Origin of the sequence: Clostridium bornimense (assembly GCF_018917145.1) — a bacterium.
Classification (GTDB): Bacteria; Bacillota; Clostridia; order Clostridiales; family Clostridiaceae; genus Clostridium_AN; species Clostridium_AN bornimense_A.
In genome coordinates this window covers 1-57,671 of the sequence record NZ_JAHLOD010000014.1, presented here as the reverse complement: position 1 = coordinate 57,671, position 57,671 = coordinate 1, and the positions used below count along the sequence as shown (strand labels likewise).

The 57,671-nt window shown below is 28.5% G+C and carries 48 protein-coding genes (1 of these 48 running past the window's edge); 42 read left to right on the top strand and 6 right to left on the bottom strand.

The features are described from left to right. The 5 genes from KQI30_RS06915 to KQI30_RS06895 form a co-directional block, all read left to right on the top strand. Positions 1-449, top strand: the 3' portion of a protein-coding gene (locus tag KQI30_RS06915) for a hypothetical protein (protein ID WP_216462556.1). The gene continues 199 nt to the left of window position 1, outside the view; only the last 449 of its 648 coding nucleotides appear in the window; its start codon lies off the left edge, out of view; its stop codon occupies positions 447-449. Positions 450-564: 115 nt separating this feature from the next. Continuing rightward, positions 565-702 (top strand): J domain-containing protein, encoded by a 138-nt coding sequence (locus KQI30_RS06910; RefSeq protein WP_216462555.1) that lies wholly within the window; start codon positions 565-567, stop codon positions 700-702. A 54-nt stretch (positions 703-756) separates the two neighbouring features. Beyond that, positions 757-1,029: a hypothetical protein gene (locus KQI30_RS06905; protein WP_216462554.1), complete on the top strand. Its 273-nt coding sequence runs from the start codon at positions 757-759 to the stop codon at positions 1,027-1,029. Positions 1,030-1,085: 56 nt separating this feature from the next. Next, positions 1,086-1,238, top strand: coding sequence for a hypothetical protein (locus tag KQI30_RS06900; RefSeq protein WP_216462553.1), 153 nt, complete (start codon positions 1,086-1,088; stop codon positions 1,236-1,238). A 20-nt stretch (positions 1,239-1,258) separates the two neighbouring features. Beyond that, a complete protein-coding gene (locus KQI30_RS06895; protein WP_216462552.1) occupies positions 1,259-3,103 on the top strand; it encodes a tetratricopeptide repeat protein in 1,845 nt (614 codons plus the stop codon). Between the two features lie 328 nt (positions 3,104-3,431). Here KQI30_RS06895 and KQI30_RS06890 read toward each other — a convergent pair whose 3' ends face one another. Continuing rightward, positions 3,432-5,336, bottom strand: a complete 1,905-nt coding sequence (locus KQI30_RS06890) for a YgiQ family radical SAM protein (RefSeq protein ID WP_216462551.1) — start codon at positions 5,334-5,336, stop codon at positions 3,432-3,434. A 270-nt stretch (positions 5,337-5,606) separates the two neighbouring features. Between KQI30_RS06890 and KQI30_RS06885 the strand changes: the two genes are divergently transcribed. The 27 genes from KQI30_RS06885 (at position 5,607) to KQI30_RS06755 (ending at position 36,450) form a co-directional block, all read left to right on the top strand. Further along, the gene (locus KQI30_RS06885) at positions 5,607-6,872 is read left to right on the top strand and encodes a magnesium transporter (protein WP_216462550.1); all 1,266 of its coding nucleotides are present in this window, start codon (positions 5,607-5,609) and stop codon (positions 6,870-6,872) included. 67 nt (positions 6,873-6,939) lie between these two features. Further along, positions 6,940-7,464, top strand: coding sequence for a serine O-acetyltransferase EpsC (epsC, locus tag KQI30_RS06880; protein ID WP_216462549.1), 525 nt, complete (start codon positions 6,940-6,942; stop codon positions 7,462-7,464). Between the two features lie 56 nt (positions 7,465-7,520). Further along, positions 7,521-8,501: a tRNA epoxyqueuosine(34) reductase QueG gene (gene queG, locus KQI30_RS06875; RefSeq protein ID WP_216462547.1), complete on the top strand. Its 981-nt coding sequence runs from the start codon at positions 7,521-7,523 to the stop codon at positions 8,499-8,501. 8 nt (positions 8,502-8,509) lie between these two features. Continuing rightward, positions 8,510-9,217, top strand: coding sequence for a lysophospholipid acyltransferase family protein (locus tag KQI30_RS06870; RefSeq protein ID WP_253287421.1), 708 nt, complete (start codon positions 8,510-8,512; stop codon positions 9,215-9,217). Next, positions 9,198-9,827: an endonuclease III gene (gene nth, locus KQI30_RS06865; protein ID WP_216462543.1), complete on the top strand. Its 630-nt coding sequence runs from the start codon at positions 9,198-9,200 to the stop codon at positions 9,825-9,827. The genes KQI30_RS06870 and nth overlap by 20 nt, the downstream gene beginning before the upstream one ends. A gap of 136 nt (positions 9,828-9,963) precedes the next feature. Then, on the top strand, positions 9,964-10,365 hold the full coding sequence (locus KQI30_RS06860; protein ID WP_216462541.1) for a hypothetical protein: 402 nt from the start codon (positions 9,964-9,966) through the stop codon (positions 10,363-10,365). Positions 10,366-10,467: 102 nt separating this feature from the next. After that, complete coding sequence (locus KQI30_RS06855; protein ID WP_216462540.1) at positions 10,468-11,991, top strand: GTP pyrophosphokinase; 1,524 nt, start codon at positions 10,468-10,470, stop codon at positions 11,989-11,991. Between the two features lie 26 nt (positions 11,992-12,017). Beyond that, on the top strand, positions 12,018-12,920 hold the full coding sequence (locus tag KQI30_RS06850; protein ID WP_216462539.1) for a D-alanine--D-alanine ligase: 903 nt from the start codon (positions 12,018-12,020) through the stop codon (positions 12,918-12,920). A 135-nt stretch (positions 12,921-13,055) separates the two neighbouring features. Beyond that, a complete protein-coding gene (locus KQI30_RS06845; protein WP_216462538.1) occupies positions 13,056-13,970 on the top strand; it encodes an AAA family ATPase in 915 nt (304 codons plus the stop codon). Further along, entirely contained in the window at positions 13,970-15,121 is a 1,152-nt protein-coding gene (locus KQI30_RS06840; protein ID WP_216462537.1) for a DUF58 domain-containing protein, read from the top strand. The genes KQI30_RS06845 and KQI30_RS06840 overlap by 1 nt, the downstream gene beginning before the upstream one ends. After that, positions 15,099-17,660, top strand: a complete 2,562-nt coding sequence (locus KQI30_RS06835) for a transglutaminase-like domain-containing protein (protein ID WP_216462536.1) — start codon at positions 15,099-15,101, stop codon at positions 17,658-17,660. Before KQI30_RS06840 ends, KQI30_RS06835 begins: the two co-directional genes overlap by 23 nt. Further along, positions 17,657-18,457, top strand: a complete 801-nt coding sequence (locus KQI30_RS06830) for a Cof-type HAD-IIB family hydrolase (RefSeq protein WP_216462535.1) — start codon at positions 17,657-17,659, stop codon at positions 18,455-18,457. Before KQI30_RS06835 ends, KQI30_RS06830 begins: the two co-directional genes overlap by 4 nt. A gap of 19 nt (positions 18,458-18,476) precedes the next feature. Beyond that, positions 18,477-19,319 (top strand): Cof-type HAD-IIB family hydrolase, encoded by an 843-nt coding sequence (locus KQI30_RS06825; RefSeq protein WP_216462533.1) that lies wholly within the window; start codon positions 18,477-18,479, stop codon positions 19,317-19,319. Positions 19,320-19,374: 55 nt separating this feature from the next. Next, on the top strand, positions 19,375-19,857 hold the full coding sequence (locus KQI30_RS06820; protein WP_216462532.1) for a tRNA (cytidine(34)-2'-O)-methyltransferase: 483 nt from the start codon (positions 19,375-19,377) through the stop codon (positions 19,855-19,857). An 11-nt stretch (positions 19,858-19,868) separates the two neighbouring features. Further along, positions 19,869-20,717: a DegV family protein gene (locus KQI30_RS06815; protein WP_216462531.1), complete on the top strand. Its 849-nt coding sequence runs from the start codon at positions 19,869-19,871 to the stop codon at positions 20,715-20,717. A gap of 92 nt (positions 20,718-20,809) precedes the next feature. After that, positions 20,810-22,963, top strand: a complete 2,154-nt coding sequence (locus KQI30_RS17505; protein WP_216462530.1) for a YhgE/Pip domain-containing protein — start codon at positions 20,810-20,812, stop codon at positions 22,961-22,963. A 178-nt stretch (positions 22,964-23,141) separates the two neighbouring features. Continuing rightward, positions 23,142-24,218, top strand: coding sequence for a BMP family lipoprotein (locus tag KQI30_RS06805; protein WP_216462529.1), 1,077 nt, complete (start codon positions 23,142-23,144; stop codon positions 24,216-24,218). A 159-nt stretch (positions 24,219-24,377) separates the two neighbouring features. Next, positions 24,378-25,457: a BMP family lipoprotein gene (locus KQI30_RS06800; RefSeq protein WP_216462528.1), complete on the top strand. Its 1,080-nt coding sequence runs from the start codon at positions 24,378-24,380 to the stop codon at positions 25,455-25,457. A gap of 97 nt (positions 25,458-25,554) precedes the next feature. Then, positions 25,555-27,084 (top strand): ABC transporter ATP-binding protein, encoded by a 1,530-nt coding sequence (locus KQI30_RS06795; RefSeq protein WP_216462527.1) that lies wholly within the window; start codon positions 25,555-25,557, stop codon positions 27,082-27,084. Next, positions 27,077-28,132, top strand: coding sequence for an ABC transporter permease (locus KQI30_RS06790; RefSeq protein WP_216462526.1), 1,056 nt, complete (start codon positions 27,077-27,079; stop codon positions 28,130-28,132). Before KQI30_RS06795 ends, KQI30_RS06790 begins: the two co-directional genes overlap by 8 nt. Further along, complete coding sequence (locus KQI30_RS06785; RefSeq protein WP_216462525.1) at positions 28,132-29,052, top strand: ABC transporter permease; 921 nt, start codon at positions 28,132-28,134, stop codon at positions 29,050-29,052. Before KQI30_RS06790 ends, KQI30_RS06785 begins: the two co-directional genes overlap by 1 nt. A gap of 426 nt (positions 29,053-29,478) precedes the next feature. Then, positions 29,479-30,513: a sugar-binding transcriptional regulator gene (locus KQI30_RS06780; protein ID WP_216462524.1), complete on the top strand. Its 1,035-nt coding sequence runs from the start codon at positions 29,479-29,481 to the stop codon at positions 30,511-30,513. An 84-nt stretch (positions 30,514-30,597) separates the two neighbouring features. Continuing rightward, entirely contained in the window at positions 30,598-31,596 is a 999-nt protein-coding gene (gene gap / locus KQI30_RS06775) for a type I glyceraldehyde-3-phosphate dehydrogenase (protein ID WP_216462523.1), read from the top strand. A 146-nt stretch (positions 31,597-31,742) separates the two neighbouring features. Then, positions 31,743-32,942, top strand: a complete 1,200-nt coding sequence (locus KQI30_RS06770) for a phosphoglycerate kinase (protein WP_216462585.1) — start codon at positions 31,743-31,745, stop codon at positions 32,940-32,942. A gap of 71 nt (positions 32,943-33,013) precedes the next feature. Continuing rightward, entirely contained in the window at positions 33,014-33,766 is a 753-nt protein-coding gene (tpiA, locus tag KQI30_RS06765) for a triose-phosphate isomerase (protein WP_216462522.1), read from the top strand. 184 nt (positions 33,767-33,950) lie between these two features. Continuing rightward, complete coding sequence (gpmI, locus tag KQI30_RS06760) at positions 33,951-35,471, top strand: 2,3-bisphosphoglycerate-independent phosphoglycerate mutase (RefSeq protein ID WP_216462521.1); 1,521 nt, start codon at positions 33,951-33,953, stop codon at positions 35,469-35,471. A 388-nt stretch (positions 35,472-35,859) separates the two neighbouring features. Further along, positions 35,860-36,450, top strand: a complete 591-nt coding sequence (locus KQI30_RS06755; RefSeq protein WP_216462520.1) for a protein kinase — start codon at positions 35,860-35,862, stop codon at positions 36,448-36,450. A 90-nt stretch (positions 36,451-36,540) separates the two neighbouring features. Here the strand turns inward: KQI30_RS06755 and KQI30_RS06750 are convergent, their stop codons facing one another. After that, positions 36,541-37,185, bottom strand: coding sequence for a hypothetical protein (locus KQI30_RS06750; protein WP_216462519.1), 645 nt, complete (start codon positions 37,183-37,185; stop codon positions 36,541-36,543). 220 nt (positions 37,186-37,405) lie between these two features. On the opposite strand from KQI30_RS06750, the gene eno reads away from it, so the two are divergent. Continuing rightward, on the top strand, positions 37,406-38,701 hold the full coding sequence (gene eno, locus KQI30_RS06745; protein WP_216462518.1) for a phosphopyruvate hydratase: 1,296 nt from the start codon (positions 37,406-37,408) through the stop codon (positions 38,699-38,701). Between the two features lie 73 nt (positions 38,702-38,774). Further along, positions 38,775-39,884 (top strand): MGDG synthase family glycosyltransferase, encoded by a 1,110-nt coding sequence (locus KQI30_RS06740; protein ID WP_216462517.1) that lies wholly within the window; start codon positions 38,775-38,777, stop codon positions 39,882-39,884. A 47-nt stretch (positions 39,885-39,931) separates the two neighbouring features. On the opposite strand, the gene KQI30_RS06735 is transcribed toward KQI30_RS06740, so the two are convergent. Continuing rightward, positions 39,932-40,819 carry a DUF368 domain-containing protein gene (locus tag KQI30_RS06735; protein WP_216462516.1) on the bottom strand — a complete coding sequence of 296 codons (888 nt, stop codon included), beginning with the start codon at positions 40,817-40,819 and terminating at the stop codon, positions 39,932-39,934. Positions 40,820-41,048: 229 nt separating this feature from the next. Here KQI30_RS06735 and secG point away from each other — a divergent pair, with 229 nt between their 5' ends. The 6 genes from secG to KQI30_RS06705 all read left to right on the top strand — a co-directional run bounded on the left by secG (position 41,049) and on the right by KQI30_RS06705 (position 50,004). Continuing rightward, positions 41,049-41,276: a preprotein translocase subunit SecG gene (gene secG / locus KQI30_RS06730; protein ID WP_294342721.1), complete on the top strand. Its 228-nt coding sequence runs from the start codon at positions 41,049-41,051 to the stop codon at positions 41,274-41,276. A 103-nt stretch (positions 41,277-41,379) separates the two neighbouring features. After that, complete coding sequence (gene rnr / locus KQI30_RS06725) at positions 41,380-43,515, top strand: ribonuclease R (protein WP_216462514.1); 2,136 nt, start codon at positions 41,380-41,382, stop codon at positions 43,513-43,515. A 219-nt stretch (positions 43,516-43,734) separates the two neighbouring features. Next, positions 43,735-44,202, top strand: coding sequence for an SsrA-binding protein SmpB (gene smpB, locus KQI30_RS06720; RefSeq protein ID WP_216462513.1), 468 nt, complete (start codon positions 43,735-43,737; stop codon positions 44,200-44,202). A 279-nt stretch (positions 44,203-44,481) separates the two neighbouring features. Further along, positions 44,482-45,870, top strand: a complete 1,389-nt coding sequence (gene pepV / locus KQI30_RS06715; protein ID WP_216462511.1) for a dipeptidase PepV — start codon at positions 44,482-44,484, stop codon at positions 45,868-45,870. 48 nt (positions 45,871-45,918) lie between these two features. After that, complete coding sequence (locus KQI30_RS06710; protein WP_216462510.1) at positions 45,919-46,056, top strand: hypothetical protein; 138 nt, start codon at positions 45,919-45,921, stop codon at positions 46,054-46,056. 291 nt (positions 46,057-46,347) lie between these two features. Next, positions 46,348-50,004: a cohesin domain-containing protein gene (locus tag KQI30_RS06705; RefSeq protein WP_216462509.1), complete on the top strand. Its 3,657-nt coding sequence runs from the start codon at positions 46,348-46,350 to the stop codon at positions 50,002-50,004. Positions 50,005-50,102: 98 nt separating this feature from the next. Here KQI30_RS06705 and KQI30_RS06700 read toward each other — a convergent pair whose 3' ends face one another. Both KQI30_RS06700 and KQI30_RS06695 read right to left on the bottom strand, forming a co-directional pair. After that, complete coding sequence (locus KQI30_RS06700; protein ID WP_216462508.1) at positions 50,103-51,155, bottom strand: sensor histidine kinase; 1,053 nt, start codon at positions 51,153-51,155, stop codon at positions 50,103-50,105. 281 nt (positions 51,156-51,436) lie between these two features. Beyond that, positions 51,437-52,171: a LytR/AlgR family response regulator transcription factor gene (locus KQI30_RS06695; protein ID WP_216462506.1), complete on the bottom strand. Its 735-nt coding sequence runs from the start codon at positions 52,169-52,171 to the stop codon at positions 51,437-51,439. Between the two features lie 941 nt (positions 52,172-53,112). On the opposite strand from KQI30_RS06695, the gene KQI30_RS06690 reads away from it, so the two are divergent. Together KQI30_RS06690 and KQI30_RS06685 are read left to right on the top strand one after the other, a co-directional pair. Then, positions 53,113-54,447: a CoA-disulfide reductase gene (locus KQI30_RS06690; RefSeq protein ID WP_216462505.1), complete on the top strand. Its 1,335-nt coding sequence runs from the start codon at positions 53,113-53,115 to the stop codon at positions 54,445-54,447. Positions 54,448-54,490: 43 nt separating this feature from the next. Then, on the top strand, positions 54,491-55,861 hold the full coding sequence (locus KQI30_RS06685; RefSeq protein WP_216462504.1) for a cation:dicarboxylate symporter family transporter: 1,371 nt from the start codon (positions 54,491-54,493) through the stop codon (positions 55,859-55,861). Positions 55,862-56,244: 383 nt separating this feature from the next. Here KQI30_RS06685 and KQI30_RS06680 read toward each other — a convergent pair whose 3' ends face one another. Continuing rightward, complete coding sequence (locus KQI30_RS06680) at positions 56,245-57,423, bottom strand: SAM-dependent methyltransferase (RefSeq protein ID WP_216462503.1); 1,179 nt, start codon at positions 57,421-57,423, stop codon at positions 56,245-56,247. Positions 57,424-57,671: the final 248 nt, after the last annotated feature.

The window sequence follows — 57,671 nt, the reverse complement described above, 5'->3', positions numbered from 1 at the left end:
ATTATTTAAATTTTATTTATATACCAATAATAATATCAATAGTATTTTTTATTTTATGGAGAAATTCAAAGTTAAAATCATCTTGCTTAGTAATAGTATTAATTATATCAGCAATGTTGTATTTGATTATATTATTATTAAATAAGCCTATTGTTGAAATTTTTACTGATTATAAAATGGGATATGTAATAAATTTTGCTATTCCCATAACTGAGTTTTATTATGGATTTGTAAATGTTATAGCCTTCGCTTTCATAATGAAATTTTTATTATATGCAAAGGATACAAATGGTGTTCTTATTGTTGTAGCAGCATCATTATTATCATTAGCAGAGGTAGCGCTTATTTTAGGTTTTGGTTCATATATGCCACAACCACTTATGGGTGAGGCGATTTGGGTGGTAGCTTTAGAACGGTGTGTGGAATCATTTCAAGGAAATAAAAAGTAAGAGTTAAAAAACTATCTTAGGTTGAAAGAAACTTAAGATAGTTTTTTTGTTTATTGGAGGTAAATACAATTAGTAGTATAATATATACAATTATGCAAAATGGAGAATGTTTATTATGGAATGTTGGGGTATATTAGGTATAAGTAAAACTAATAATAAGTCAAAAATTAAAATAGCATATATAGAGAAGTTAAAACAAAATCATCCAGAAGAAAATCCGGAAGGATTTAAAAGAGTTAGAAAAGCATATTAGGATGCATTAAAAAGTGTTGTTAAAGTATAGATGGATACACAAGAGAAAAGTTCAATGAAAGAAAATTCCATAGAAGAATGGTTAGATAAAGTTAAAAAATTATATAGCAATTTTATTTTTAGAGTTAATGTTGATAAGTGGAAAGAGTTATTTGATGATGATATTTGTTTTCAAATAGATAGTAGAGATGAGGCTGGTGAAAAATTATTAATTTTTCTTATGGAAAACTACTATATTCCTTATGATGTATGGAAACTTATTGATGAATATTTTTATATATGTGATAATGAACAGCAACTAAAAAAAGTTTTGATAATAGGTTTATAGATTTTGTAATTTATAATATAAATAATAAAGGAAGTTTAGATTATAATTACTTTTCGTTGGAGTTAAATAAAAATTATGATTTATGGATTTCGTTATATTATCAGTTAAAACAACAAATATATAATTTTGATGAGGTAGAAGATAATAATGAAGAAATAGAAAGAAATATAGATAAGATAGAGAAGTTAGGTATTATAATCCATGCTTAAATATATTGTTAATACAATATATGATTAAGGTTAATAAAATTGATAGAATACGAATTTTATTAGAGGGTATAGGAGAGGACTATAAATGGAACTTAGAAGGACTGTTTTGGAAAGCAGAAGGATGTAAAAAGATTAATGATTTTAATACAGCAAAAAATCTTTATGAAACAATACTAAAGGAAAACTATCGTTATAATGATGCTTTGTTAGGATTAGCTCAATGTTTAAAAGAAGAAGGGGAAATAGAAATAGCATTAGGATATTTTTATGAGCTACAGCCTATTTATTCAAAAAGGGATTGCATTAATAAATGTATAGAAGAGCTAGAAGCTCAATTAATTAACTATTACGAATATAACATAGACATATTAGATATAAAGTCAAAATTTAAATTAGCAAGGCTGTATATATCTAAAAATGATTTATCCAAAGCATTAGATTTATTAAATGAAATTGAATTAATAGATAAAAATACTATACAACAATATTATGAGATAATAGAAAGTATAGAAGAGAAATTAGGCAATTTAGAATCTTCATTAGATTATTTTAATAGAGTATCAAGTAATAGCAATATTATAATGAATAAAGTAAGAATACTTATTAAAATGAAAAAGTATGAAGAAGCATTGAGGATTATAAATGAGATTATGTTATTTGAAAGTTATGATGATGAATGTTATTTTTGGAGTGCAGAAGCAAATTTCAATCTAAAAAATTATGCAGAAGCTATAAAAAATAATAAAGAATCATCAACTTTATATAGTATAAGAGCTGAGGTATATACAAAGCTAAAAATGAAAGAAGAGGCTATTAATGATTATAACTATGCAATAAATATGTGTCCAGAAGAGGATTCTTTATATATAAAAAAAGCAGAATCGTGCAAAAAATTTCAACTTTATGATGAGGCAATTGAATGTTATGAAAAGGCTATCGAGATAAATTATGAAATTGACAAGAATTATTATGAGTTAGGATATTTATATATAGATACAAATAGATATGATGATGCAATAAATTGTTTTTTGAAGTTCTTAAACTTTAATAAAGATCGCCCTGAGATTTATGGTGAGATATATACATTGCAAATTAAAATTATGAGATATAAAGATGCTATAGAAACATTAAATGTAGCAATAGATAATGGTGTAGGTCTTCTAGAATTATATAAAAAAAGGGCAGAGGTTTATGAATATTTAGGTGATTTTAATAAATCATTTTTAGATTATAAAAAGGTTCTAGAATTATACTATAAAAAGATTAATACAGCATCTCCGAAATGGAGATTATATAATGATATAGCAATTATATATATGAAAATAAATAAATTCGATGATGCAATAAGGCTATTTAATAAATCTATAGAAATGTATAGTGATAATGCTACTGCTTATAGGAATTTAGGAGATATATATTATTCAAATGGAAATTACGAAAGAGCTTTAGGAAATTATCAGTTAGAATCAACAATATACAACTCATATCATTTATTGCTTAAGATAGCAAAGTGCTATATTAAGTTAGGTAGGAGAGGAGAAGGAAGAAACATATTGAGTCAAATCATTTATTTTACTTTAAAGCAAGAAAACCTCAATGAAGAAGATTCGGAGTTTTATAATGATATAGGACAATGTTATTTTTATTTAGATAAGAATATTAAAGCAATAAAATATTTTAAAAAAGCGCTTGTAGGAAAGAAATGTTCACGGTGTAAATTTTCACAATGTTATAAAGGATATTTGTATTTAGGTATGGTATATGAGAAGAAATGTAATAAGGAGAAAGCATTAGAATATTACAACATTGCATCATCGATAAATGGATGTAAAGTTTGTAGTATGGCAATAAAAAGGATAACATAAAAAGAAAACTAATTTCAGTTTATTTTGAAAGGAGGTGTCGCAGTAACAAATAAAAAGTTGTTAGTGATACCTCCTTTTATTATGGCAGAAAACAGGGCACAGGTTAGATGGCACAGGGCACAAGTAAGGTTAATTTTCCCTAAAGGGAAAATATTTTAGTCCTGCGGACGGCTAAAGTTACAATTGTATTTAATGCATAACCTGTGCCTTGTGCATTCATACTTGTGCCCCGACTTCTATTTTGCTGAAAAAACTGCCGTACTTTGATTTTACTTTTTGTGCGACAACCCCTTTTTATTAATTAGAATAAATAAAGTTATTGTTAATTTTAGTGCAGAGATTGCTTTCTTTTATGATTGCCTTTTTTTGAATTATATTTTTTATCCTTATTTTCATTACTATGTTTTTTTAATTTATCATTACGAACCCTAGGTTTATTATATGGTATTAAACAATTTTTACCGTTACCTATTAAATCTTCGCGACCAGCTTTTATTAGAGCTTCTTTTACAAGGTCATAATTTTTAGGGTTATGAAATTGTAGTAAGGCTCTTTGCATAGATTTTTCTCTTCCGTTTTTAGGAACATATACTTTTTCACCAGTTATAGGATTTACTCCAGTATAATAAATTGTAGTGGAAAGAGATCCTGGTGTTGGATAGAAATCTTGCACCTGTTCTGGCATATAACCCATATTTTTAATGTACAATGCAAGTTCTATTGCTGCATTTAAATCACTACCTGGATGAGAAGACATTAAATATGGAACAAGGAATTGCTTCATACCAAGTCTCTTGTTTATTTCAAAATACTTTTTAGAGAACTTGTCATATACTTCTTTGGTAGGTTTCCCCATTTGAGCTAGTACTTTATCTGAAATATGTTCAGGAGCAACTTTAAGTTGACCAGAAATATGATATTTGCATAATTCTTCAAAAAACTTTTGGTTTTCGTCATAGATTAAATAATCATATCTTATACCTGAACGAACAAAGACCTTTTTAACTTTAGGAATAGCTCTAAGTTTTCTTAAAACACTTAAATATTCCATATGATCAATTTTTAAGTTTTTACATGGTGTAGGGAAAATACATTGTTTACTTTTACATACACCTACTTTTTCTTGTATCTTACAAGCTTTATGTCTAAAGTTTGCGGTAGGACCTCCTACATCGTTAATGTATCCTTTAAAATCTTTCATAGTAGTAAGTAATTTACCTTCCTCTACAATAGAGTTACTACTTCTATTTTGGATAGTACGACCTTGATGAAAAGTTAAAGCACAAAAAGAACAAGAACCATAACAACCTCTATGGGAGGTTATAGAGAATTTTACTTCTTGGATTGCTGGTATTCCTCCATCTTTTTCATATATAGGGTGATATGTTCTAGTATAAGGCAAGTTGTAAGTTATATCCATTTCTTCCTCAGTTAATGAAAATTGAGGAGGATTTTGTACTATATATCTATCACCGTGTTTTTGAATTATTCCTTTACCCCTTATAGCATCTTGCTCTTGTGATTGAATTTTAAAAGCTTCATTATAAGCTTTTTTGCTTTCTTCAATTTCCTCAAATGATGGACAATGTAAGTATTTATCCAATTTTTCTATTGAAGAAGTAGCATACATTGTTCCGCGAACACTAGTTATGTTTTTGATTGGTTTTCCATAGTTTAAAAGTTCTGCTATTTCAACAACAGTTTTTTCGCCCATACCGTAAATTAGAAGATCGGCTTTACTATCTATTAGTATGCTACGTCTTACCTTATCACTCCAGTAGTCGTAATGAGCAAAACGTCTAAGAGAGGCTTCTATTCCACCAATGATAATAGGAACGTTCTTATAAGCTTCTCTAGCCTTATTGCAATATATTATTACTGCTCTATCAGGACGATAGCCAGCTTTTCCACCAGGAGAATAGAAGTCATCACTTCTTTTTTTTCTTGCTGCGGTGTAATGATTTACCATAGAATCAATATTTCCAGAGTTTATAAGAAAACCTAGTCGAGGTTTGCCAAGAACCCTAAAGGCTTCTACGTCTTTCCAATTAGGTTGGGCTATTACACCAACAGTAAAGCCAGCATGTTCTAATGTACGACCAATTATTGCTGTACCAAAGGATGGATGATCTACATAAGCATCACCTGTTATAATTATAAAATCTAACTGATCAATATTTCTTTCTTTTAAGTCTGCCTTAGATATTGGCATAAATTGTGTATTTATTTTCATTATTAATTCCTCCAGACTGATATTATATTATCATAGAGTGAGGGGGATATAAAAGTATGAATCGGTGACAATTTTTATTTCTTGTAATATAATTATTATGGGCATATAATAAAGAGTATTGCTTAATAATAAATTAAGAACGAGGTGAGGAGAACATGGAGGGTGTCCCTCTTAGCAATGTAATAAAAAATAAAATAGTGTTGTTGAAGGAATATATATATTGCTAAGTAGTAATAGAAAATTCCTTCAATTAGTGAGGAGGAAAATTCTATGGAAAAGCTCTACAATTTCTTCTTTAGTAAAGTTTATAAAAGAAAAGTATACAATGAATATAATGATTGTATTGGTATCTTGCATGATATGTTTGTTATGAATGATGGAGGATATCCTAAAATTATAGGATATCAAATCAAAAATGAGGGAGAAATATCTAGTTGTGTTTTTAGAAATATTGAATTCTATAGGGATATGGATAAAAAAATAACAATAAAGATAAGAGGACAAAGAGATATTATTCCTAATTCATATTCATATTTATTAAGTAAACATCTTTTATATAAAAAGATAGTAGATGTTAATGGCAAAAAATTAGTTAGAGTAAATGATGTAAGATTAGCATCTATAGCTGGAGATATTAGAGTAGTAGCTGTAGATCCAGGTTTTAAAGGTTTAGCAAGACGTTATGGATTTTATAAGATTTTAAAGATGGCGTATAAGTTGATAAAGAAGGTTCCAGAAGATCAATTAATTATGTGGGATAATGTTGAAGCTTTAGATATAGTGTTGGATAATTTAAAGTTAAATGTTCCATATAAAAAGTTGTCAAAATTACATCCAGCTGATTTAGCAGATATTTTAGAAGAAATGGATTCTGCATATAGAAATAAGATTTTTGAAAGTTTAGATGAAGATTTAGCAGCAGATACTCTAGAGGAAATAGAACCAGAATTTCAAGCAGAACTTTTAGGTAATTTAAGTGGAGACAAGAGAGCAACAGTATTATCTAATATACCTAATGATGAATTAGCAGATATGTTAGATGAAGTGGATGATGAAACTGCTGAAAAAATATTGTATAATATGGAAAAAGAAGATGCAGATGAGATAAGATCACTTATGGAATATGAAGAAGAATTAGTTGGAAGTATGATGAATAAAGATTTTATTGCTTTTAATGTAAATATAACAGCAAAGGAAGCTTTAGATATTATAAAAGAAGTTAATCCAGAAGAAGAAGTTATTTATTATGTTTATATAACTGATGAAGAAGAAAAGTTTAAAGGTATGATTTCTTTTAAAGATTTAGTATTTGCTAAGGAAGATACTATGTTAAAAGATATTATGAAAGATGAGATGTTAACAGTTAAGGATAGTGATAAAGTTGAAACAGCAATAGATGCTGTAAATAAATACAATTTATTATCTATACCTGTTATTGATGCGGAAGATAAGTTATGCGGGATAATAGTTTTACACGATTTGCTTGATGAGATTTTAGTTCCAAGCTATAAGAAAAGATTTAAGAGGGTAAGTTAATTTCTAAATCTTAAAGTATAATGGGGGAAATTACTTGCTATATAAGTAACAATTAGGGGGAATTATATTGTTTAAAACAATAAGGCATGATATAAACTGGATTTTAGAAAATGATCCAGCAGCTAGAAATGGATTAGAGGTGATTTTATTATATCCATGTATTCATGCATTAATAATGCATAGAATAGCACATGGACTATATAAAATAAATCTTAAATTTATAGCAAGGTTTTTATCACAGATATCTAGATTTTTTACTGGTATAGAAATTCATCCAGGAGCTCAAATAGGAAAGGGATTCTTTATAGATCATGCTATGGGTGTGGTTATTGGTGAAACCGCTATTATAGGAAATGATGTTATTATGTATCATGGAGTTACATTAGGTGGTACTGGAAAGGAAACAGGAAAACGTCATCCAACTATAGGTAATAATGTTATAATTGGTGCAGGGGCAAAGGTGCTAGGTAATATATATATTGGTGATGGGGTGAAAATAGGAGCGAATTCTGTAGTGCTAAAAGATGTTCCACCTTATTGCACAGCTGTAGGTGTACCAGCTAAAATAGTAAAGGTAAGAAAAGAAGAGTAGAATGTGACTCCAGAGAGATATATAACTTCTGGAGTCATGTTTCTTTGGAGGAAGATATGGATTTAGATAGTAAAATTAGAAATTATATATGTTCTTTAGAAATTGATACATTTGGAGCAACAGAGTGTAGAAAATTTGAAGAAATCAAAGAACAACTAGAAATCAATAAAAAACTAAAATTAGAGAATCCTTTTGAAGAGGAGGATATAGAAAAAAGAATAAATCCATTTTTACTATTTAAGGATGGAAAATCAATAATATCAATAGCTTTTCCTTATTTATACCCAACTAAAGGAGAAGAAAATCCGTATTTTTCAAAATATACTATGGGGGTAGATTATCATCAAGTTGCGAAATCATATTTAAATAAGATTTTAGAGTACATAAGAAGTTTAGGGGGAGATGGTATAGTTTTAGTGGATTCTAATCCTTTACCAGAGAGATATATAGCAAAGTTATGTGGAGTTGGATTTATTGGTAAAAATAATATGATTATTACTGAAAAGTATGGTTCATATGTATTTTTAGGAGAAATAATCACTAATATAGAAATGAAATATGATGTGGCTATAGACAATAAATGTGAACAATGTGTAAAATGTATAGAGAGATGTCCAACAAAAGCGTTAAATCCAAAACGGAAAAATTCTAATATATGCTTGTCTTATATTACACAAAAGAAGGATATTGAAGAAAACTGGTTCAAGATTATTGATAAAAGATTATTTGGATGTGATACATGTCAAAACCATTGTCCATTTAATGAAAAAGTTCAGTATTCTAGTATAGAAGAATTTAAACCAAAGGAGTTTATGAAGGAACCTAATATAGCAGAAATGGCACTACTTAGTAAAGGTGATTTTCAAAGTAAATATAAAACTACATCCTGTGGATGGAGAGGAAAAAATGTTCTTCAAAGGAATGCATTGATTGTTGCCTATAACTGCAATTATAAATTAGATATAAAAGATAGAGATATCAATAGTCCTTATGTAAGGGAGTATTTTGAAAAGATAAAAAATAAAATTCAGAGGTGATTAAAGTGATGAGACAAATTATATATAAGATTATGAGTATGTTACCGACAGCTTTTAGAAATAAGGTAGCAAAACAATATTTAGATGGAAAACTTGAAAAGAATATGGATCTTACTGTTGAAGGTATAGATAATGCTAAAGATGTAGAAGGACCAATTATTTTTATTGGAAATCATTTGAGTAATACTGATGGACTAGTCTTAAGTAAAGTATTAAGTCCGTATGATCCTACATTTGTGGCAGGAGTTAAACTTGATGGAACTACTTTTACAAAGTTAGGGTTAGATATAATAAAAACTACGCCAATAAAAGCTAATACTGCAGATAAGGATGGAATAAAAAAGATAATAGATATTGCTAAAAATAATGGTAACTTAGTTATATTTCCAGAAGGTACCAGGAGTAGAAATGGAAAAATGATAAAAGCTAAAAGAGGGTTATATTTAATAGCTAAAATGACAAAAGCTACAATAGTTCCTGTAGCTACAACTGGAACAGAAATACTTATGCCTATAAATGATAAGTCTATGGGAAGCGAAACATTTAATCCAGCAAAGGTAACAGTTACAATAGGAAAACCATTTAAACTAAGAGATAGAAGAAAAGATGAAGGTAAAAAGCAATATGAAGAAGATGTAGTGGATGAAGCAATGATGGAAATTGCAAAATTACTACCAAAGGAGTATAGAGGAGTATATGACATCTCAGAAGATTAAAAATATTTTAGAAGAACTTGAAAATATGTATCCTGATGCAAATTGTGAATTAGATCACAATAGTCCATATGAATTATTGATTGCGACTATGTTATCTGCACAATGTACAGATGTAAGAGTCAATATAGTAACTAAAGAGTTATTTAAGAAGTACAATACTGCTGAAAAAATGATACAACTAGATAATAAGCAGTTAGAAGAGTATATAAAAACTTGTGGATTATATAAATCAAAAGCAAAAAATATACTATTAACTTCAAATATTCTTGTTAATGAATTTAATGGTATAGTACCAAATGATAAATCAATTTTAGAAACATTTCCTGGTGTTGGAAGAAAAACTGCAAATGTAGTTGTATCAAATGCATTTGGTATTCCAGCATTGGCTGTAGATACTCATGTTTTTAGAGTAGCCAATAGATTGGGTATAAGCAAAGGCAAAACACCAAATGAAGTAGAAGAAGACTTAATGAAAAAAATACCTAAAAAATATTGGATTAAAGTTCATCATCAATTAATATGGCATGGAAGAAGATGTTGCATTGCACGTAAGCCTAAATGTGATATTTGCAGTTTGAAGCCATATTGCAGTTATTATAAAACATTATAATTAAAATCTATAATAGGTATGTAATTCAATGTTTTGAATTAATCCGTAAAAACACTATCAATTAAATAACATAGAAAGACCTTAATTTCATAAACTATAAGTGTAAAAACTTCATAGAGGAAAGAAGGGTGACAAATTGCATAAGAAGATTGTGTTAATTTTAATAATTATTCTATGTTTAAACCCGACTAAGATTTTTGCGGAAAATTACTATGAAGATGTAAAGATAATAGTAAATAGTGTAGAAACTAACAAGGATGGTACTTACACAGCGTATTTAGGTTATATAAATAATAGTAAGACAAAAGTCATTCCTATTAGTGTTTGTATAAAAGGTAGAGTTGTAGAAAATAGTGAGTTGCCTACAATTTTAGAGGTTGGAGAATATAAAAATGTCTTCTATATTAAATTTAAAGGGGACAAAGTATCAGTTATTTATAGACAAGGTATATTTGGAAAAGAGAAACAAGTAAAAGCTTTTTCAAAACGATATAAAGAAGTTTTTAATTATAATTTAAATTGTCGCACAAAAGTGTGACAATTTTTTTTAAAATAAATTATGCATTTTATTTCGCATAAATATATTGTTTACAATTAAATGATATAATATTAATTAATAAAATTATGGAGGAAGCAAGATATGACATTGAAAATGTTTAAGTTTATAGATGAAGTAATTAATAATCTTGAGAACAGAGAAATTGAATTAGAAAATATTGCTATAAATATAAAAGAAGTTTTTAGAGATATTATTGGTGAAGATAGAGAGGGATTTTTAGATGTAAAAGCTAGAGTTAAAAGTAGCGAAAGTTTAAAAGAAAAGATTTTGAGAAATTCTTACTATAAAAAGTTTGATAACCCTAATGATTTACTATCACATCTACCGGATTTAATTGGTGTTAGAGTAGAATGTAGATTTAATGAGGATGAAGATAAAGTATATAAAATTATTAAAAGACAGTTTAGAGAAAAAAATGAAGATGGTCTTCATTACAATAAGAATTTTCCACATATAATATTAGATTTAAGAGGTAGACAACCTCAAAAACAAAAAAATGGTTTTGTTATTTATAGGATAGATGGTTTCTTTATAAGTAATGATGAAAAAATACCTTTTGAGTTACAGATAAAATCTCTAGTTAATTTATTCTGGAGTGAGATAGAACATAAAATTGTTTATAAAAATTATAATTATTTAGTTGTAGATAAGTTTTTAAAAGATATAATGGCATCAATTAAAAAGAACTTATCATTGATGGATAATGAATTGTTGCTTATATATAATCATATAAATAATAAATCTAAAGATAATGTATGGAAGCAAAAAGAAGAAGTAGAGGTAATAATATCAAAAATAATTTACGATGTATTTGCAGATAAAGTTGAGAATTCATTAGGGTTTGCAGTGGATTTTAGAAAGTCATGTGATCAAGTAGCTAAATATATTCTTAGAAGCGCTGTAAAAGATAATATGGAAGATTATAATGTTATATTAATAAATCTTTTGGAAAGACTAAATGAGATACGAGAAAATGAAGTGGAATTTAATTCAGAGATAACTTTTGAGAGAGAATTAAGTTTTGAAGACAATTTTTCAAGAAGAGTAGCACAAATAATAGTATCTAATATGAATAATGATTTTCAGTGGAATCTATTTTTTAGAATAATGTTTGAAATAGAATTAGGAAATAATGCAGAGGATTTTGAAAAATTTATAGGATTTTTAAAATTAGAACTTTTAGATTGGAAAGGAAGCAAAAAGATAGATGAAATTTTAGGAGAAAAATTAGCATTACAAGTAAAAGAAGAAATAATGATAAAAATTGCAAATGTTTTTGAAATTGTAGAATCTATAGAATTTATTCACAATAATAATATTAATGCTATAGTTGATAAGATACAAGATTATATTGAAGTAATGTGTAATGAATTTTTAGAAATGCCAGTAGAACAATGGAAACTTAAGAAAGATAAAATACTTAATAAATTCGAATTAACTTTATTATCTTATTTCTCTGTTGCTATTCCAATTGAAAAAGCAAATGATATAATAGATAAGATAGGAGAAAATGACGAAAAGATTTCTATGGCGAAGAACTTAATAAATTATTATGGAAAAGAAGTCATTGATTCTAAGGAATTAGTTAAAATTATTAATAAGTAAGTTTAATTATTTAGGAGGTTCATATAATGAAGGTAGGAGTTTTAATGGGGGGAATTTCCACTGAGAGAGAAATATCCCTAAAGTCTGGTGAAGGAATAGTGGCAAGTATTGATGGAGAAAAATATGATGTAGTGCCAGTTGTAATAGATTCTAAAGATGATGTTATAAATAAAGTTAAAGATTTAGATTTTGCATTTTTAGCCCTTCATGGTAAGTTTGGAGAAGATGGGTCAGTGCAAAGTGTGTTAGAAACTCTTGGAATACCATATTCAGGATGTGGTCCTATGACATCAGCTATATGTATGGACAAGGATATGACAAAAAAAGTTTTAAAAGCTAGTGATATAAGAACAGCAAGATGGACTATGGCAAGATCAATAGAGAATATTGATTTTGATAAGATTGAGGATATGGGATATCCTGTAGTAGTTAAACCAAATGGGGGAGGCTCATCAGTAGCTACGAATCTTGCTCATAGCAGAGAAGAAGTTATTAATGCTGTTAAATTAGCATTAGATGTTGATAAAGAAGTTATGATTGAGGAATATATAAAAGGTGACGAAATTACTTGTTGCATGATAAATAGAAAAATGTATCCAGTTATCGCTATAAAACCAACTGGTGAATTCTTTGATTTTGCTTCAAAATATGATGCTGGTGGTGCTGAAGAAGTTGTTGTAACTTTAGATGAAAATCTTCATAAGGAAGTAGAGAGACTAGCAGTAGCTTGTTGGGATGCATTAAAATGCGAAAGTTATGTAAGGGTAGATATGATAATAAAAGATGGGGTACCATATATTTTAGAACTTAATACATTACCAGGTATGACAGAAGCTTCACTTTTCCCTAAAAGTGCAAAAGCTGCAGGATTATCTTATGATAAATTAATAACAACATTTATTGAAGAATCATTAAAAATAAAAAGATAGAGTTAATTAAAGGTGATAGGAGAGAGCTGTTGCACGAAGAGTGTGGCAGCTTTTTTTATATAGTCAAGAAATGTTTTCTATTTGATAGAAATAGTGTAAAATAAATACATATTAAGTAAAATTGGGGTGTATCATATGAATAATTTTTCAAAGATGATATTAGATAATATCGGTAAAGTTTTTATTGGGAAAGAAAATGAGATATTAGATATTATAAAAGGGATTTTAGCAGAAGGTCATATATTAATTGAGGATGTTCCAGGGGTAGGAAAGACAACGTTAGTAAAAGCTATCGCTAGAACATTGGATTTATCATGTAATAGAATACAATTTACTACAGATCTTATGCCTAGTGATATATTAGGTGTATCTTTGTATAATCCAAAGGAGATGGAATTTCAATATAAAAAAGGTCCTATTTTTGCAAATATAATTTTAGCTGATGAAATAAACAGAAGTACTTCAAAAACTCAATCTGCTTTATTACAAGTAATGGAGGAAGGAGAAATTACAGAAGGAAATATTACATATAAGCTGAATAAGCCATTTATAGTTTTAGCTACAGAAAATCCAGTAGAGCAACAAGGAGTATACAATTTGCCAGAGGCACAATTAGATAGATTTATTATAAAGGTGCATTTAGGGTATCCAAGAACTGAAGACGAATTAAAAATATTGCAAGGTAAAAATATGGGGGCATCTTTAGAGAATCTTAATACAGTAGTAAGTAAAGAAGAAATTATAGAAATGCAGAATAAGGTTAAAGATATACATGTATCTTATGAAGTGCAAAACTACATTATAAGAATAATACAAGCTACAAGAAGTAGTGAAAAGGTTATCTTAGGAGTCAGTACAAGAGGAGCAATAGCTTTAATGAGAATTGCTCAAGCAGAGGCTTTATTAGATAATCGAGATTATGTTATACCTGAAGATGTTAAGAAAAATGCAAAGATAGTGTTAAGTCATAGGATAATTAAACAAAATATAAAAGACAGTGAAGAAAAGATAATAGAAGATATTATATCTACAATTCCGGTGGTGATTTAATGATAAAGATAAATAAGGGGTTTTTAATAAGCTTTATTGTTTTACTTTTGATAAATTACGCTATAGGGAATTTTATAAGTTATTCATTAATATTAGTACTTATAGTTATATTTTCTGTTGATATGATTTCTTTATTAGTAGCTAGAATATTCCTTAATATAGAAATGACTTTAGATGAAGTAGCCGTTGTAGGAGAAAAAATATCGATAGGATATATGTGTAATAAATTGAGTATATATTTATCATCTAATATTTTTGTTATTAATGAAATTATAGATGATATTAGTGGAGGTGAAGAAAGAAAGGATAAGTTAAATTTAGAGAGACAATATTATACTATTTCAGCAATAAAAAGAGGTAAATATGTAATAAATAATTTAGATATTGAAATGCAAAGTATATTTAATTTGATTTCAATAAATGGCAAGTATAAAGTTAATAAATCCATAAAAATATATCCTAAGATATATTCATTAAATTACAATTATAAGTTTTATAACAGTAGTTGTGGTATAAAAGAATCTTTCATTAGGTCTAATTATAGAACTGATGATATTAATAATATACGACAATATGAAGTAGGAGATAATTTACAAGATATTCATTGGAAAATAACAGCAAAAGAAAATAAACTATATACAAAGACATATACGAATAAACATAATGAAGAAAAAATAGTAATAGTATCTTATTATTTAGAAAAAGACAATTTTAATTATTTCATGGAAGAAGATTTAACATCTTTTGTTATATCATTATGTAAGGATTTTATAAATAGAAATGATCATATAAAATTATTAATTAATAATGATGAAAAGTATATGTCTTATATATCAAATAATATTGATATAAGTAATCTTTTAGAATATTCATTAGAAAATCAATTTTCTTTTAGTGATAAAAATTCTATTTATTCTTTTAATGATGCTATTGAAAATAACTTAGATAAAAAGAATGTTGTATTGATAATTTCAAATATAGATGATAATATAAAAAATCTTATTGATAGATTATCTAGAAAAGGCTTTAACATAACAATATATTTTAATAATTGCAATAAAAATTATAGTTTTTGTAATAATATTAAGCTAGTTAATATTAGTGATTATATTAAAGGGGACAAAGAATATGAAAAAAGAAACATTAGCTAAATATTCTCTAATCTACATAAATATTATATTTTTATTTATATTATTTATAAAATGTTATAAGATAACCAGTGTTAATATATTATTAGTATTGACAATGCTTATAGTTGTAAGTGTTATTAATTATTTTTATGACAAAATTAATGTTAGTTATAAAAAAGTGATATTAAGTTCTTTGTTGCTATTAATAGGCACAATTATATATAGTTTAATTTTAGGTGTAGATAATGTAGTAAATATATTAGTAGAAATAGATAACAATTTTTTAAAAAATGATTTTATCTCTTTTAAGGATATTCCTTTAATAATTTATATCATTATTTTTGCTGTAATAAATATATATGTATTTCTTATTAATAAAGGTAAAGGTTTTATTATAAATATAATTAATTTTACTATAATTATGACAATATGGTTCACAGGATATACCATAACTACAAGAGAAGTTCTGTATTTCTTTTGCATATTAACAATAATTAATTTTATTTTAGGTAGTGATTATAGAAACTTAAGAAAAGAAAAGCTTATATTATTAATAATAATATCAATTGTATCTATAACGGTAATAAGTAATATAGATATCGATATTATTGGCAAACATCGTTATGATTTACAAAGTGCTATAGATACTTTAATGGGGAAAAATAAAGTTAAAAATCAAATCGTAGGTTTAAGTGATAATGATAAGGTTGAACTAGGTGGAAAGTTACGGTTAGATAATAAAAAACTTTTTGAAGTAGAAATAGATGAACCAACTTATTTAAAGACTAATTGTTATTATAAATATAGTAATGGTTTGTGGGAAAAAACTATTGGTGATAATAATATAATTATATATAAAGGAATAGAAAAAATAGGAAATGCTGAAGAAGTAGAGACGTTTAACTCACAATCTTATGATAATTTATACAATATAATAGATAAATATGGAAATGGTTATTACATAGATCAAAGAGGGAATGTAGTTTATGGTGATACGGAAAATGTAGAAGAAAATTATAAGCAGTATTATATTACTGAAAATGATGAGTTAATTACCTTATCTCATAAATCTAATAAAAAATATCCAAATGGATATTATGAAGATGAGAAAGGGGAACAACATCCTTATGATGAGACATGGGTAGAAAAATATCCAAGAGGTTTTTATGTAGATAGAGATGGACAGCCACATGAATATAATAAGCAATGGTATATAGATTATCCTGATGGTTTTTTTGTAGATGAAAATTTTAATCCGCATCCTAAGTTGAATTTATATCCTAGAGATTATAATAAAAATTATTATAGCAATGGTTTTCAATTAAAGAAATATAAAGTTAAGTATGATGATATTTATGCTACAATATGGCCTCATCCATTAAATTTAAGAGAAGTATATAGTGGATATAAAAGTGGAAATATCAACTCTGTAAATAATATGTACATAGATGATTTTAATGCTAATTTATTTAGTAATGTTTTCCGTGAAAATTATGATGTTATGGGAAATTATGAAGGTGAGTTTGTAGGAGATTATTTTAAGAGTAGTGATAATTTAGAATATCTTGACAATGCTATAAATAGTGGATTTAAAGTTAATTATGATGATGTGTATTGGGAAACAAAAGATATACCTAAAAGTGTAGTAAATTTAGCTAATAATATTGTTGGAGATGAAAACGACGACTTAAAAAAGGTTCAAAAAATCAGGGATTATTTAAGAGAAAATTATCAGTATAGTTTAGATGTTACTTCTTTAGGAAAAGGAGAAGATTTTTTAGAAAAATTTCTTTTCCAAGAGAAAAAGGGGTATTGTACATATTTTGCTACAGCCACTACTATTATGTGTAGAGCTATTGGAGTTCCTGCAAGGTATGTAGAAGGGGTCAAGCTAGATGAAAAAGTTAGAGAGGGAGAGTATATTGCTAGAAGTTCAGATGCCCATGCGTGGTGTGAAGTTCTTTTAGATGTTGATGCAAAAGGAGGACTTTGGACAATTGTTGAGTCTACACCGGGATATAACAATTATAGAAATGATGTTGTAAAAGATGATAAAAAAGAAATAGATGATAATATAAATACTAATGAAGCTAAAAAGGATACTTTAGTAAAAGAAAATAAAAAAATAGAAAATACTAAGGCTGTGGAAGAAGATGGTAATAGTAAAAGTATATATGTTTACATAATAATTATATTTGTTATAATAGTATTTTTTATACTAATAGTTATAAAGAACTTGTATATTATAAGTAAAGTTAAAAGAAGTAAAGATATTAAGGTAGTGTATAGATACTATATGCATAGATTGAAAAGTTATGGTATAAAGAAAGAAAATTATGAAACTGGAGAAGAGTACTTAAAGAAAATTTCTGATAAAGAACTTAAAATATGTGTAGAGAAACTTTTGAATACATATAATATTAATATGTTTGGTGAGAAAAATATTTTATTTGATGCTGAGGAATATGTTATACTTTTAGAAGAACAATTAAAGAAAAAAGAAAAATTCTATAAATACATTATAAGAAAATTTTTTGATATAAGTTGGAGGATTACATGAAGTATAAGCTAGTTTGTGTTGATATGGATGGGACATTGTTAGATAGTAGTAAAAATATAAAAAAACGAAATATAGAAGTTATACAAAAAGCTGATAAAAGAGGAGTGAAGGTAGTGCTTACTACAGGAAGAGGCTATCCTTTTGCAAAAGAATTTAGAGATAAGATGGGTATAAGTACGCCAATAATAGCTTCAAATGGAGCATATATAGTAGATGGACATGAAGTAATGCTGAAAAATGTTATACCAATGGAAACTGCTAATACAATATTAAGTGTAATGGAGAAATATAAAGTAAAAACATTTATACATACTACTGATGATATAATTTATAGAGAAAAAGATATGAATAAGTTTTTAGCAAGAAAATTATTTGGTAATACTTTAAAAGGTGTAAAATCTTTTGATATAGGATTACAAGATAACAAAGATAAGATGCTAAAATTTATAGGAATTTCAGTAAGTAGTAAGAAGATGAAAAAAGTTAAAGAAGTTCTTAGAAAAATAGATAATTTAGAAGTAGTTTCATCAAATAAATTTAATTGTGAAATTATGATAAAGGGATCATCTAAAGGTGAAGCAGTAAGAGTAATGGCCAAGAAGTATAATATAAAACAAGAAGAAGTAATGTGTATTGGAGATAATGAAAATGATTTATCTATGCTTCAATATGCAGGTTGTGCTGTAGCAATGGGGAATGGTTCAAAAGAAGTAAAAGAAATAGCAGATTATGTAACATCATCAAATAATAATTGTGGTGTGGCACAGGCTATTGAAAAATTTATACTAGCGGATTAAATTAGGAGAGGTGATTTATATGAATTATAAGCTTATTTGCATTGATATGGATGGAACATTATTAGACAATTCTGCAAAGAATATTCCTAATGAAAATCTAGAGGCTATAAAATCTGCTACAGAAAAAGGTGTGAAAGTAGCAATAACTACTGGTAGATTATTTACATCAGCAAGATATTTTTCAGACTTAATAGGGGTTAAGACTCCTGTTATCGCATCAAATGGAGCTTATATACGAGAAAAAGATAGTGATAAGGTTATTGCGGAATTCTTATTAGGTGAAGAAAATATAAAAGCTATTTTAGATGTAGTTAAAGAATATGATATAAGGGTATTTTTTAATACAGTAGATACTGTTATTACAGATAAAGATATTTTGCAAGGAAATGCATATATGGAAATGAATAAAGATTTACCGAAAGAAATGCAAGTAAAGTTTTTAATAAATGAAGATTTAAAAAGTACTTCATTAAGATATAAAGACGAAATTTTAAAATGTATATGTATTAATGAAAACAACGTATATAACACTAAAGAAATTGAAGAATTAAAGATGAAGCTAAAAGAGATAGATTCTATTGAGGTAGTTTCATCAAATCATAATAACTTTGAGATAATGAATAAGGGCGTTTCAAAAGGAAAAGCTGTAGAAACTTTAGCTAAAGAGTATGGAATACCAAAAGATGAAGTTATAGCAATTGGTGATGGTGAAAATGATCTTTCTATGATAAAATATGCAGGGCTTGGAGTTGCTATGGGAAATAGTAGTGATTTTATTAAAGAGCAGGCTGATTATGTAACAGATACTAACGTTAATGCTGGTGTAGGAAAGGTTATTAAAAAATTTGTATTAAATAAATAAGTATATTATAATAATAAAATGAATTATTATAATATTAATATTAGAGGGAATTATTATGATTATTGATAAAGAAAATTTAAACATAGTGTTATTTCAACCAGAAATACCACAAAACACTGGAAATATAGCAAGGACATGTGTTTTAACTAATTCTAAATTACATCTTATAAAACCATTAGGTTTTGAAATTACAGATAAGAATGTAAAAAGAGCCGGGTTAGATTATTGGAAAGATTTAGATTTAACTATCTGGGATTCTTATTGGGATTTAAGAAAAGCTTATGAAGATAGAACATTCTATTTTTGTACAACAAAAGGAAAAGCATATTATGACGAAATCGAAATGAAACAAGGAGATTTTTTGGTGTTTGGAAGAGAATCAAGTGGATTACCTGATGAAATAAGAGATAGTGATCCTAAAAATTGTATAAGAGTTCCTATGATAAAAACATCAACAAGATCTCTAAATATATCAAATACTGTTTCTATAATTGCTTATGAAGGATTAAGACAATTTGGGTTTCCTAATATGAAATAAGAGGTGAAGAGATGGATAAAATAAAGATTATTACAGATAGTACCTGTGATTTGCCGCAGTCTATGATTGAGAAATTTGACATTGAAGTGATCCCTTTACTTGTGACAATAAATGGTGAGACTTACAAGGATCGAGAAGAGCTTGTTTTTTCTGAAATGATGGAAAAGATTAAGGCTTCAGGAGAATTACCAACAACAACTCAAATAAATCCTCAAAGATTTTATGAATATTATAAGAAATATATAGACGAAGGATATAAAATAGTTTCAGTACATATATCTTCAAAAATGAGTGGAACAGCTCAATCAGCGTTAATAGCTAAAGATATGTTAGAGACTGATGATATAGAAGTTGTTGATTCTCAAAATGTAACATCAGGATTAGGTATACTTGTATTAGAAGCCCAAAACTTAAAAGAAAAAGGTTACGGATATCGAGAAATTGCTAATGAACTAAGAAATATTACTGATAATGTAAAGAGTGCATTATTGTTTACATCATTAGATAATTTAATAAAAGGTGGAAGATTATCTAAGACGGCTGGTGCCATTGGAAATCTTCTTGGGATAAAACTTATATTAGATGTTTCAAATGGAATGATGAATGTAAGAGAAAAGATTAGAGGTACTAAAAAAGGGGTAAAGAGTATAATATCATATATAGATGAAAAGGGTGTAAGAGAAGGTAGTAAGTTAATATTTTTAACTGCTGGACTTGAAGATACAGAAGTTAAAGAAACTATTATTTCTGCATTAAAAGAAAGAAATATAGATTATATAGAAGCGGAAGTAGGTTGTGTAGTAGGGGTACATTCTGGAACAAATGCTTGTGGATTCTTTTTCTTAGAAAAAAATAATTAAATAATTTTAATTTTAAGAGCACTTAAGTTATTAAGTGCTCTTTTTATGTTAATAATAAGATAAAAGGAATTTACGAAAGAAGAGGATTTAATGTGCAAAAGATTTTAAAGATTTATAAGGACGATGTAAAAAATATAGTTACTCATTATGGAGCATTAGTTGTAATTATTGCTCTTTGCATAATACCATCGCTATATGCTTGGTTTAATATTAAAGCTAGTTGGGATCCATATGATCCTGCGGCAACTTCTAAGATTAAGATAGGGGTAGTTAACGAAGATAAAGGTACTATTTTTAATGATAAAGATTTAAATGTAGGAGATAAAGTTGTAGATGAATTAAAAAATAACTCGGCAATGGGATGGCAATTTGTAACAGAGGAGAAAGCAAAGGAACAAATTGAAAAGGGGAAGTATTATGCATATATATTAATACCAAGTGATTTTTCAGAAAATATAACATCTATATTAAGTAATGATATAAAAGAGGGAGAGATTATTTATACAGTAAATGAGAAAATCAATGCTATAGCACCTAAACTTACAGATAAAGGTGCTACGGGAGTACAAGAAAATGTTAATAAAACAGTGGTAGAAACAGTGAGTAAAGTTATCTTTTCTATAGCTAATGAAGTTGGTGTTGAAATAGAAAATCAACTTCCTAAAATAGAGAATATACTTTCAAAATTAAAGGAATTTCAAAGTAAGTTTTCTGATATTAATGAAACAATTGATATGGGAGACGAAGGTGCAAAAAGAGTAAAAGATATAGTTAAAGAAGTTCAAGAAGGAATTCCTAATATAGAAAATATATTGACAGAAAGCAAAGACTTAAATAAAAAGATAAATGATTTTTTAGATTCTAGTAAAAATGGTATAAACAATGTGTCACCAACTGTAAAAAATGATCTAAGTATCATAAGTGGTTTAGCAAGTAGTATAAATACATCAGCAACAGAACTTAAAGATGCTATATTAAATGGCCATGAGAAAGCACCAGAAATGATAGATAGTATTAATGAAAAGATTAATGATACTATTAATCTTATAAATCCACTTATAAAGGTTCTAGAATCATTAAATAGAATAAGTCCAGGAAAACCATTAACACCGCTTATACAAGCGTTGCAAGGTGTTCAAGGTAAGTTAGGTGATATGATAAAAAATTTAGAAGTGATTAAAACAAATATATCAAATGGAGAAAAACCAAATGTAGATATTATGAACAAAGTTATTACATTATCTAATGATGTTAAAGGTATAATAGATAATCTATATGGAAATTTTGATTCAGAAATATTACCGAAAATAAATGATATTTTTGGTGGAGGAATAGAAATTAGTAATAATATATCAGGTGTATTGGATGAAGCAAATGAAAAGATACCAGATTTAGAAAAAATGTTGGATATAGCTTATTCTTTGGCCGAAAAAGGTTCTGATGGTATAGCATATGCAAAGACAATGTTACCTAAAATTGAGGGAGCTATTAATGAGATTGTAACTAAAGTAGAAGAAGCTAATGAGAATGAGGTATTAAAAGAAATTATAGATATACTGAAGAGCGATGCAAAAAGTAGAAGTAATTTTTTAACTAATCCAGTAACAATAAAAGAAAATAAGTTGTTTCCTATGAAAAATTATGGATCAGCTATGTCACCTTTTTATACAGTTTTATCATTATGGGTAGGAATGCTTCTTTTAGTATCTATTCTAACTACAGAAGCTCATGGAGAATATAATTCAATAGAAGTATATTTTGGTAAATATCTTTTGTTTTTGACTATATCAGTAATACAAGGACTAATAGTTTGTTTAGGAGATTTATTTATACTTAGAGTATATTGTGTAGGACCTATAAGTTTTATTTTAGCTTGTGCTTTTATAAGCAGTGTATTTTCTATAATAGTATATACATTATCTTCTGTAGCAGGTAATGTAGGAAAAGTTATAGGTATAATTTTATTGGTATTACAAATAGCAGGATCAGGAGGAACATTCCCGGTGCAACTAACACCCCATTTCTTTCAAGCAATTAATCCATATTTACCATTTACCTATGCTATTTCTCTTGTGAGAGAAACTGTTGGAGGAATTGTGAGATCTGTTTTGATTACTGATATCTTGGTTCTTATTATTTTTGTAGTTATATCAATAATATTAGGTGTAGTTTTAAAGAAACCTATTAATAAGATGTCAGAGAATTTTGTTGAAAGTTTTAAAGAAAGTGGAGTAGGGGAACATTAAATACTTGCAAAGAAAATATCTGAATAACTTTATAAATAAAAGAAAAAATAAAATTATAAATATAGAACATTTAATGGAAAATTAATACTTGCTTTTTAATTGATGTTCAAATAATATATTCTTAGCGAATTTTAAATGCGACTAAAAACTACAAAAAACTACAAAGGAGAAACGGAAGATGAAAAGCAGAAAGATAATAGCAATGATTACAGCTTGTGTAATTTCAATGGGAATTTTCACAGGATGCGGAAGTGAGAAGAAAAGTGCAGATAACAAAGATTTAATATCAACAGATGTTAGTATTGGATTATCAACAGACGAAGGTGGTCTTGGAGATAAGTCATTTAATGATGCAGCAAATAGTGGTCTTGAAAAGATAAAAAAAGAGTACAATGTGAAAACACAAGTATTACAATCACCAACAAGTACTTCTTATGAACAAAATATAAAAGAATTATCAGATGTTAATGATTTAACTTTTGCAATAGGGTTTAAAATGGAAGATGCTATGAGCAGAATTTCAACGGCTAAACCTGATAAGAAATTCGCTATAGTAGATACTGTTATTGATAATGATAATGTAACTTCTATATTATTTAAAGAAAATGAAGGTGCTTTCTTAATGGGAGTTATTGCAGGAAGCATGACGAAAACTAATAAAGTAGGATTTGTCGGTGGTGTTGATAATAATCCAGTTATAGAAAGATTTGAAGCAGGATACATAGCAGGTGTAAAAGCAGTTAATCCTAAAGCAGCTGAAGGATTAATAGGTGAAAATGGTTCAAAGCATGGTAAATATGTTAGATATGCAGGAACTTTTGGAGATCCAACAAAGGGTACAGAGTTTGCTAACCAATTATATGGTGAAGGTGTAGATATAATATTCCATGCAGCAGCAAGTACAGGGATTGGTGTAATTAACAAAGCATCAGAATTAAGAGAACAAGGTAAAAATGTTTGGGTTATTGGTGTAGACCAAGATCAAGCTGTTACAATGCCACAAGCAAAGGATGCTATTCTTTCATCATGTGTTAAGAGAGTTGATGTAGCGATATATAATGTTTCAAAGAACTTTATTGAAGGTAATTTTGAAGGTGGAACTACTATTGAATACGGATTAGCTGAAGATGGTATTGGTATTGCTGATACAAAGGATAATCTAAATCAAGAAACTTTAGATCTTGTAGAAAAATATAAAAAGGAAATAATCGAAGGTTCAATTAAAGCACCAACTACATTAGCAGAAATTAAATAGGGTTGTATTTTAAACTAAATGAATTAAATTAAATTTAAAAAAATAATAGCAATTTTATTAAATAGAATTAAAAAAATATAATTAAATCTTGATTTTTGTCGAATGTTGAAATAAGATGGTATTAACTGTTTAAAGAAAATGATGAATGGAGGACTTACTATGCAAAAGAAAAGAATAGTTGCATTAATTACTGCTAGTATACTTTCTATTAGTATGTTAGCTGGTTGTGGAAGCAAAAAAAGCGATGAAGAATCAAATGCTAACTTAAAATCTACTAACCTAAGAATTGGATTAGCGCCAGATCAAGGTGGTATTGGTGATAAGTCATTTAACGATTCTGCTAATAAGGGATTAGAAGACATAAAAAAAGAGTATAATTTGAAAACTCAAGTTTTACAATCAGCAACAAGTAGTGCATACGAACAAAACTTAAAGGAATTAGCCGATTCAAATGATTTAACATTTGCAGTAGGATTTACTATGGAAGATGCTCTTAAAAAGATTTCAACTGCTAAACCAGATAAGAATTTTGCTATAATAGATGCAGTTATTAATAATGATAATGTAGTTTCAATTTTATTTAAGGAAAATGAAGGTGCATTTTTAATGGGAGTTATTGCAGGATCCATGACTAAGACTAATAAAGTAGGATTTATAGGTGGAGTTGATAATAGCGAAGTTATGGAAAGATTTGAATCAGGATACATAGCTGGAGTTAAAGCTGTTAATCCAAAAGCGGCAGAAGGATTAATTGCTGAATCTGGTTCAAAGCATGGTAAGTATTCAAGATTTGTAGGAAGTTTTGGAGATCCATCAAAAGGAAGCGAATTTGCTAATCAACTATATAATGAAGGTGTAGATGTAATTTTTCACGCAGCAGGTGGTACTGGTGTAGGTATTATTAACAAAGCAGCAGAATTAAGAGAACAAGGTAAAGATGTATGGGTTATCGGGGTAGATGATGACCAAGCAGTTACAATGCCACATGCAAAAAATGCAATTCTTTCTTCATGTATAAAAAGAGCAGATATAGCAACAGCAGATATTGCCAGAAAGTTCTTAGAAGGAAGTTTTGATGGTGGAAGTACAGTTGTATATGGAATAGCTGAAAATGCAATAGGAATAGCAGATACTAAAGATAACTTGCCTGATGATGTGATTAAAAAGATAGATGACTATAAACAACAAATAAATGATGGAGCTATTACAGTACCATCAACATTAGGAGAAATTAAATAAGTCTCTCTACATAAAAGAGTAGATTTTATTTAAGTATAGTTGAGCTAGATGTCTTATTTCACATCTAGCTCTTTTAGAGATAATAAGGAGGAAATTCATGAATACAGTTGTTGAAATGCGTGGAATAACTAAGAAATTTCCAGGTACAGTGGCAAATGATAATGTAAATTTTGATTTAAAAAAAGGTGAGGTCCACGTTTTATTAGGAGAAAATGGTGCAGGAAAAACAACTTTAATGAATGTACTTTATGGATTGTATGAACCAGAAGAGGGAGAAATCTTTATCAATGGTAAGAAGGCAAAAATAAAAACACCTTCAGATGCCATTAATTTAGGTATAGGTATGGTCCATCAACATTTTATGCTTGTTAATAATTTTACTGTTACTCAAAATATAATTTTAGGAGCAGAACCTAAAAAGGGACTATCAATTAATGAAGAACAAGCTAGTAAAAAAGTTGAAGAACTAGCAATAAAGTATGGATTTAATGTTAAACCAAATGACTTAATAGAGGATATTAGTGTTGGACAACAACAAAAAGTTGAAATTTTAAAAGCATTGTATAGAGATGCTGATATTTTAATTTTGGATGAACCGACAGCGGTATTGACGCCACAAGAAATTGAAGAATTAGGTTCAATTTTTAAAAATCTTACTGCACAAGGTAAATCAATCATATTAATAACTCACAAATTAAAAGAAATTATGAATATGAGTGATAGAGTTACTGTAGTAAGAAGAGGTAAATGTATTGATGTAGTAAATACAAAAGATACAAATATTGACGAACTAGCTGAAATGATGGTTGGAAGAAAAGTTAACTTAAAAGTAGATAAGAAAGAAGCAAAACAAGGTGATGTTTTTGTTAAAATAAAGGATCTTAAAGTATTAGATCACAGAAAAATAGAAGTGATTAAAAATATAGATTTAGAGATTAAAAAAGGTGAGATTCTTGGAATTGCTGGTGTTGATGGTAATGGTCAAAGCGAGTTACTAGAAGTGTTAAGTGGACTTAGAAAATCATCATCAGGACAAATATGGATTGGTGATAAAGAAATAACTAGTTTATCAGCATCAGAAATTAGTGCTTTAAATATAGGGCATGTTCCTGAAGACAGACATAAAAGAGGGTTAGTTTTAAAGTTTTCTCTAGTAGAGAATTCTATTTTAGGAAGACAAAAAGAAAAGGTATTTAGAAAAGGTCTATTATTAGATTATAAGAAAATAAGAGAGCATTGTAAAAAGCTTATAAAAGAATTCGACGTTAGAACACCAAGTGAAGATGTGTTTGCTGGTAAGCTATCAGGTGGGAACCAACAAAAATTAATTGTTGCTAGAGAAATATCAAAAAATCCTGATTTTATAATAGTAGCGCAACCTACAAGAGGTTTAGATGTAGGAGCAATAGAATATATTCATAGAAGATTAGTAGAAGAAAGAGATAAGGGAAGAGCTGTACTTTTAGTTTCTTCAGAGTTAGATGAAATAATGAATCTTTCTGATAGAATTGCTGTTATGTATGATGGTAAGGTTATGGATGTTTTAGATGCAAAAGATGCTACAGAGATGGAGTTAGGTATTCTTATGGCAGGCGGAAGCTTAAACAAGGAGGAGAAAAATGTTTAAGAAGATAATAAGATCAATATTAGTTCCAGTGCTGGCTATAATTTTAGCTATACTTATTGCTGCAGGTTTCGTAGTAGCATCAACTGGATATGGATATTTTGATTCACTAGGTACTTTGATGGAGACAATATATCAAGGAAGTTTTGGAAGTATTAATAAAATATCAGATACAATGACGTTCTTTACTATATATGTTTTAACTGGTCTTGCAAATGCAGTAGCATTTAGAACTGGATTATTTAATATAGGTGTTGAAGGACAATTTATAATGGGTGGATTAGCGGCAGCTATAGTAGGATTAATACCTGGATTACCAATGATAATACATGTTCCTTTAATGATTATTGCTGGTATTATTGCAGGGGCATTGTGTGCAGCTATTCCTGGTTATTTAAAAGCTAAAAGAGGAACAAACGAAGTAGTTAATACTATAATGCTTAACTATATAGTGCTTTGGTTTAGTAATTATGTTATTAAATATTTTATTAACGATGGAACTAATCCATATTCTAAAGAAATCCAAAGTAGTGCAATGCTTTATAGATTTTTCGATGGGGGAAATAATGCGAATATAGGTATTTTCTTCTCATTAATAGCAGTAGTTGTAGTATCAGTAATGATTTCAAGAACTAGAAGTGGATATGAATTAAGAGCTGTTGGGTTATCTCCATATGCAGCAGAATACGGTGGTATTTCAATAAAGAAAAATATAGTTTTAGCTATGGTAATATCAGGTGCCCTAGCAGGTCTTGCAGGAGCTGGATATACTGGTGGAGTTAATTATAAGGTGTTTTACTTAACAACTATGTATGGATTTGGTACTGATGGTATAACAGTATCACTTATAGGTAAAAATAATCCAATTGGTGTTGTATTTTCAGCCCTTTTAATTGCATCACTAAATGCTTCTCAAAGTACTCTTCAAGGTGCAGGAATACCAAAACAAATAGTATTTATAATTCAAGCTATAATTATAATATTTGTTGCGGCAGATTATGTATTTAATAAGTACTTATTAAATAGAAAAAAGAGTGAGGTGGCAGCATAATGGCAGATACAATTATTAACTTCATTGCAACAACATTGAGATTATCAACACCTCTTATCTTTGCATCATTAGGTGGATTAATATCTGAAAGAGCAGGGGTTGTAAATATAGCATTAGAAGGATTGATGACTTTAAGTGCCTTCTTCTCAATTACTATGACATTATTAACAGGTAGTTTAACAATAGGAATAATTTCAGGAATAATTGCAGCAGTTTTAGGATCTTTATTACATGCGTTCTTAAGTATTAACTTAAAATCAAATCAAGTTATTTCTGGTGTAGCAATTAATATGTTTTCTACAGCTTTAACAGGATTCTTATTATTCCAAATATTCCATACAAATGGTCAAACAAATGGAATAGCATCAATGCCATATCCAAGAGAGTTCTTCTATAAGATACCGCTTATAGGAAAGCTACTTGGCCAATTAAACTGGTTTATATTCTTAGCTATTATAATGACAATAGTTGCAACATATGTACTATTTAAGACTCCGTTTGGATTAAGATTAAGAGCTGTTGGAGAATATCCAAAATCAGCGGATACAGTAGGAGTTAATGTAACAAAAATGAAATATATAGCTCTTATTCTTGCTGGTGTTTTAGCAGGTCTTGGAGGAATATATTTAGCTATGGATGCTAGATTATTCAGAGAAGGGATGATAGCAGGTAAAGGGTATATTGCCCTAGCAGCTGTAATTTTTGGTAACTGGAAACCAAAAGGTTCATTCTTTGCATGTATAGTATTTGGTGCCGCAGAAGCTTTATCAATTTTAGCACAGGCTTTTGGTTGGAATATACCTTTAGAATTCTATTATGCACTTCCATATTTATTAACAATGTTAGCTTTAGCTGGATTTGTAGGAAAAACAACAGCACCAGCTGCTTTAGGAGAAGTGTACGAAAAAGGACAAAGATAGTGTATCCTTAATATAAGTAAGAGGCGTTTGTTATGACAAATGAAAATTTGTAGGCAAAGGCCTCTTTTTTATTTCTTATTGAGCCTAATTTTTTTCGTAGGGGTAAATACTCAATTTTAATTTTGTTTAATATGTTATATTTAATATAAATTTAAAATGTATAACTTGATATAAGTTTTGTAATGATTTTATATGAAATATAATGAACTCCACTGTGCTTTGTTGGCTTACAATTGTACATTGCTTAAGGAACCTTATCTATAGTTATACCATGGATGGTAGCGGTTGTTCCTTGATAACGTTGGGTTGATAAATAATAATAAAAAAAAATAAAAAAATCCTTTTATTATTAAGTGAAATGTTTTATAATATATGTGGGACAGAAATTAGAGTATGGGACAAAAAAAGACCAATGGGGTGTTGCTTTTGTATGAACTAATTAAACTACAGCAAAAAATAGTTCCAGAAGTTATGTCTGAAATGGTAAAAAGATATAACATTTTAAGAGCTATTTATGATAATGAGCCAGTAGGAAGAAGATTAATTGCCAATGTTCTTCAATTAGGTGAAAGAGTCATAAGAACAGAGGTAGATTTTTTAAAAAAAGCAAACCTTATAGAGGTTAATGTTTCTGGTATGACTGTCACCGATGAAGGAAAAGAAATTATACACAAATTAAAAGAGATAGTTCATGAATTACAAGGACTATCCGAAGTAGAAGACCAATTACGTAAAGCATTAGGTATAAGAAATGCTATTATAGTATGCGGAGATATGGAAGAAGATGTCAGTTTAATAAATGAAATAGGCAGAACTTCAGCAAACTACTTGAAAAGTGTTGTGAAAAGTGGTAATGTTGTAGCTGTGACAGGTGGATCAACAGTGAAAGCCTGTATAGACAATGTTCCAAAGATTAGCAACTTAAAAGATATTTTAGTTTTACCAGCTAGAGGTGGTATGGGGAAGGATGTCGCAAGACAAGCAAATACCTTAGCTGCAACTTTAGCAGGACGATTAAACGGAAAACATAAGTTGCTTCATGTTCCGGATAATTTTAGTGATGAGAAAATTCTAAGAGAAATCAAAAATGAAAGATCAATAAAAGAAGTTTTAGAAAAACTAAAAAGTTGTGATGTTTTGATTTTTGGAATTGGACGAGCTGATGTAATGGGACGTAGAAGAGGACTTTGTGAAAAGTCATTAAATAGTATACTTGAACAAGGTGCTGTAGGAGAAGCTTTTGGCCATTACTTCAATAAAGATGGAGAAGTAATATTTTCTACGCCTACTATAGGGTTTAATACCGAAGATATTTGGAAAATAAGTACCCTTATAGCAGTGGCAGGAAAGAAAAGCAAAGCGGAAGCTATAATTTCTACATTGATTAACAAGAAAAATTCTGTTTTAATAACAGATGAAGGTACAGCAAAAGAAATTTTGAATATTCTTAATGAAGAATAAGTATACTAAGTTTGATGTTAAAAATTATATAGCAAAGCTATGTAATTTACATAAATTATATAAGATTTTTTAGGAGGTATTCCAATGGTAAAGGTAGCAATTAACGGATTCGGAAGAATCGGTAGATTAGCATTAAGATTAATGATTGAAAATCCAGAATTTGATGTAGTGGCAATTAATGACTTAACTGACGCTAAGACATTAGCTCACTTATTCAAATATGATTCATCTCAAGGAAGATTCAATGGTGAAATAGAAGTTAAAGAAGGTGCTTTCGTTGTTAACGGACATGAAATCAAAGTTACAGCTGAAAGAAACCCAGCAGACTTACCATGGAAAGAATTAGGAGTAGACGTAGTACTAGAATGTACTGGTTTCTTCACTTCACAAGAAAAAGCAGGATTACACTTAGAAGCAGGTGCTAAGAAAGTTGTTATTTCAGCTCCAGCTACTGGTGACTTAAAGACTGTTGTATTCAACACTAACAATGATATCTTAGATGGTACTGAAACAGTTATTTCAGGTGCTTCATGTACTACTAACTGCTTAGCTCCAATGGCTAAAGTATTAAACGATAAGTTCGGAATCGAAAAAGGATTCATGACTACTATCCACGCTTACACTAACGACCAAAACACTTTAGACGGCCCTCACGCTAAAGGTGATTTAAGAAGAGCTAGAGCTGCTGCAGCTTCTATCGTTCCTAACTCAACTGGTGCTGCTAAAGCAATCGGATTAGTTATCCCTGAATTAAAAGGTAAGTTAGATGGAGGAGCTCAAAGAGTTCCAGTTATCACTGGTTCATTAACTGAATTAGTATGTAACTTAGAAAAGAAAGTAACTGTTGAAGAAATCAACGCTGCTATGAAAGCTGCTACAAACGAATCTTTCGGATACACTGAAGAACCATTAGTTTCTTCTGACATCATAGGAATCACTTACGGTTCATTATTTGATGCTACTCAAACTAAGGTTATGGAAGTTAACGGACAACAATTAGTTAAAGTTGCAGCTTGGTACGACAATGAAATGTCATACACTAACCAATTAATCAGAACATTAAAGTATTTCGTTACTAGATAGTATTTAAATACTTTAGTATAAGTTTATAAGGTCTGGTTTTGTAGTTACGGCTATAAGCCAGGCCTTTTTTAAAAAATTTAGAATCTGTTAGGCTATTTTTAGTCTTATTTGAAATAAAAATATTTTGAAGAGGTGCTTTTATTATGATGAAGTTCAATAAAAAGAGCGTTGAAGATATCAAAGATCAAGTTGCTGGTAAAAGAGTATTAGTAAGATGCGACTTCAATGTACCATTAAAAGATGGTGTTATCACTGATGAAAATAGATTAGTTGGAGCTATGCCAACTATAAAAACTTTAATAGAAAACGGAGCTAAAGTAATTCTTTGCTCACACCTTGGAAAAGCTAAAGGACCAGATGCTACTAAATCTTTAGCACCAGTTGCTAAAAGATTATCAGAAATGCTTGGAAAAGAAGTTGTTTTCGCTGCTGATGATGTAGTAGTTGGAGAAAATGCTAAAAAAGCTGTTGCTGAAATGAAAGACGGAGATGTTGTTTTATTAGAAAACACAAGATTCAGACCAGAAGAAGGAAAATGTGAAGATTCATTCTCAAAAGAATTAGCTTCTTTAGCTGATATCTATGTTAACGATGCTTTCGGTACTGCTCACAGAGCTCACTGCTCAACTGTAGGAGTAACTAAATTCGTAGACACTGCTGTTTGTGGATACTTAATTCAAAAAGAATTAAAATTCTTAGGTGAAGCTGTAGAAAACCCAGTTAGACCTTTTGTTGCTATCTTAGGTGGAGCTAAAGTTTCAGATAAGATTGCTGTTATCAACAATCTTTTAGATAAAGTTGATACAATCATCATCGGTGGTGGTATGGCTTATACTTTCTTAAAAGCTCAAGGTTACACAATCGGTTCTTCATTATGTGAAGAAGACAGAATGGATTATGCTTTAGACATGGTTAAGAAAGCAGAAGAAAAAGGAGTTAAATTCTTATTACCAGTAGATCACGTTTGTGGTAAAGAATTCAACGAAAATACTGAAGTATTAACTACTGAAGATCAAAACATTCCAGAAGGATGGATGGGATTAGATATCGGACCTAAGTCTGGTAAATTATTTGCTGATGCAGTTAAAAATGCTAAGACTGTTATCTGGAATGGACCAATGGGAGTTTCTGAATGGAAGAACTTCGCAGGTGGTACTATAGCTGTTGCAGAATCAATGGCACAAAGTGATGCTACTACTATAATCGGTGGTGGAGACTCAGCTGCTGCTGTTAACAACTTAGGATTCGGAGACAAGATGAGCCACATTTCAACTGGTGGTGGAGCATCATTAGAATTCTTAGAAGGTAAAGAATTACCAGGAATCGTTGCATTAAACGATAAATAGTAATTAAATTTTTTTAAGGAGGAGTTTTCCTCCTTGAAAATAAAATAAAAGATTTTAAGGAAGTGTTTTTAATGAGAAAGCCAATAATCGCTGGAAACTGGAAAATGCACATGACTGTAGATGAAACAGTTAAATATATAAATGAATTCAAGCCATTAGTAGAAGGAGCAAATTGTGATGTAGTACTTTGTGTACCATTTACATCATTAGATGCTGCTGTTAAAGCTGCTAAAGGAAGCAATGTTAAAATCGGTGCTGAAAACATGCACTTTGAAGAAAAAGGTGCTTTCACTGGAGAAATAGCTCCAACAATGTTAACTGCTCTTGGAGTAGAATATGTTGTTATTGGACACAGCGAAAGAAGACAATACTTCAATGAAACTGATGAAGCTTGTAACAAAAAAGTTAAAAAAGCTTTAGAACACAACTTAGTACCAATCCTTTGCTGTGGTGAATCTTTAGAACAAAGAGAATCAGGTGTTACTGATGAAGTAAACAGCAAGCAAGTTAAAGCTGCTTTTGAAGGTGTTTCAGCTGAAGATGCAGTTAAAGTTGTAGTTGCTTACGAACCAATCTGGGCTATCGGAACTGGTAAAACAGCTACTGATGATCAAGCAAACGAAACAATCATGGCTATAAGAGCTACTTTAGCTGATGTATATGGAAAAGAAGTTGCTGATAAAATCAGAATCCAATACGGTGGATCAGTTAAGCCTGCTACAATCAAAGCACAAATGGCTAAGAGTGATATCGATGGTGCATTAGTTGGTGGAGCTTCATTAGTTCCTGCTGATTTTTCACAAATCGTTAACTTTGATAAATAGTATTTTTAGTTAGCAATAAAAGTTAGTAGTTGCCACTTTGGCTAACTGCTAACTAAAGCTAACAACTTATTAGTAAATAAAAATGGATAATTAAACCTTAATTATCGATTCTTATTTATTAAAAGAAATGAGAGTACTAGATAGTTTCATTTCTAAAAATTATTATTTTTAGGGAGGCATAATTATGGCAAAGAAACCTACTTTACTTGCTATTTTAGATGGATTTGGATTGACTAATCATGTGGAAGGAAATGCTGTAGCAGCAGCTAATACTCCAAATATTGATAAATACGTAGAAATGTACCCACATACAAAGATAGGGGCATCAGGGATGGCAGTTGGTCTTCCAGATGGACAAATGGGGAACTCAGAAGTTGGACATTTAAATATAGGTGCAGGAAGAATAGTATATCAATCATTAACAAAGATTACAAAATCAATTAATGATGGTGATTTCTTCACAAATCCTGCTTTAGTTAAAGCAGTTAATAATGTAAAAAATAATGGTGGAGCATTACACTTAATGGGACTTTTATCACCAGGTGGTGTTCACTCTCATATTGATCACCTTAAGGGATTAATAGATCTTGCAAAGAAAAACGACATAAAAGAAGTATATGTTCATGGTTTCCTAGATGGTAGAGACGTTGCTCCAGCATCTGCTTTAGAATATATTGCAGAAATAGAAAATTACATGAATGAAGTAGGTGTTGGTAAGATAGCTACTTTATCAGGAAGATACTATGCAATGGATAGAGATAACAGATGGGAAAGAGTTGAATTAGCATACAATGCTATGGTTCTAGGAGAAGGAGAAACAGCTGAAACTGCTGTATCTGCAGTAGAAAAATCTTACCATGATAACAAGACTGATGAATTCGTATTACCAACAGTAATAGATAAAAATGGAACTATTAAGAATGGTGATTCTGTTATATTCTTCAACTTTAGACCAGATAGAGCAAGAGAAATAACTAGAGCTATCAATGACAAAGAATTTAATGGATTTAAGAGAAATACTTTAAACTTAGTATTTGTAACAATGACAGAATATGATTCAACTTTAGAAGGTGTAGAAGTTGCTTTTGGACCAGAAGTATTAAAAAATACATTAGGAGAATTCTTAGCTAACAAAGGATTACATCAATTAAGAATTGCAGAAACTGAAAAGTATGCACACGTTACATTCTTCTTTAATGGTGGAGTTGAAGAACCAAACGTTAATGAAGATAGACAAATTGTTGCTTCTCCAAAGGTTGCTACTTATGATCTTAAACCAGAAATGAGTGCTTATGAATTAACAGAAACTTTAATTGGTAAAATTAATGAAGATAAGTATGATGTTATAATTCTTAACTATGCTAACCCTGATATGGTTGGTCACACAGGAGTATTTGAAGCAGCTAAAAAGGCTGTTGAAGCAGTTGATGAATGTTTAGGTAAAGTTGTAGATGCAGTACTTGCAAAAGACGGTAGAGTGTTTGTTACAGCTGACCACGGTAATGCTGAACAAATGATTGATTACTCAACTGGTAAAGCAATGACAGCTCATACTACAGGACCAGTACCATTTATATATATTGCTAAAGATGCTAAACCATTAAGAGAAGGTGGAAAGTTAGCTGATATAGCTCCAACAATGATAGAAGCAATGGGACTTGAAAAACCAGAAGAAATGACTGGAGAAAGTTTAATAGCTAAATAGATAATTGATGAATAAAGCTAAAAAAAGCTGCTACACGAAGAGTGTAGCAGCTTTTTACACTTTATGAGTTCACAAGTATGAGGTCGCAAGGCACAGATATGGATGAAATTCCTGCGGGATTTCTGAAGTTTTGAGTGTTAAGTTGAATGTTATAAGTCATACTAGGTATCTTGCTTAGATTATAGTTGATGTAAAAGTCGTTACAGAAAGCTCATGAAAGTTGAAGTTTCATGAAGCCTAGGTTACTAGTTATAACATAACTTCTGTATATATAGTGAATATGAAAATACTTTTACTTATACTTGGAGTAATACTATAATTTATTAAGTATGTAACAGAAATTATAAAGAAATAATATAATATATTAAAAATATAATGGGATGGTATTATGAAGGGTGGATTTTGCTATTGTCCAGATTTTGATGATGAAATGGAAGAAATGTTTAAGGAGGCAGAGTTCCTTGGAGAAGGCAATAATGGCATAGTTTATGAAATTCCAGGTAATAAGGTACTTAAAATTTTTAAAGAAAATAAAGTTTGTGAAGATGAAAAATCGATTTTACTTAAAACACAGAAATCAAAAAATTTTCCTAAAGTATATAAGTGTGGTAAGTACTATATTCTTAGGGAAAAGATAGAGGGTATAAGATTAGATGATTATATAGAAAGACATGGAATGACTTTTCAATTAGCTAAAACTTTATATAGATTGTTTAAGGAATTTAGAAAACTTAAGTTTACTAAACAAGATATACGATGTAAGGATTTATATTTAATAAATGACACTCATATAAGAGTAATAGATCCAAAGAAATCTTATACAAGAAAAGTTGATTATCCGAGACATCTTATGAAAGGATTGAGGAGAAAAGGTGTCTTAGATGAATTTTTAGGCTATATAGAAGTTATAGATAGAAAAAGAAGTAGAGAGTGGAGAAAAAAGATTAATATATACTTTGAAGAAATAGATGGTAAATAATTATGGTGAAAATATAAAAAAAAGAGGTATCATATTAGCAAATGAAAATATGCTAGTGATACCTCTTTTTTATCAAAGAAAAACTATATTCTAAGAATTTTTTGATATAAATTTAGATATTCTATTAACATAATGCTTAGGACCTATTGCATTAGATTTAAGTTTAAATGTTCTTTTTCCAACTATAAGTTTAAAATTTGCAGGGTTATTAGAAACCACTTCGATTTTGAAATCTGATGTAGTAGTTGAATGTTTTTTAGAGAAGCTATTTGATAAAGTAACCTCTCCTTTTGTCAAATCAAAAAGAAATAATGTTTTTAGAAAATATGTAGTATAAACTATAAAGGCAACAAATACACCCAAAGCTAAAATTATTGGTATAATTGGTGACATTTTATTAAATAAAAGTAATGGTATAACAGCAATTACTGGAGCAAAATTTAGTATTGCTGGAGTTGGATTGGAAAATATAAGATGATTATTGCCTGGGGTATTATTAACGGAATCAATAAATTCATCTAGAGCAGGCTTGTACTTGTCTTTTATATCACCAATAAAGTATTCAAATATATTTCCATTATAATATATTGTTAATTTTGAAGAGTTACTAATATACATGCATTGTATATTTTTAATCTCGAAAATATTAAATTTCTTTAATCCTCTAACTTTAAACTTAGTATCATTTATCTCTATTATAGGTATGTTTTTTCTTGAAAAAAGTTCTTTATTCATAATATCCTCCAAAAAGTTTTCTATAATAAAATATTAACATAAATTCATTTAATATGTAAACGACTTTAGTAGGCTAAAACTACGTTAATATATTAATAAATGATTAATATTAATAATAATATAAATAATATTATTAGTTATTGGGAATATTAATAATTGTTAATAGCAAGTCAATAAAATTAATATTTAATATTTTATTGTAATAAAGGGAGGAAAGATAATGAAACAGTACATAGAAATTGTAGATGTATATGCAAGACAAATTTTAGATTCAAGAAGTTTTCCAACTGTAGAAGTAGAAGTTATGTTGGAAGATGGATTTGTTGGAACAGCTGCAGTACCTTCAGGAGCTTCTACTGGAATATTCGAGGCAGTAGAACTTAGAGATGACGATGCCTCTAAGTATAATGGAAAAGGGGTACTTAAAGCAGTTGATAATGTAAATAATATAATTGCTGAAGAACTTATTGGAATGAATGCGTTAGATCAAGTATTGATAGATGAAACTTTAATAGGACTTGATGGAACTGAGAACAAAGGTAAATTAGGAGCTAATGCTACCCTTGGGGTATCTCTAGCAGTTGCAAAAGCTGCAGCAAATGCTTTAGGATTGTCATTATATCAATATATTGGTGGGGTAAATGCAAAAGTATTACCAGTTCCTATGATGAATATAATAAATGGTGGTAAACATGCTGATAATAACGTAGATTTACAAGAATTTATGATTATGCCAGTGGGAGCACCAAATTTTAGTGAAGCATTAAGAATGTCTTCAGAAGTATATCATATGTTAAAAAAGACTTTAAAGGCAAAAGGATATGATACAGGAGTTGGAGATGAAGGTGGATTTGCACCAAATCTTAATAGTAATGAAGAAGCAATAGTAGTTATTGTTGAAGCAATAGAAAAAGCAGGATATAAACCAGGTAGTGATTTCTATATAGCTCTTGATCCTGCATCTTCTGAAATTTACGAAGATGGAAAGTATAATTTGGCTGGGGAAGGTAGAGTATTGTCTCCAGAAGAAATGGCTGATTATTATGCACAATTAGTAGAGAAGTATCCTATTATTTCAATAGAAGATGGAATGGCGGAAGAAGATTGGGATGGATGGAAGATACTAACTGATAAGATTGGTAACAAAATTCAATTAGTTGGTGATGATCTATTTGTTACAAATGAAAAGAGATTAGCTATGGGTATTGAAAAGAAAGTAGCTAATTCTATCTTAATAAAGTTAAATCAAATAGGTACATTAACAGAAACTTTAAATGCAATAGAAAAAGCTAATAGAGCAGGATATACAGCTGTAGTTTCACATAGAAGTGGTGAAACCGAAGATACAACAATAGCAGATTTAGTTGTAGCATTAAATGCAGGTCAAATAAAAACTGGTGCTCCAGCTAGAAGTGAAAGAGTTGCTAAATACAATCAATTATTAAGAATTGAAGATGAACTTGGAGAAGTTGCAGAATATAGAGGAATAAAAGCATTTTTCAATTTAAATAAATAAGAAATATCCCCAATCTACTTTTAAAAATAGGTTGGGGATATTTAGGTACTATAGATAAAGGGGAAGTACAAATATGAGAGTTATTATACTATCTGCTTCTATAGGTGGTGGACATATGAGTGCATCAAATGCATTAAAGTCATATATTTTAGGTAATTCTGAAGAAATAGAAGTTGAGGTAATAGATACTTTAAAGTATATTAATCCGTTACTTAATGGAATTATTGTTAATGGATATATGTTTTTAATAAAGAAAATATCATGGTTTTATGAAAAGCTATATTATATTACTGATAAAGAAAATGCAGTTTCTTTATTTCTTGAGATGATTGAAAAGCTCTTTAGTAATAAACTTTTAAGATTACTTAAAAGTAAAGAAATAGACTTAATTATAACAACACATCCTTTTGCAGAAGGGATGGTTTCAGTGTTAAAGGAAAGAGATAAAATAAAAGCGAAACATATATGTATAATGACAGATTATTCACCACATAATTCATGGATAAATAGTAATGTAGATCATTATATTGTATCTAATGAAAAAATGAAAATTGATATGATTTCAAGGGGAATTGAAGATAAAAAAGTTCATGTATATGGAATTCCTATAGATAATAAGTTTTTAAAAAAAGTAGATAAGAAAAATATATTAAATTCCGAAGGGTTAGATCTAGATATTACAACTATTTTATTAATGGGAGGAAGTTTTGGAGTAAAAAATATAGTTGATATATATAGAGAAATTTCAACTATAGATTTAGAGTTTCAAGTTATTGTAATAGTTGGAAATAATAGAAGTGTATACAAAATTATGCAGAAAGAGATAACAGATAGTAAAAAGAAAACTAAGCTTATAGGATTTACTAATGAAGTAGAAAAGTATATGAAGATATCAGATGTACTTATAACAAAACCAGGGGGATTAACGGTGACAGAGGCTTTAGTTTCTAATATACCAATGATTATATTTGACGCGATACCTGGTCAAGAAGAGGGAAATGCAAGATTCTTAATAGAAAATGATGTGGCTGTGAGTATTGGAAAAGGTATAAGTTGCAGCAAAATCATTGAAAAATTATTAAAGAATAAAAAGAGAATTTCAGCAATGAAAGAGAAGTGTAAAAATATTAGTAAACCATATGTTAATAAAAGCATTTTAAAGTTAATACATAATGAAACATAAAAAAAGAAACTGAGATACAAGAGATTCTGTGCCTCAGTTTCTTTGTTTTATCTTTTTTCAAAAAATACTTTTAATTGTTGTAATGCGAATATAACAGCACCACCGATTATAAAGTATATTATACTAAAAGTTTTAAATGTCATTGGATCTTTTGGTGTTTCTAGAGTTGTAGGACCCATAAAAACAGCATATAGAGAACCAATCATAAGACCTAAAATTAAATAAATAACTTGAGATCTATAGTTTTCTAATAGATATTTCAATAAACGTATAACAGAAACAATACCGAAAATCACTCCAAAACCAAAGATAAATAGTATTGGTAGATATGATAAGTTAAGTTTAAGAGTTTCTTTTATAGCATTTACGATTGGTACATAAAGACCAAATATAAGTAAAAGAGTTGAACCTGATATTCCAGGTAAAACCATTGCAGAAATTGCAATCATACCTACAAAGAACACATAAAGTCCAAGTCCAATAGAAATACTATCAAGAGATAAATTAAAGCCGTTTCCTCCAGCAGGGTTAAAATATGTAATTGCAGCAACTATTACTATACCAATAATAGTGAAAATTATATTTGTATATTTTCCTTTGATAGATTCTTTTTCTTCTTTTATAACTATAGGAATAGCTAAGACTATAAATCCTATAAATACTGAACTTATTTTATATATCTCTTTTTCAAAAATTGATGATAATATTATCATAGATAATAAGAATCCTGTGACCCACCCAATACCAAGTTTTAAAAGAAAGATTATAGAAGTTTTCTTTTCTTCTTTAGAACTTTTTCTTGATACTAATGCATTAAGCGAGTTTATAAAATTATCATAAAATCCTAATAAAAATGCTATAGTACCACCAGATACTCCTGGAACACTATCAGCTAGCGCCATGAAAAACCCACGAATAAAATTGATTATAAACATATAAGCACTCCTTCAAAGTTTAATGGAATACGTTTATCATTCCATTTATAATATTCTTAAGAATTATATACTATTTTGAATATTATAACAATACATTAATATATATTGATAATAAAGTTTATCGAAAAATTGTTAAAATTATCAACTTAAATACTAGATTAAATGGACTATACTATAAACTTATGATAAAATATATTTGTTATAGTATGTACGAAAGGAGTTGTGTTTAGTGAAGTGGGTTTTAATATCAGCTTTAGTTATATTATCTATAGTTATGATAGTACTTGTACTTATGCAACCAGGTAAAACAGATGGATTAAAATCATTAACAGGTGGTCAAGATACATTCTTTACAAAACATAAAACTAAGACAAAAGAATTAATGTTGGAAAGAGCAACATTAGTTGTAGCATTATTACTTGGAATCGTTATTTTAATGATGCAAGGTCCACAATAATTGTATAAGTTACTGATGAAGAAGCTATCTTTAGTAATGGATGGCTTCTTATTTTGTATATGAAGTTAGTTATTTACCAATAATATTTATGGAGGTGATTAATTTGAATATAAGAGAGATATTATTAGGGTTTATGAATGAAAAAGCTTATAAACCTATGAGTATAAAAGAATTATCTAAGATATTTAATATTAATAAAAAAGAGTCAAAGGATTTTGAAAAAGTTTTGTTAACCATGGAGAAAGATGGACAAATCGTAAGAAACAGAGCAGGATATTATGGTGTACCAGAGAGAATGGGACTAATAGTAGGAAAATTACAAGGTCATGCTAGAGGTTTTGGATTTGTTATTCCTGAGGCAGAAGGAATGGTTGATATTTTTATCCCAGGTTCAGCAATGAATGGAGCTGTACATGGAGATAAAGTTTTAGCTAAGATTGTGACAAGTGAAAAAGAAGGCAAAAAGTGTGAAGGAGAGATTTCAAGAATACTTGAAAGGGCTCAAAAAGAAGTGATTGGTATATATGAAGATTCAAGAAATTTTGGTTTTGTAATTCCTGAAGATAAAAGAATTAGTAAAGATATATTTATACCGAAATCGAAAAGAAACGGAGCAAAATCTGGGGAAGTTGTTATTGTTGAGGTTACTGAATGGCCAGAATCAAGAAGAAATCCAGAAGGAAAAATCATTTCAGTTCTTGGAAACAAGGGTGATAAGGGAATTGATATATTAACAATCATAAAGAAATTTAAGTTACCAGAAAAGTTTCCAAGAGAAGTTGAAGATTTTGTTAATAAGTATGATGATGTTATTGATGAAAGAGAAGCAGATAGAAGAGTAGACCTTAGAGATATAAAGATGGTAACAATTGATGGAGAAGATGCAAAAGATTTAGATGATGCTGTATCTATTAGCAAACTTGAAAATGGTAACTACTATTTAGGAGTACATATAGCAGATGTATCACATTACGTTAAAGAACGTTCTCCATTAGATGAAGAGGCGCTATCAAGAGCAACATCAGTATATTTAATTGATAGAGTTATTCCTATGTTACCGAAAAAATTATCAAATGGATTGTGTTCACTAAATCCAAAGGTAGATAGATTGGCACTTAGTTGCTTTATGGAGATAGACAAGAAGGGAAAAGTGTTAAATCATAAGATCGAAGAATCTGTTATAAGAACAAATGAAAGAATGACATATACTGATGTTACAAAAATACTAAGAGATAAGGATGAAGAACTTATAGAAAAGTATAAAGACTTATACGAAGATTTTCTTCTTATGGGTGAATTATATGAAATCCTTAATAAAAAGAGATTAGCACGTGGTGCCATAGATTTTGATTTTGAGGAATGTAAGATAATATTAGATAATAAAGGTAAACCAGTAGATATAATACCATATGAAAGAGCTATTGCAAATAGAATAATTGAAGAATTTATGTTAGTTTGTAATGAAACAGTAGCTGAACATATGTATTGGGCAAATACTCCTTTTGTATATAGAGTTCATGAAGATCCAGATACAGAAAAATTAGAACATTTTAATGAGTTTATTTATAATTTAGGATATACAATGAAGAAAACACAAGATGTGCATCCTAAAAATCTTCAAGATATAGTAAATAAGGTAAGAGGAAAGAAAGAAGAGACTGTAGTAAACACATTATTATTAAGAAGTATGAAACAAGCAAGATATTCTCCAGAATGTATTGGACATTTTGGACTTGCAGCAAAATATTATTGTCATTTTACTTCACCTATAAGAAGATATCCAGATTTAATAATACATAGAATAATTAAGAAACATTTAAAAGGAAAGTTAGATGAAAAGACTACAAGAAGATTTATAGGAGCAGTAGATTATGCTTCAATACAATCATCTGAAAGAGAAAGGGTAGCACAAGAAGCAGAAAGGGAAGTAGATGACTTAAAGAAAGCAGAGTATATGTCAAAGAGAATAGGCGAAGTATATTCTGGTATTATCTCATCAGTTACTAACTTTGGGATGTTTGTAGAATTGCCTAATACAGTAGAAGGCTTAGTACACATAAGTGAATTAGAAGATGATTTTTATCATTATGATGATAGACATATGGCCTTAATTGGAGAAAGAACAAAAAATGTATACAAATTAGGTGATGAAGTAAAAGTAATAGTAGATAGAGTTGATATTGATGCTCATGAAATTTATTTTAAACTTTATAGTGAAGAAGAAGAAACTGAAGAATAGAGAATCAGTGCACAGTGCACAATTCCCATGAGGATATTTACTACGGTCCTTAGGACGGCTAATTAGGATTAGATTGAACAATAAAAATTTATATTTTCATTAACTGTGCACTGAAAAAGGTATGGTGATTAAGACAGTTCTTTTATAATGTGGTAAAATATATATAATGATTATTTGAGAAGATAAAGTTTATATAAAGAAATTCTAGAGGTGGAGAAGATGGCAAAGAAGAAGGATAGTAATACATTAGTTGATAATAGAAAAGCATTCCATGACTATTTTATAGAAGAATCATATGAGGCTGGAATTGAACTTATAGGAACTGAAGTTAAGTCAATAAGAGCTGGTAAGGCAAATTTAAAAGATTCTTATGCGGAAGTAAGAAATGGTGAAATTTGGGTTAGAAATATGCATGTATCACCTTATGAACAAGGAAATATATTTAATAAGGATCCTATGAGAGACAGAAGATTATTATTACACAAGTTCCAAATAGCAAATCTAGCAAAGTATGTTACTCAAAGTGGGTATACTATGGTACCTCTTTCATTATATTTAAAAAATGGTAGAGTTAAGGTTAATATTGCAGTAGTACGTGGAAAGAAAAATTATGATAAGAGAGATGCTTTAAGAGAAAAGGATGCAAAGAGAACTATAGAAAGAGAATTAAAAGATAGATATAGATAAGTAAAGTGATCTAGTAAGAGAGGTGTCGCATTAACAAATGAAAATCTGTTAGCGATACCTCCTTTTATTATGGCACAAGGTAAGGCAGTTCACAGTGTACAGTTTCGGTTAATTTTCCTCGATGGGGAAACTATCTTGTTTTATGCACACTTATTTTGGTGGGAAAGCATTTTTTATTAATATAAGTTTTGTAAAAGTTGGGGATAATATATTGAAGATAGGTACTGGAAAAGATTATAATTAAATAAAAGAGTAATTGACTGAATGGAGGAGCAAAGAATGTTAGATAAAAAAGTTGAAGAATTACGTGATGAATTTTTTAGTTCATTAGTTGAAATACTAAAAATAAAGTCTGTTGAAGGTAAAAGCTTACCAGGTATGCCTTTTGGTGAAGGACCAAATGAAGCGTTAGAAAAAGCGTTAGAAATATGTGATGATTTAGGATTTAATACAGTAAATTTAGATGGGTATGTTGGATATGCTGAATATGGAACAGGGGAAGATTATGTAGCTGTTCTAGGACATTTAGATGTGGTACCAGAAGGGGATGGATGGATGTATTCACCATATGGAGCAGAGATTCATGATGGAAAGCTTTATGCAAGAGGGGTTATGGATGATAAGGGACCTATTTTTGCAGCATTATATGGATTAAAGGCAATTAAGGAATTGCAATTACCTTTATCTAAAAGAGTTAGAATAATCTTTGGAACAAATGAAGAAAGTGGTTCACATGATATGCCTTATTATGTTGAAAGAGAAAAAGCACCAGTAGCAGGTTTTACTCCAGATGGGATGTTTCCTATAATAAATGGAGAAAAAGGTCTTACTATGTTTAAATTAGTTAAGAATTTTTCTAAAGGTGAAGAAGGGGTAAATAATATAGAGTATATAGCTGGAGGTAGAAAGGCTAATATGGTGCCTGATTATTGTGAAGCTAAAGTTACTGGAGAAAACCTAAGCGAAGTTCAGTTTGCATTAGAAGAATATGCAGAAAGAACAGGATTAAAGTTAGAAGGTATTTTAGAAAAAGATGCTCTTATAGTAAAATCTTTTGGAAAGAGTGCTCATGGTAGTACACCAGAGAAAGGTATAAATGCTGTTTCTGGAATAATGGCTTTCTTAGGGCAATTAGATTTACCAAAAGGTGATATTAGAGAATTTATAGAGTTTTATAATAAATATATAAATTTTGAAGTACATGGAGAATCTATGAATTGTGATTTATATGATGATATATCAGGACATCTATCTTTTAATGTAGGTGCAGTTGATATTAATAAAGAAAAAGGAAGTATATTACTAAATTTAAGATATCCTGTTACTAGAACTTTTGAAGAAATGATTACTCCTATTGAGGAGATAATAAAGAAGTATGGTATATCAATAGAAGATATGGACCATGAGAAACCACTATATTTTAGTCCTGATAGTGCTTTAATTAAGACATTACAAAAAGTATATACAGAATATACTGGAGAAGAAGCAACACTTTTAAGTATAGGTGGAGGAACTTATGCAAAGACTATGGATAATATAGTAGCATTCGGACCAATATTCCCAGGAAAACCAGATTTAGATCATCAACCTAATGAGTGTATGGAAATAGAAGATCTTATGATGTGCTCAAAAATATATGCAAAAGCAATTTATGAATTAGCAAAATAATATTGTAAGAATTCTACAATTAAAGATATTGTCAAGGAGGAGATATAAATGAAAAAACTAAGAGTTATAGCTTTGCTTGGAGCAGTAGCAATAACTGCTGCAAGTGTGCTAATTAAAGATAAGGAAAATAGAAGTAAAGAAGAATATGGGAAAGTGAAAGAAATTCCAGGAGAACCAGCTAAATAGCTGGTTTTTTTATTAAACATAACTAAGGTATTTTGTCAATCATAATGCGTAAAATGCAAAAAAACATTCATAAACGATATAAAATACAAAGATAAATTCTTTGTGACTTAAAAAAGGTAGGATAAGTAATATATGTGGAAAAAATATTTAGATAATGCGATAATTTAAATATATTATCAAAGAGAATTTTAATTTACTTAAAAACATCACTGCTAAAAAATACGGAATCAAATGATTTTAGCTTTAGAATTTATAGAATACCCATTTAATTTGGAAATAGGAGAAATACATATGGATAATTTAAATATTTTAGATAAAAGTATTAATATGAATGATGAAATGATTGAAAAAGAAATATATATAGATCGTGATTGGATTGATATAGATAAAAACGTAGGTATGATATCAGATGTAATAATTCATATGAATGAATATAGTATTTCTAAATTAATAGATATTGAAGAAAATTTTCAGGTATTAATAAGAAATAAAGATTATGAAATCATAGATAATTCAATAATCTTATATAAAGAGTTTATATCACTATTAAATGAAGGGAAAAATATAGTTACTTTTTTATTTGAAAATAATGAAGAAAGACAACTTTGTATAAATATTATTGAGGATAAAGATATTAACTTGGATTTAATAATTGGAAAAGCTAATGGAGAGAGAGGGGATAGAATTGTAGTTCCTATAATTGTAAGAGGAATAACCCAAAATGGACTAAATGCTTTTAACTTTTCACTTTTATTTGATAATAGTAGATTTTGCAATATAAAAATATTTGCAGGTGGTATATGTGTTAATCCAGATGTGACTCTTTTTACTGATATAAATGAAGAAAGTGGGATAATATCAATAATGTATTGCGATTCTGTAGGAGATGGAAGTGAAGCAATATATCAAGATGGAGTTTTTATAGAATTAGAAATGGATATAAGAGAAGAGGCACCATTTGGAGATAGTGAAATAAAAATGAACCAAATCGGTATATTCGCTGATATCAACGACTTTTTATATAATTTGAATTTTAAATCAGAATTAATCACAGTAGATGGAAGAAAAAATGCGGAAATTATTGAACCTACAATTAATTTTGACTTGAATGATTTTGTAGATGCTTATATTGATATAATATTTAATGAAAATATTTTAGATAAGATAGTGTTAGATAACATTATACTTAAAGAAAATGTTGATTATTTTGTAAATGATAATACTGTAGTTTTGAAAAAGAAGTTTTTAAAAACCTTAGGAGAAGGGAGAAAAGAATTCTTCTTTAAATTTGAAGAATGTGATGATGCTATACTAAATGTAGATATTTTCAAAGGAAATCCTAAAATAAAAGTTGAAATTGATGATGCTTCTGTATCAAGAGGTGTATCAGCAGTATCAACTATAAATATAGAAGGTATAACTGATAAAAAGTTAAGTGCTTTTAATTTTGCCTTAAGTTATGATAATAGAAAAATAGGAAATATATCAGTTCAACCAAAAGATATATGTGTAAATCCAGAAGTTACATTATTTACTGATGTAAATGAAGAAACTGGGATAATATCAATAATGTATTGCGACTCTAAAGGTGATGGAAGTGAATCTATTTATACTGATGGAGAGTTTGTGGATATTAAATTTGATGTAAAAGATGGCACAGATAATGACATAAAAGGTTTTGTAATAAGTGACTCTGGTGTTTTTGTAAATTCTGAAGATGAATTATATGACTTAAGATTTATTGGAGGAAGTATTAATATTAAAGATGAAGTTAAAGATCCAGAATTGATTACAGATTCAGTAGAAGTAGATATAGATGACATAAAAGATATAGAAGTACAATTAATGTTTAATGGTAATAATTTAAGATCAATAAGTGATGGTAATACTAAATTAGAAAATAATTATGATTATGTTATAAAGGATAAAGGTATTATCTTTTACAAAGAGTATTTGAGAACACTGTCAATAGGTACAACAGCTCTTATTTTTCAGTTTACTTCTGGACAAAATAAGATATTAATGATTAATATGAAAAAAGCTGTAGAAAATCTTCAACTATCAATTGGATCAGCAAAAGGAAAACATGGAGAGAGAATTAAATTACCAATTAGTCTTAATGGAATAACAGAAAATAAACTAGGAACAATTAATTTTTCTATTAAATATGATACAAGTAAATTTGAGAACATAGAAGTTATTCCTAGAGAACTATGTATTAATCCAGAATCAACTCTATTTTCAGATATAAATAGAGAAAATGGAATAATAGTTATTCGCTATTTTGATACTTCTGGAACAGGAATGGAAGCTATATCTCAAGATGGTGTATTTATTGATTTAGAGATGGATATTTGCAAAAATGCTGAAGTTGGATTTGAATCAATTAAATTAAGTAGGTTGGGTATTTTTGCTGATATGAATAATTCATTATATGAAATTAATGTAAAAGCAGGATTAATAAATATATTAGAAGGAGAAGTAGAAAATAAAGAAATTATTAATAAACAATTAGAAAATAAATTATTAGATTTAAATGTATGTTCTGTTTTAGGAAAACAAGGATCCAAGGTAATAGTACCTGTTATTTTCAAAGGTATAACTGATACAAAGTTAAGTAAGTTTAATTTTTCATTAAAATATGATAGCAGCAAATTTGAAGGTGTTAATGTAGTGTCACAAGGATCAGGTGTAGATACAGAAGGTTCATTTTTTTCAGGAGTAAATAGTGAAGCAGGTATTATTTCTATAATGTACAATGATACAACAGGAAGAGAATCAATTTCGGAAGATGGCATCTTCATGAATATAGAATTTGATATAAGAGAAAATGCTGAAGTTGGTGTAAGTAATATAAACTTAAATAATTTGGGAGCGTTTATTGATGCTGAAGGTACAGAATATGATGTTAATTTTATAGGTGGATCTATTTCTATATTAAAATCTCAAGAGAGGGAATCAAGTATAAGCACATCAGATAATAATTTTGATAAAGAAAAACCTGTTGATATTATTGTAGATATGAATTTAAATGGTAATAATTTAGAATCTATAATAAATAAAGATGAAGTTCTATTAGAAGGAAGAGATTACTTTGTTAAAGATAAAAAAGTGATAATTACTAAAGAATATTTAGATATATTACCACAAGGAAAAGAAATAATCACTTTCAAATTCAGTTCAGGAAAAGAACAAGATCTTATGATAAATATTAAACAAAGTGATGTTAAGATATTAAGTGCTGAAATAAATATAAATTCATCAGCATTTGATTTATCAAATCCAATAGAAATTCCTATTGAGGTATTTTTAAATGGAAATTGTTTTAAGGATATAAAGCATGGTGCATTGACTTTGACTGAAGGAAAAGATTATATTTTAGAAGGAAATGTAGTGATATTAACCAAGGAGTATTTGGAGTCTATGGATAAAGGAGTAAAATTATTAAATATAAACTTTACTTCTGGACAAAGTATACCTTTTACTATAAATGTCTTTAATAGTATGGAGGATAAAGGGGATTTTTCTATTAATATAGCTTCAGTAGAAGCAAAAGCTGGAGATATAATTACTATCCCTGTCTATGTAAGAGGAACTCCTAAGGAAGGGGTAGAAGCCTTTGACTTTAGGTTAAGCTACGAAGGAGAATTTTTAGAAGTTGTAGAAGTAAAATCTGGAGAGATTGTAGTTAATGCAGAGAAGAATTTGAAATATTATTCTAATACTAAGAGACATTTAATTTATGTAACTTATATTGATTATGATTGTATAGGAAATGATGCAATAAAATGTGATGGAGTTTTATTATATGTAACATTTAAAATAAAAGATGAAGCATCAAGAGGACCAGTTAAGATAGAACCTAATAATGATGATCCAGTATTTTCTGATTTTGATGGTAATAGTTACCGTTTTGATTTTAATGGAGGAATAATAACTATAATATAGAAAAGATATCACATAAAATTTGTATGTTGTTAATAGGTTATAAATAAAAAATGGATCTCACTTACGATATTTAATCGTTTATTAAGAGATCCATTTTTTTATAAATTTATTATGAGTTCTTGAGAGAATATGCAATCTTCAATTTTAGTGTTTAATATAACATTTTCATAATCTCTATTGATTATTTCTCTTACTGTTTTTAGTCCTATACCATGACCTTCACCTTTAGTAGAAAAATCTTTTTCGTAAATTTTATAAACAGGCGGTGTATCTGGTAAACAAGAATTTCTAACAATAAAAATAATACTATCATCGGTTTTTATACCGGCAAAATGAAGCGATTTCTTTTCGCATAAATCAGCAGCTTCTATTGCATTATCTAAAAGTATACCTATAATTCTACATATATCAATTGTATTCATAGGTATATTATCAATATCATCTATTAGTTCTATTCTAGTCTCGATATTATGAGATTGAGAAGTAATTAATTTTGATGATAGTAGTGCTTTTAATGGACTTGTTTTAATATGTTTTAATAAGGCTAAATTTTTATTTTTAGTAACATGCTTACCTGTCTCAGGAAGAAGATCTTTATTATAAAATTCTTTTAATCCTTTTAAGTCACCTTCATCAATATATCCACCTAGTGTAAGAAGAATATTGATATAATCATGTTTAAATTTTCTTAAGTCTGTAGATACATTCTCTAATAAGTCCGTATATTCTTTTAATTGTGAAAATTCTTTTTCTTTATATTCTTGTTCAAACATATTTTTAATAGCTTTTGTAACAGAATACAGCATAGTTAAACATACTGTAGATAAAAATATGATTAGAATCATATTAAGAAATATACTTTTTCTGTCCCAAACAAGATATCCTCCTAGATAGATATAAATCAAAAAAATACCAAGCATTGTAGTTAAAACAAATATTGATAGAAAACCTATTTGACCATATTTCTTAAAATTAATATATTTTTTACTTACCTTTAATGCTACTATTCTAAAAATAAAACTAATTATTGAAGTTGTAACCAATATTGCGATGCCGATTAATGAATATAACATATATTTATCGGATAATCCATCATATGGAATATTAAAACCAACAATAGTTATACCACCAACAATTCCATCACTAATCATAGTACTTATTAATATGAAGATAGATGTTATCAAAGCATAAGTAAAATTTCTATATACTATGAAAAGATAAATCAGTACACTAACAATTAAATAAGATGAACTCAGGTTACAAAAGAAAAATGAACCTGAGGTTGACTTAAACAGTACTGTCAATGATAGTATACAATAGTTGGCAAAGGTAAAAAGCACCAATGACCTTATATTTCTTTTGATAAAACATAAATTAGCAACAGGTAATACTATCATAAGAGAAAGTATTAAAGGATAAGTCATATTAAAAACTAAAGGATACATTTCTTTAACAATCCCTTCAAGTATCTAGAAGATACATAACATATCTCTCCATTTATCATATTAATAATTAGTTGGTCTTTATCAATTGATTTAATTTTTTTTGTATTTACAATATAAGATCTATGAGGCTTATAAAAATCTGGTGATAATTTTGTTTCTATATCTTTCAATGATCCATAAAATTCAGAATGACCACTTGTAGTATGAATACGTATTTTATGTTCTTTACTAGAAGTTTCAAAAAATAATATATCATCCATATCAAAGAATGTTACATTGTTACCAATATTTATAGGGATAGTATTGGTATTTTGAACTTTAATATTTTTTAAGTCATTGAAAGCTTCATTAATACAATCTACAATTCTATCTTTTATCATATTAGTATCAGCTTTAATTATAAAGTCCATAGCACGAACTTTATATTGAAAAGTTAATAGTGTAAGTTCAGCATGAGAAGTTAAGAATACAATGTAACCCATAGGATCAGTTTGTCTTAAAATTTTAGATAATTCTAATCCGTTTATATTACTTTGAAGATCTATATCTAAAAAATAGATAAAGTTTTGTGATTTAGAGTCTTGTACATATTGAATTACTTCGTTAGGATTACTAGTAGATAATGCAATTTTTATGTGAGCGCTTCTTACTTCATTTTCAATAATATTTTCTAAGTTTTTTCTTTGAGTAGTGTTATCTTCACAAATTATAATATCAAGCATAATGTCCCCCTAAAACAACATAGTTAATATAATAATTATACCATGAATGTTGAAAAATGTTTATAATTTAATTTTATTGTAATTATTATAAGGCTTTTTCAGTATTTTGTAGAAATTAGGTATTGTAAATTGATATTTATATATAACTAAATAGATTATTAGATTCAAATAGATAGATTTTTTCGCATTAATTACAATAACTAAGAAAAAATATTGTAACGTTTAACTTATTATTACATAGAATGATTTTATTACTATTTGTTAAGTTAATGATATTCGTATCCTTGTATATATATAGATTTAGAATATTAATATCTAAAATGAATCAATTAATTTTAGATAAGAACTAATTAATACAAATTGAAAAAAGTAATATATAATACGTAAACTTTTGTTAAAAAATAGAATATTAACATCACTTACAATTTAAAAATGTATAATAATGAAAAAATAAAAAGTATATTAAAATATATTTTTAATTTCTAAACAAATTAGCAGCAGTTTAAAATGCAATTAATTTAAAAAAAGCAATAAATATTATTTATGAAATTATATTTATTTTTCTGATATATTAATTTTAAGTATTATTTTAATTTTGCCTAAATAATGACTACAAAAATATAGTTTAAATATGTTGTATCAAATAAATTTAATATTACTATATAAATTATCGATTAAAAGAAAAAAATATAAAGGAAAAGATATGATTTTATATGAAATAGATAACAATAAGGATACTTTTTTATCTTATTTATTAGTATAGATTTTTTATATTTATCATAATATGTAGTGAAAAAGTTTAAATAGGAAAAAATATTGTTGACTAATATATATAAACTTATTATGATTAATCTTATATTAAATTGATAGGAAAACTATGAATAATATTTGAAGAGTGAGTGCTATTAGAAGAGTGAGTGCTATTATAGGAGGTAATAGTTATGAGAGTTATAATAATAGGAGGCATAGCAGCTGGAGCAAGTGCAGCAGCAAAATTAAAAAGAGTAAATAAAGATGCAGAAGTAGTTATTTATGAAAAGTCTAGTATAATTTCTTTTGGAGCTTGTGGACTTCCTTATTATGTTGGAGAATTTTTCAATGAAAGTAGTAATATGATAGCAAGAACACCAGAAGATTTTGAAAAAACCGATGTAAAGGTTAAAGTAAATCATGAAGTTATTGATATTGATTTTAATAACAAAACTGTTGTTGTAAAAGATGTTATAAATGGTAATGAATTTACTGATAAATATGATAAGGTAATGATTGCCACAGGAGCAAAGAATTTTATTCCACCAATAAAAAATATAGGTCTTAAAAATGTTTGTACTTTAAGATCGATGGAGGATGGAGAAAAATTAAAATCGCTATTAAAAGATGATAAAAATAAAAAGGTAGCTATAATTGGGGCTGGATTTATTGGACTTGAAGCAGTAGAAGCAGTAAAAAACTGTGGAAAAGACGTATCTTTATTTCAATTAGAAGATAGAATACTTAAAGAAGTTTTTGATAAAGAAATAACAGATATTTTGGAAGCTGAGTTAGTAAAACATAACGTGAATTTATATTTAAATGAAACAGTTTTAGAGGTAATAGGTAACGATAAAGTAGAAGGAATAAAAACTAATTTAAGAGAAATAGAGGCTGATATAGTTATTTTAGCAACTGGAGTAAAACCTAATACTGAAATATTTAAAGATAAAGGATTGAAAATGCTTGGTAATGGTGCAATTGTAGTAGATGAATATGGAGAAACATCTATAAAAGATGTTTATTCTGCTGGAGATTGTGCAAGTATAAATAGCTTTATTACAGGTGAAAATATTTATGTACCGTTAGCTACAGGCGCAAATAAACTTGGCAGAATAGTTGGTGAAAATCTTGCTGGTGGCGATGTGAAGTTTCAAGGTTCATTGGCTTCAAGTTGCATAAAAGTAATGGATATGGAAGCTGCTAGAACAGGATTGTCTGAAGAAGAGGCAAGAAGAAAGGCATTAGATTATAAAGTTAAATTTATAAAAGATAAGAATCAAACTAATTATTATCCAGGTCAAAGTGATATATATGTAAAAATTATTTATAATGCAACAAATAAAAAGATATTAGGTGGACAGATAGTAGGGTATAAAGATGCAGTCCAAAGGGTTAATGTATTGGCAGCATGTATTTTTGCTGGTATTACAACAGAGCAATTAGGAATGTTAGATTTATGTTATGCTCCGCCTTTTGCAAGAACATGGGATGTATTAAATGTCGCAGGTAATGTAAGTAAGTAATATAAACTAATGAAAGTAATTAATATAAACTAAGGAGGAAAAAATGAAGGATAGTTCATTTTTATCAGAATTTCTTTTGATAACAAATTTTAAAACAGTAGCATTTATAATTATTCTAATGGGTATATTTGTAGTAATGAAAAGTATGGAAAAGAAAAAGGTAAAATTCCCAATAAGAATGATTACAGCAACCATTGTAGGGTTAGTATTAGGTATAATAATACAGTGGGTTGCAGGTTTTCCAAAAGATCCAGGAAAGGTGACTTGGTTAAAAGAAGTTACTGAGTGGTATGGGTTATTTGGTTATGGATTTATGGATTTATTAAAGATGTTAGTAGTACCATTAGTATTTTTATCAATTATAAGAGTTATTATAAATATGAAAGGTGAAAATCTAGGAAAGCTTACATCTAGAAGTATTTTCATGTTATTATTAACTACAGCCATAGCAGCAACAATTGGTATTATTGTAGGAAGTGTAATGAAGCTTGGTGTAGGTGCTAGTATAGGTGATATAAGTAGTGATGTAGAAATTAGAGAAGTTACATCAGTAATAGATACTTTAAGAGGATTATTACCTTCTAATCCTATAAAAGCTATGGCTGATGGTAACATAGTAGCTGTAGTAATTTTTGCTGCATTTATAGGTACATCAATAAATATATTAAAGAAAAAATATAGTGATGTAATAGAACCTTTTGTAGGATGGATACAAGGTGCTTATAAGATAATAACAAGTGTAGCAATGACAGTTATCAAATTTATGCCATATGCAGTAGTAGCTCTTTTAGCTAATACTATAACAGCAAGAGGAATATCTGCCTTATACACAGTTTTAGATTTCATAATAGCATTGTATATATGTGTTGCTCTTATGTTAATAGTTCATCTTATAATAATAGCATTTTGTGGTATAAATCCTATTACATATATAAAGAATGTATCAGAAGCATTAATTTTAGCTTTTACATCAAGATCAAGTCTTGGAACATTACCGGTAACAATAGAATGTCTTACTAATAATGTTAAGGTAAATGAAGGTGTAGCTAGTTTTGTAGGAAGTCTTGGGTCTAATATGGGTATGAATGGTTGTGCAGGAATATATCCAGCATTAATGGCTATAACCATTGGAAATATGGCAGGAGTAGAGATGGATATAAGTTTCTATATAATGTTACTTGTAATAATAACAATAAGTTCTCTTGGTATAGCTGGTTTACCAGGAAGTGCTACAATGGCAGTATCTGTTGTAATTTCAGGTATGGGAATGGGAGGATATTTCCCACTAGCTGGTGGAATTATTGCTATTGACCCAATTTTAGATATGGGTCGTACTATGCTTAACGTAAATGGAACAATGACAAGTACTGTAGCAGTTGCGAAAAGTATGAATGAAATAAATAATAATAAATAATAATTAATAATATAAGGAGATATCGCATTAACAAATGAAAAGCTGCTTGCGATACCTCCTTTTATTATGGCACAGGTCAAGGCACAAGTTAGATGGCACATGGCACAATTCAGTGCACAGCTCTGATGCAATGCACAGTTTCGGCTAATTTTCTCTAAAGGGAAAATACTATAGTCCTGCTGAAGACAAATTACAATTGTATTTAGTGCATATATAGAACTGTTATATTTAAGTGTTGTTTTCATTAATCATTCACTGTGCACTGATATATACCTGTACCTTGTGCCCTCATACTTGTGCCCTGATATTCTATTTTGCAAAAAAACTGCCGCACTTTGATCTCTAACTTTTTTGTGCGACAGCCACTTTTTAAATATAAAAATTTAATCTTTATACATATAATCACGAGTTAATGGCAAAGAGTTATTTATTCCTTTTGTTAGTAAGATTTGATGCAAATCACAAATACCATTATTAAAAACAGCTGCACAGGAACAAAGATATAGTTGCCACATTCTAATAAACTTTTCATCGAATTTTTTATTTATAATTTCTATATTATCGTTAAAATTAGAATACCAATATAAAAGTGTATTTCGATAATGTAATCTTAAATTTTCAACATCTAAAACATGATAATTATTTTCGGCAGAAAGGGATATAATTTCTCTAAGTGTAGGGATTACGCCACCAGGAAAGATGTATTTTTTAAGCCATGGATCACCTGGTGATTCTATAAGTGAACTTATGTAGTGAAGTAAAAATGTACCACCATCTTTTAAAACGGATGATACTGCTTTGAAAAAGTCAGGATAATGGTCTCTTCCAACATGTTCAAGCATACCTACACTTACTACAGCATCAAAATTTTTATCTAATTTCTCTAAGTCAAGATAATTCATTAGCTTAACTTCTAAAAAGTTTTCTAAATGTTCTTCATTTATACGTTCATTAAATTTTTTAACTTGTTCTTCACTTAATGTTATGCCGACACCTTTTACTTTATATTTTTTAGTTGCTTCTATTAAAAGTGCACCCCATCCACAACCAATATCAAGTAAAGTATCACCTTCTTTTAAGTTAAGCTTTTTTAAAATATGATGTATTTTATTCATTTGTGCATCGTAAAGGCTATCATTTTCATTTTTAAAGTACCCACAGGAATAACTTAAAGTTTCATCTAACCAAAGACTATAAAAGTCATTTCCTATATCATAATGAGAAGCTATATTTTCTTTCTGTTTACTTTTAGAAGATTTGTGAAATATTTTTGGGAGTCCTTTAAAGTCAAAGTTAAAGTGTGTTATATTATAAAGTATTGAATTTAGTGCAAAATATAAATCACCATCTATTTCAAAGGTTTTATTCATATATGCCTCACCAAAAGCTAAAGTAGTACTTAATGTCATGTCTTTCATTTTTAGTGGTTCATTTAGTTTTAATGTAAAAGCTGCAGGACTATCCCCTACAAGAGTTTCTTCTCCATCCCAAAATCTTACCTTAAAGCTAGGTCCTTTAAAATTTTTTATTAGGCTTTTTATAAATGATTTTTCTATATCCATATAAGAGTACCTCCTTATATTAAGGAGTATATGCTTTTTAAATAAAAAATAAACTAAATTTCTATAATTAGATAATAGATAGATATAGAAAAATGATATAAAATATGTGAGAAGATAAATATATGTTTTAAGACGACTGGTAATATGTCAAGATAAAAAAACTTTAAAATTGGAAATTTTCTAGTTTGTCTTATTAAAAAAAGGGTAACTTTAATAAAGCTCATTCTGATTCCAAAATTTTACAGGGA

Coding starts and splice junctions, on each gene's coding strand:
- KQI30_RS06910 (WP_216462555.1), top strand. CDS start 565: ATGGAATGTTGGGGTATATTAGGTATAAGTAAAACTAATAATAAGTCA.
- KQI30_RS06905 (WP_216462554.1), top strand. CDS start 757: ATGAAAGAAAATTCCATAGAAGAATGGTTAGATAAAGTTAAAAAATTA.
- KQI30_RS06895 (WP_216462552.1), top strand. CDS start 1,259: ATGATTAAGGTTAATAAAATTGATAGAATACGAATTTTATTAGAGGGT.
- KQI30_RS06890 (WP_216462551.1), bottom strand. CDS start 5,336: ATGAAAATAAATACACAATTTATGCCAATATCTAAGGCAGACTTAAAA.
- KQI30_RS06885 (WP_216462550.1), top strand. CDS start 5,607: ATGGAAAAGCTCTACAATTTCTTCTTTAGTAAAGTTTATAAAAGAAAA.
- queG (WP_216462547.1), top strand. CDS start 7,521: ATGGATTTAGATAGTAAAATTAGAAATTATATATGTTCTTTAGAAATT.
- KQI30_RS06870 (WP_253287421.1), top strand. CDS start 8,510: ATGAGACAAATTATATATAAGATTATGAGTATGTTACCGACAGCTTTT.
- nth (WP_216462543.1), top strand. CDS start 9,198: ATGACATCTCAGAAGATTAAAAATATTTTAGAAGAACTTGAAAATATG.
- KQI30_RS06855 (WP_216462540.1), top strand. CDS start 10,468: ATGACATTGAAAATGTTTAAGTTTATAGATGAAGTAATTAATAATCTT.
- KQI30_RS06850 (WP_216462539.1), top strand. CDS start 12,018: ATGAAGGTAGGAGTTTTAATGGGGGGAATTTCCACTGAGAGAGAAATA.
- KQI30_RS06845 (WP_216462538.1), top strand. CDS start 13,056: ATGAATAATTTTTCAAAGATGATATTAGATAATATCGGTAAAGTTTTT.
- KQI30_RS06840 (WP_216462537.1), top strand. CDS start 13,970: ATGATAAAGATAAATAAGGGGTTTTTAATAAGCTTTATTGTTTTACTT.
- KQI30_RS06835 (WP_216462536.1), top strand. CDS start 15,099: ATGAAAAAAGAAACATTAGCTAAATATTCTCTAATCTACATAAATATT.
- KQI30_RS06830 (WP_216462535.1), top strand. CDS start 17,657: ATGAAGTATAAGCTAGTTTGTGTTGATATGGATGGGACATTGTTAGAT.
- KQI30_RS06825 (WP_216462533.1), top strand. CDS start 18,477: ATGAATTATAAGCTTATTTGCATTGATATGGATGGAACATTATTAGAC.
- KQI30_RS06820 (WP_216462532.1), top strand. CDS start 19,375: ATGATTATTGATAAAGAAAATTTAAACATAGTGTTATTTCAACCAGAA.
- KQI30_RS06815 (WP_216462531.1), top strand. CDS start 19,869: ATGGATAAAATAAAGATTATTACAGATAGTACCTGTGATTTGCCGCAG.
- KQI30_RS06805 (WP_216462529.1), top strand. CDS start 23,142: ATGAAAAGCAGAAAGATAATAGCAATGATTACAGCTTGTGTAATTTCA.
- KQI30_RS06800 (WP_216462528.1), top strand. CDS start 24,378: ATGCAAAAGAAAAGAATAGTTGCATTAATTACTGCTAGTATACTTTCT.
- KQI30_RS06795 (WP_216462527.1), top strand. CDS start 25,555: ATGAATACAGTTGTTGAAATGCGTGGAATAACTAAGAAATTTCCAGGT.
- KQI30_RS06790 (WP_216462526.1), top strand. CDS start 27,077: ATGTTTAAGAAGATAATAAGATCAATATTAGTTCCAGTGCTGGCTATA.
- KQI30_RS06785 (WP_216462525.1), top strand. CDS start 28,132: ATGGCAGATACAATTATTAACTTCATTGCAACAACATTGAGATTATCA.
- gap (WP_216462523.1), top strand. CDS start 30,598: ATGGTAAAGGTAGCAATTAACGGATTCGGAAGAATCGGTAGATTAGCA.
- KQI30_RS06770 (WP_216462585.1), top strand. CDS start 31,743: ATGAAGTTCAATAAAAAGAGCGTTGAAGATATCAAAGATCAAGTTGCT.
- tpiA (WP_216462522.1), top strand. CDS start 33,014: ATGAGAAAGCCAATAATCGCTGGAAACTGGAAAATGCACATGACTGTA.
- gpmI (WP_216462521.1), top strand. CDS start 33,951: ATGGCAAAGAAACCTACTTTACTTGCTATTTTAGATGGATTTGGATTG.
- KQI30_RS06755 (WP_216462520.1), top strand. CDS start 35,860: ATGAAGGGTGGATTTTGCTATTGTCCAGATTTTGATGATGAAATGGAA.
- KQI30_RS06750 (WP_216462519.1), bottom strand. CDS start 37,185: ATGAATAAAGAACTTTTTTCAAGAAAAAACATACCTATAATAGAGATA.
- eno (WP_216462518.1), top strand. CDS start 37,406: ATGAAACAGTACATAGAAATTGTAGATGTATATGCAAGACAAATTTTA.
- KQI30_RS06740 (WP_216462517.1), top strand. CDS start 38,775: ATGAGAGTTATTATACTATCTGCTTCTATAGGTGGTGGACATATGAGT.
- KQI30_RS06735 (WP_216462516.1), bottom strand. CDS start 40,819: ATGTTTATAATCAATTTTATTCGTGGGTTTTTCATGGCGCTAGCTGAT.
- smpB (WP_216462513.1), top strand. CDS start 43,735: ATGGCAAAGAAGAAGGATAGTAATACATTAGTTGATAATAGAAAAGCA.
- pepV (WP_216462511.1), top strand. CDS start 44,482: ATGTTAGATAAAAAAGTTGAAGAATTACGTGATGAATTTTTTAGTTCA.
- KQI30_RS06710 (WP_216462510.1), top strand. CDS start 45,919: ATGAAAAAACTAAGAGTTATAGCTTTGCTTGGAGCAGTAGCAATAACT.
- KQI30_RS06705 (WP_216462509.1), top strand. CDS start 46,348: ATGGATAATTTAAATATTTTAGATAAAAGTATTAATATGAATGATGAA.
- KQI30_RS06700 (WP_216462508.1), bottom strand. CDS start 51,155: ATGATTAGTGATGGAATTGTTGGTGGTATAACTATTGTTGGTTTTAAT.
- KQI30_RS06695 (WP_216462506.1), bottom strand. CDS start 52,171: ATGCTTGATATTATAATTTGTGAAGATAACACTACTCAAAGAAAAAAC.
- KQI30_RS06690 (WP_216462505.1), top strand. CDS start 53,113: ATGAGAGTTATAATAATAGGAGGCATAGCAGCTGGAGCAAGTGCAGCA.
- KQI30_RS06685 (WP_216462504.1), top strand. CDS start 54,491: ATGAAGGATAGTTCATTTTTATCAGAATTTCTTTTGATAACAAATTTT.
- KQI30_RS06680 (WP_216462503.1), bottom strand. CDS start 57,423: ATGGATATAGAAAAATCATTTATAAAAAGCCTAATAAAAAATTTTAAA.